Annotated in this window: 44 protein-coding genes and 1 pseudogene (1 of these 45 running past the window's edge); 14 read left to right on the top strand and 31 right to left on the bottom strand. The window is 71.3% G+C overall.

Annotation, left to right across the window (positions count from 1 at the left end):
- Positions 1–388, bottom strand: the 5' portion of a protein-coding gene (gene rimP / locus AOQ53_RS20050) for a ribosome maturation factor RimP (RefSeq protein ID WP_059419192.1). 113 nt of this gene lie to the left of the window's left edge; only the first 388 of its 501 coding nucleotides appear in the window; the start codon lies at positions 386–388; the stop codon falls past the left edge of the window.
- Between the two features lie 372 nt (positions 389–760).
- Here rimP and AOQ53_RS20045 point away from each other — a divergent pair, with 372 nt between their 5' ends.
- From AOQ53_RS20045 to AOQ53_RS20035, 3 genes are read left to right on the top strand one after another with little or no spacing between them, the layout of a single operon-like run.
- Positions 761–1294, top strand: coding sequence for a hypothetical protein (locus tag AOQ53_RS20045; RefSeq protein WP_059419190.1), 534 nt, complete (start codon positions 761–763; stop codon positions 1292–1294).
- On the top strand, positions 1291–1755 hold the full coding sequence (locus AOQ53_RS20040) for a ferritin-like domain-containing protein (protein WP_059419188.1): 465 nt from the start codon (positions 1291–1293) through the stop codon (positions 1753–1755). Before AOQ53_RS20045 ends, AOQ53_RS20040 begins: the two co-directional genes overlap by 4 nt.
- A gap of 48 nt (positions 1756–1803) precedes the next feature.
- Positions 1804–2742, top strand: coding sequence for an aminoglycoside phosphotransferase family protein (locus tag AOQ53_RS20035; RefSeq protein WP_059419186.1), 939 nt, complete (start codon positions 1804–1806; stop codon positions 2740–2742).
- Positions 2743–2781: 39 nt separating this feature from the next.
- Here the strand turns inward: AOQ53_RS20035 and AOQ53_RS20030 are convergent, their stop codons facing one another.
- The 4 genes from AOQ53_RS20030 to AOQ53_RS46380 all read right to left on the bottom strand — a co-directional run bounded on the left by AOQ53_RS20030 (position 2782) and on the right by AOQ53_RS46380 (position 8180).
- A complete protein-coding gene (locus AOQ53_RS20030; RefSeq protein WP_059419183.1) occupies positions 2782–4482 on the bottom strand; it encodes a proline--tRNA ligase in 1701 nt (566 codons plus the stop codon).
- Positions 4483–4589: 107 nt separating this feature from the next.
- Positions 4590–5120, bottom strand: coding sequence for a GNAT family N-acetyltransferase (locus AOQ53_RS20025; protein ID WP_059419182.1), 531 nt, complete (start codon positions 5118–5120; stop codon positions 4590–4592).
- 30 nt (positions 5121–5150) lie between these two features.
- Complete coding sequence (locus AOQ53_RS20020; protein ID WP_059419180.1) at positions 5151–5999, bottom strand: GNAT family N-acetyltransferase; 849 nt, start codon at positions 5997–5999, stop codon at positions 5151–5153.
- Between the two features lie 147 nt (positions 6000–6146).
- Positions 6147–8180 carry a tail fiber domain-containing protein gene (locus AOQ53_RS46380; RefSeq protein ID WP_059419179.1) on the bottom strand — a complete coding sequence of 678 codons (2034 nt, stop codon included), beginning with the start codon at positions 8178–8180 and terminating at the stop codon, positions 6147–6149.
- A gap of 187 nt (positions 8181–8367) precedes the next feature.
- Between AOQ53_RS46380 and AOQ53_RS20010 the strand changes: the two genes are divergently transcribed.
- On the top strand, positions 8368–8610 hold the full coding sequence (locus AOQ53_RS20010; RefSeq protein WP_059419177.1) for a hypothetical protein: 243 nt from the start codon (positions 8368–8370) through the stop codon (positions 8608–8610).
- A gap of 91 nt (positions 8611–8701) precedes the next feature.
- Here AOQ53_RS20010 and ispG read toward each other — a convergent pair whose 3' ends face one another.
- From ispG to AOQ53_RS19990, 4 genes are all read right to left on the bottom strand, one after another.
- Complete coding sequence (gene ispG / locus AOQ53_RS20005) at positions 8702–9859, bottom strand: flavodoxin-dependent (E)-4-hydroxy-3-methylbut-2-enyl-diphosphate synthase (protein ID WP_059419174.1); 1158 nt, start codon at positions 9857–9859, stop codon at positions 8702–8704.
- A 167-nt stretch (positions 9860–10026) separates the two neighbouring features.
- Positions 10027–11319: a M50 family metallopeptidase gene (locus AOQ53_RS20000; protein WP_099054641.1), complete on the bottom strand. Its 1293-nt coding sequence runs from the start codon at positions 11317–11319 to the stop codon at positions 10027–10029.
- 8 nt (positions 11320–11327) lie between these two features.
- Positions 11328–12584: a 1-deoxy-D-xylulose-5-phosphate reductoisomerase gene (dxr, locus tag AOQ53_RS19995; protein WP_059419171.1), complete on the bottom strand. Its 1257-nt coding sequence runs from the start codon at positions 12582–12584 to the stop codon at positions 11328–11330.
- Positions 12585–12679: 95 nt separating this feature from the next.
- Complete coding sequence (locus AOQ53_RS19990) at positions 12680–14656, bottom strand: acyl-CoA dehydrogenase family protein (RefSeq protein ID WP_059419169.1); 1977 nt, start codon at positions 14654–14656, stop codon at positions 12680–12682.
- A gap of 334 nt (positions 14657–14990) precedes the next feature.
- Between AOQ53_RS19990 and AOQ53_RS19985 the strand changes: the two genes are divergently transcribed.
- From AOQ53_RS19985 to AOQ53_RS19975, 3 genes are all read left to right on the top strand, one after another.
- Entirely contained in the window at positions 14991–16004 is a 1014-nt protein-coding gene (locus AOQ53_RS19985) for a LacI family DNA-binding transcriptional regulator (protein ID WP_059419167.1), read from the top strand.
- Between the two features lie 117 nt (positions 16005–16121).
- The gene (locus AOQ53_RS19980) at positions 16122–18164 is read left to right on the top strand and encodes a glycoside hydrolase family 31 protein (protein WP_059419166.1); all 2043 of its coding nucleotides are present in this window, start codon (positions 16122–16124) and stop codon (positions 18162–18164) included.
- A gap of 108 nt (positions 18165–18272) precedes the next feature.
- Positions 18273–19460, top strand: a complete 1188-nt coding sequence (locus AOQ53_RS19975) for a sulfotransferase family protein (RefSeq protein ID WP_059419163.1) — start codon at positions 18273–18275, stop codon at positions 19458–19460.
- Positions 19461–19492: 32 nt separating this feature from the next.
- On the opposite strand, the gene AOQ53_RS19970 is transcribed toward AOQ53_RS19975, so the two are convergent.
- The 7 genes from AOQ53_RS19970 to AOQ53_RS19940 all read right to left on the bottom strand — a co-directional run bounded on the left by AOQ53_RS19970 (position 19493) and on the right by AOQ53_RS19940 (position 30461).
- Positions 19493–20206, bottom strand: coding sequence for a glycoside hydrolase family 12 protein (locus AOQ53_RS19970; protein WP_059419162.1), 714 nt, complete (start codon positions 20204–20206; stop codon positions 19493–19495).
- A 34-nt stretch (positions 20207–20240) separates the two neighbouring features.
- The gene (locus tag AOQ53_RS19965) at positions 20241–22430 is read right to left on the bottom strand and encodes a glycosyl hydrolase family 95 catalytic domain-containing protein (RefSeq protein WP_059419160.1); all 2190 of its coding nucleotides are present in this window, start codon (positions 22428–22430) and stop codon (positions 20241–20243) included.
- Positions 22427–24406 carry a beta-galactosidase gene (locus AOQ53_RS19960; RefSeq protein ID WP_059419159.1) on the bottom strand — a complete coding sequence of 660 codons (1980 nt, stop codon included), beginning with the start codon at positions 24404–24406 and terminating at the stop codon, positions 22427–22429. Before AOQ53_RS19960 ends, AOQ53_RS19965 begins: the two co-directional genes overlap by 4 nt.
- Positions 24406–26616, bottom strand: coding sequence for a WD40/YVTN/BNR-like repeat-containing protein (locus AOQ53_RS19955; RefSeq protein WP_059419157.1), 2211 nt, complete (start codon positions 26614–26616; stop codon positions 24406–24408). Before AOQ53_RS19955 ends, AOQ53_RS19960 begins: the two co-directional genes overlap by 1 nt.
- 159 nt (positions 26617–26775) lie before the next feature.
- Positions 26776–27711, bottom strand: a complete 936-nt coding sequence (locus tag AOQ53_RS19950) for a carbohydrate ABC transporter permease (RefSeq protein ID WP_059419155.1) — start codon at positions 27709–27711, stop codon at positions 26776–26778.
- Complete coding sequence (locus AOQ53_RS19945; protein WP_059419153.1) at positions 27708–28742, bottom strand: ABC transporter permease; 1035 nt, start codon at positions 28740–28742, stop codon at positions 27708–27710. Before AOQ53_RS19945 ends, AOQ53_RS19950 begins: the two co-directional genes overlap by 4 nt.
- 27 nt (positions 28743–28769) lie before the next feature.
- A complete protein-coding gene (locus AOQ53_RS19940; protein ID WP_059419151.1) occupies positions 28770–30461 on the bottom strand; it encodes an extracellular solute-binding protein in 1692 nt (563 codons plus the stop codon).
- A gap of 371 nt (positions 30462–30832) precedes the next feature.
- Between AOQ53_RS19940 and AOQ53_RS19935 the strand changes: the two genes are divergently transcribed.
- A complete protein-coding gene (locus tag AOQ53_RS19935; RefSeq protein ID WP_059419149.1) occupies positions 30833–33670 on the top strand; it encodes a glycoside hydrolase family 3 C-terminal domain-containing protein in 2838 nt (945 codons plus the stop codon).
- Between the two features lie 98 nt (positions 33671–33768).
- Here the strand turns inward: AOQ53_RS19935 and AOQ53_RS19930 are convergent, their stop codons facing one another.
- From AOQ53_RS19930 to AOQ53_RS19920, 3 genes are all read right to left on the bottom strand, one after another.
- Positions 33769–35214: an aldehyde dehydrogenase family protein gene (locus AOQ53_RS19930; protein ID WP_059419148.1), complete on the bottom strand. Its 1446-nt coding sequence runs from the start codon at positions 35212–35214 to the stop codon at positions 33769–33771.
- Positions 35215–35346: 132 nt separating this feature from the next.
- Positions 35347–37020, bottom strand: a complete 1674-nt coding sequence (locus AOQ53_RS19925; protein WP_059419146.1) for a PucR family transcriptional regulator — start codon at positions 37018–37020, stop codon at positions 35347–35349.
- A 125-nt stretch (positions 37021–37145) separates the two neighbouring features.
- The gene (locus AOQ53_RS19920) at positions 37146–39338 is read right to left on the bottom strand and encodes a hypothetical protein (RefSeq protein ID WP_059419145.1); all 2193 of its coding nucleotides are present in this window, start codon (positions 39336–39338) and stop codon (positions 37146–37148) included.
- Between the two features lie 251 nt (positions 39339–39589).
- On the opposite strand from AOQ53_RS19920, the gene gabT reads away from it, so the two are divergent.
- A complete protein-coding gene (gene gabT, locus AOQ53_RS19915) occupies positions 39590–40924 on the top strand; it encodes a 4-aminobutyrate--2-oxoglutarate transaminase (protein WP_059419144.1) in 1335 nt (444 codons plus the stop codon).
- Between the two features lie 410 nt (positions 40925–41334).
- Here gabT and AOQ53_RS19910 read toward each other — a convergent pair whose 3' ends face one another.
- Positions 41335–42228 (bottom strand): NAD(P)-dependent oxidoreductase, encoded by an 894-nt coding sequence (locus AOQ53_RS19910; protein WP_059419142.1) that lies wholly within the window; start codon positions 42226–42228, stop codon positions 41335–41337.
- Between the two features lie 112 nt (positions 42229–42340).
- On the opposite strand from AOQ53_RS19910, the gene AOQ53_RS19905 reads away from it, so the two are divergent.
- Positions 42341–42670 carry a winged helix-turn-helix transcriptional regulator gene (locus AOQ53_RS19905; protein WP_059419140.1) on the top strand — a complete coding sequence of 110 codons (330 nt, stop codon included), beginning with the start codon at positions 42341–42343 and terminating at the stop codon, positions 42668–42670.
- Positions 42671–42677: 7 nt separating this feature from the next.
- Here AOQ53_RS19905 and AOQ53_RS19900 read toward each other — a convergent pair whose 3' ends face one another.
- Positions 42678–44501 carry an acyltransferase gene (locus AOQ53_RS19900; protein ID WP_174523318.1) on the bottom strand — a complete coding sequence of 608 codons (1824 nt, stop codon included), beginning with the start codon at positions 44499–44501 and terminating at the stop codon, positions 42678–42680.
- Between AOQ53_RS19900 and AOQ53_RS19895 the strand changes: the two genes are divergently transcribed.
- On the top strand, positions 44500–45165 hold the full coding sequence (locus AOQ53_RS19895; protein WP_059419136.1) for a phosphatase PAP2 family protein: 666 nt from the start codon (positions 44500–44502) through the stop codon (positions 45163–45165). The genes AOQ53_RS19900 and AOQ53_RS19895 overlap by 2 nt on opposite strands.
- A gap of 3 nt (positions 45166–45168) precedes the next feature.
- On the opposite strand, the gene AOQ53_RS19890 is transcribed toward AOQ53_RS19895, so the two are convergent.
- The 7 genes from AOQ53_RS19890 to AOQ53_RS19860 form a co-directional block, all read right to left on the bottom strand.
- Entirely contained in the window at positions 45169–45624 is a 456-nt protein-coding gene (locus tag AOQ53_RS19890; protein WP_059419134.1) for a bifunctional DNA primase/polymerase, read from the bottom strand.
- Between the two features lie 142 nt (positions 45625–45766).
- Positions 45767–47185, bottom strand: coding sequence for an NAD(P)/FAD-dependent oxidoreductase (locus AOQ53_RS19885; RefSeq protein WP_059419133.1), 1419 nt, complete (start codon positions 47183–47185; stop codon positions 45767–45769).
- Positions 47186–47203: 18 nt separating this feature from the next.
- A complete protein-coding gene (locus AOQ53_RS19880) occupies positions 47204–48004 on the bottom strand; it encodes an ABC transporter permease (RefSeq protein WP_059419131.1) in 801 nt (266 codons plus the stop codon).
- Positions 48005–48934, bottom strand: a complete 930-nt coding sequence (locus tag AOQ53_RS19875) for an ABC transporter permease (protein WP_059419130.1) — start codon at positions 48932–48934, stop codon at positions 48005–48007.
- Entirely contained in the window at positions 48934–50079 is a 1146-nt protein-coding gene (locus AOQ53_RS19870; RefSeq protein ID WP_059419129.1) for an ABC transporter ATP-binding protein, read from the bottom strand. Before AOQ53_RS19870 ends, AOQ53_RS19875 begins: the two co-directional genes overlap by 1 nt.
- A gap of 6 nt (positions 50080–50085) precedes the next feature.
- On the bottom strand, positions 50086–51333 hold the full coding sequence (locus AOQ53_RS19865) for a polyamine ABC transporter substrate-binding protein (RefSeq protein WP_059419128.1): 1248 nt from the start codon (positions 51331–51333) through the stop codon (positions 50086–50088).
- Positions 51334–51389: 56 nt separating this feature from the next.
- Positions 51390–52925 carry a gamma-aminobutyraldehyde dehydrogenase gene (locus AOQ53_RS19860; RefSeq protein WP_059419125.1) on the bottom strand — a complete coding sequence of 512 codons (1536 nt, stop codon included), beginning with the start codon at positions 52923–52925 and terminating at the stop codon, positions 51390–51392.
- Between the two features lie 200 nt (positions 52926–53125).
- Here AOQ53_RS19860 and AOQ53_RS19855 point away from each other — a divergent pair, with 200 nt between their 5' ends.
- On the top strand, positions 53126–53695 hold the full coding sequence (locus tag AOQ53_RS19855) for an NADAR family protein (RefSeq protein ID WP_059419123.1): 570 nt from the start codon (positions 53126–53128) through the stop codon (positions 53693–53695).
- A gap of 56 nt (positions 53696–53751) precedes the next feature.
- Here the strand turns inward: AOQ53_RS19855 and AOQ53_RS19850 are convergent, their stop codons facing one another.
- Positions 53752–54216, bottom strand: coding sequence for a DUF4190 domain-containing protein (locus tag AOQ53_RS19850; protein ID WP_059419121.1), 465 nt, complete (start codon positions 54214–54216; stop codon positions 53752–53754).
- A gap of 68 nt (positions 54217–54284) precedes the next feature.
- Positions 54285–54923: a DUF4190 domain-containing protein gene (locus AOQ53_RS19845; protein ID WP_059419119.1), complete on the bottom strand. Its 639-nt coding sequence runs from the start codon at positions 54921–54923 to the stop codon at positions 54285–54287.
- Positions 54924–55211: 288 nt separating this feature from the next.
- Here AOQ53_RS19845 and AOQ53_RS19840 point away from each other — a divergent pair, with 288 nt between their 5' ends.
- Together AOQ53_RS19840 and AOQ53_RS19835 are read left to right on the top strand one after the other, a co-directional pair.
- Entirely contained in the window at positions 55212–56330 is a 1119-nt protein-coding gene (locus AOQ53_RS19840; protein ID WP_099054640.1) for an adenosine deaminase, read from the top strand.
- A complete protein-coding gene (locus AOQ53_RS19835; protein WP_059419116.1) occupies positions 56327–57073 on the top strand; it encodes a glycerophosphodiester phosphodiesterase in 747 nt (248 codons plus the stop codon). The genes AOQ53_RS19840 and AOQ53_RS19835 overlap by 4 nt, the downstream gene beginning before the upstream one ends.
- Here AOQ53_RS19835 and AOQ53_RS19830 read toward each other — a convergent pair.
- Positions 57018–57671 (bottom strand): annotated as a pseudogene (locus AOQ53_RS19830) (sigma-70 family RNA polymerase sigma factor); the annotation flags it as partial. The gene AOQ53_RS19835 and the pseudogene AOQ53_RS19830 sit on opposite strands and share 56 nt — an antisense overlap.

The raw sequence follows: 57671 nt of genomic DNA, 5'->3' as shown, positions 1-57671 counted from the left end.
CGGGCACCTCGGTGTCGACGCCCTCGTCGTCGACCTTCAGAATCCTGGCGACCAGCTCGCCGCCCTCGGCCAGCTGGAACTTCGCCAGCCGGTCCGTGGCGCGGACGTAGTGCCGGTGTTCCGTGAGGAGGCGCTCCGCGCCCGGGGTGCCGACCTCGAGGGTGTACTCCCCCTCGCCCATCGCGTCCGTCTCGTCGAGCTTCGCCGAGAGCGCGCGGCTCACATCGGCGATCTGGTCCAGGTCCGCGCCCGTGTCCGAGTCGACGACGACGCGCAGCACACGCTTGCGGCCGACGGAGTCCACTTCGATCTCTTCGAGATCCAGGCCCTGGGATGTGACGAGCGGTTCCAGCAGTTCTCGCAGCCTCTCGCTCTGGGTGGTGCTCATCCGGGTGACTCCTCGGCCGCGTGTGCTGTTGTGGGATGGGTCGCGTGTCTGATCAAAGGGTATCCGGTCGCGGGGTGTGTTGCCGTCCACCCGGTGACGAGCGGTGCCGCTGAGTGGTCCCGGGCGGGGGCCCGGGTACCGTGATCACGGGCGTTCAGCCCTAGGGCCCTTCTGATGGATCTCCGCAGGAGAAGGAGCGGCGTTCGGTGCGTGCGATCGGCGTGCGGTGCGCAGGGTCATGTGGCGGAGCCACCTGGCCATGCGCGCCGTGCGGCGAGCGGGCGTGCCGGGCGTCGCGACGCTGCGGAGATCCAACAGCAGGACTCTTAGAGTCGCTTCCTTCTCGTACGAGCCCCCTCGAGGACGTCTGACGTGCCGTTCCCCTCATCGCCGCGCGCCCGCTCGGGGCCGCGCAGAAGGACTCTGCTCGCCGTCGGTCCGGCGGCCCTCGCCCCGGCCGGCTGCACCGCCGGAGGTGACGGCCGGGGCGACCCGGAGGACGGCCCGTCGGCGGCCGACCGCCGGGCACGCGTGCGTGCGGCGCGGGACAGCGAGGGGCTGGTGGAGCGGTACGACGCCGTGATCGCCGCCCACCCGGGGCTCGCGGAGCGACTGCGGCCGCTGCGGGCGGAGGCCGTACGGCACGCGCAGGCCTTCGGAGGGGCCACGGGCCGGAAGGCGTCCCCCTCCCCCTCCTCTTCTTCCTCTTCCGCCTCCCCCTCGGCCGCCGCCGTGCCGGGCGGTGACAAGGACGCACTGGCCTCGCTCGCCACCGCGGAGCGGGAACTCGCCGACCGGCGGGCCAAGGCGCTGCTCGACATGTCGGGCGAGCTGGCGCGGCTGCTGGCCTCGGTGGCGGCGGCCGGGGCGGCGCACGTGTATCTGCTGACGGAGGGTGGCGCGTGAGCGAGGCGAAGGACCGGGAGCTGCGGGCCCTCCAGGCGGCGCTGGCGGCCGAGCACGCGGCGGTGTACGGGTACGGCGTCGTCGGCGGGCGGATCGGCGAGGGGCAGCGCGCCGAGGCACGGACGGCGTACGACGCACACCGGGCACGTCGGGACGCGCTGGTGCGCGAGGTGAAGGACCTGGGGGGCAGGCCCGTGGCGGCGGCCGCCGGGTACGCCCTGCCGTTCCCGGTGCCGGACGCGGCGGCGGCCGTGCGACTCGCCGCCGAGCTGGAGGACCGGGTGGCCGGGGTGTACTCGGACCTGGTGCGCGCGGCGGGCGGCGGGCGGCGGGCCCTGGCCGCCGAGGCGCTGCGGGAGGCGGCGGTGCGGGCGGTGCGCTGGCGCGGCGAGAGCGTAGCCTTCCCTGGGCTCGCCGAGCGGGCCGGCACGGCCCCGCCCTTGGCGGCGCCGACTGCGTGACCCGCGCAGGGCACGCACCGCGGACAGCACGAAGGGAACGACTCTCGCATGGTTTTCGAACCGCCGAAGCGTCTGGTCAGGGCGCTCGGTGAGACGGCACCGGACGGTGACGACTGGCTGGAGAAGCTGCCCGAGGCGGCGCAGCAGGCCGTCGCGCTACGCGAGTTGACCGTGGAGCGGGTGCAGGTGCCCGGTGGGCGCAGCAGCCTGGTCGTGCTGGTGCGGACGGCCGACGGAACACCCGCCGTGCTGAAGCTGGCGCCGGGCCGGGCACGCCCGGAGGCGGAGCGGGCCGCGCTCGCGCACTGGGGCGGACGGGGGGCCGTACAACTGCTCGAACCTCCCCCAAGCTCTCGGCTTCGCTCGAGCAGGGAGGTACCCCCGTCCTCCGAGGGCGTGCTGCTGCTGGAGCGGCTGCATCCGGACGTGTCGGTGCGGTCGCTGCCGGAGGCGAAGGCGCTGCTGGAGGCGGCGGGGACACTGCGGCGGCTGTGGGTGGAGCCGCCTGCCGACTTCCCCTTCGAGACCGTGGCCGAGCGGACCGGACGGCAGGCCGAGGCGATGCGGGCCCGGGCGCAGGCCGACCCCGAGGTGGCCCAGTTGGTCCGCCTGGCGCTCGCGGCACGCGAGGAGTTGCTGGCCGCGCCGCCCGAACACCGGCTTCTGCACGGCACGTTCCGGCAGAGCAAAGTGCTCTCCGGGGAGCGGATGCCGTGGCTGGCCGTGGGCCCCGACCCGGTGGTCGGCGAGTGCGCGTTCGATCTGGCCCGGCTGGTCCGCGACCGGGTGGAGGACCTGATCGCACAGCCGTCCGGTGCGGCGACGACCCGTCGGCGGGTCAAGCGGCTCGCGGAGTCGCTCGATGTGGACCAGGAGCGGTTGCGGGGATGGACGTTGTTCCGGGCCGTGGAGTCGGGGGTGCGGGCCCGTCGGATCGGCCGGCCGCGGGATGCCGAGTTGTTGCTGGAGTTCGCGGACTGGCTGTGAGCGCTCCGGAGGGCCGGAGCGCTCACAGAACACGGGAACTCAGGCCGTGAGCCGGGCGACGGCCTCCTCGACCGTCAGCTCCTCGCGCTCGCCGGTGCGGCGGTCCTTCAGCTCCACCACGCCGTCTGCCGCGCGCCGCCCGGCCACCAGGATCTGCGGTACGCCGATCAGCTCGGAGTCGGTGAACTTGACGCCCGGGGAGACGCCGGGGCGGTCGTCGACCAGGACGCGGACACCGGCGGCGGCCAGCTTCCCGGAGATGTCGAGGGCCAGTTCGGTCTGGAGGGCCTTGCCGGCGGCGACCACGTGGACGTCGGCCGGGGCGACCTCCTTGGGCCAGCACAGGCCCTTGTCGTCCGCGGTCTGCTCGGCGAGGGCGGCGACCGCGCGGGAGACGCCGACGCCGTAGGAGCCCATGGTGACGCGGACGGGCTTGCCGTTCTGGCCGAGGACGTCGAGCTTGAGGGCGTCGGTGTACTTGCGGCCCAACTGGAAGATGTGGCCGATCTCGATGGCCCGGTCGAGGACGAGGCCCGTGCCGCACTTCGGGCAGGGGTCGCCCTCCTGCACGACCACGACGTCGACGTAGGCGCCGACCTCGAAGTCGCGGCCCGCGACGACGTTCTTGGTGTGCGTACCGGCCTTGTTGGCGCCGGTGATCCAGGACGTGCCGGGGGCCACGCGCGGGTCGGCGATGTACGTGACCTTGTCCAGGCCCTGCGGTCCGACGTAGCCGCGGACCAGGTCGGGACGGGCCGCGAAGTCGGCCTCGGTGACCAGCTCGACGACGGCCGGGGCGAAGTGCGCCTCGACCTTGTCCAGGTCGACCTCGCGGTCGCCGGGGACACCGACGGCGACGATCTCGCCGTCGACCTTGACGAGGAGGTTCTTCAGCGTGGCCGAGGCCGGGACGCCGAGGGAGGCGGCGAGGGTCTCGATGGTCGGGGTGTCGGGGGTCGGGATGTCCTCGGCGGCCGGGACGTCCGTGGCGTCGACGGACTTCAGCTCGTACGTGACCGCCTCGGTGTTGGCGGCGAAGTCGCAGTTCGGGCAGTCGGCGAAGGTGTCCTCGCCGGCCTCGGCCGGGGCGAGGAACTCCTCGGACTTGGAGCCGCCCATCGCGCCGGCGGTGGCGGCGCAGATGCGGTAGTCGAGGCCGAGGCGCGCGAAGATCTTCTGGTAGGCCTGGCGGTGCAGGGCGTAGGACCGGGCGAGGCCCTCGTCCTCGGTGTCGAAGGAGTAGGAGTCCTTCATCAGGAACTCGCGGCCGCGCAGGATGCCCGCGCGGGGCCGGGCCTCGTCACGGTACTTGTGCTGGATCTGGTAGAGGATCACCGGCAGGTCCTTGTAGGAGGACGCCTGGTCCTTCACCAGCAGGGTGAAGATCTCCTCGTGGGTGGGGCCGAGGAGGTAGTCGCCGCCCTTGCGGTCCTGGAGGCGGAAGAGCTCCTGGCCGTACTCGTCCCAGCGGCCGGTCGCCTCGTACGGCTCACGCGGCAGCAGGGCGGGGAGCAGCACCTCCTGGGCGCCGATGGCGTCCATCTCCTCGCGCACGATGCGCTCCACGTTGGCCAGGACGCGCTTGCCGAGCGGCAGCCAGCTCCAGATTCCGGCGGCGGTGCGGCGCACGTACCCGGCGCGGACGAGGAGCTTGTGGCTGAGGACCTCGGCGTCCGCCGGGTCGTCGCGCAACGTCTTCGCCATCAACTGGGACATGCGCTGGACCGGTACGTTCGCCATGGCTTCTCTGCTCCTGCTGACGGGGGTCCCCCCGCTCGAGCGAAGCCGAGAGTGGGGGAGGGTGATGGCAGGAGGTTATCCGGGGGGTGCCGGGCGGTGGAAATCGGTCAGCGGCGCAGGAGCGGAAGCGGAGCTCCCATCACCGCGTACGGCTTCGGGGCGCTCGGGAAGAGGACCTGGCGGGCCAGGTCCCGGTAGCCGAGCGAGCGGTAGAGCGCGCGGGCCGGGCTCTCGGTGTCGATCGCGGAGAGGATCGAGCGGGGTTCGGCGGCGCCGTCGGTGATCGTGGTGATCAGGGAGCGTCCGATGCCGCGGTTCTGGTAGGCGGGGTGGACATGCAGTTCGGTGATCACGAAGGCGTCGTCGAGCCAGTGGTCGTGGTGGTTCGCCCTGAGGTACGGCTCCACGACCGTGGACCACCAGTGGGTGCGGTCGTTGGGCATGCCGTAGACGAAGCCGACGAGGTCGCCGCCTGCTGTCGCGCCGAGGGCCCTGGCGCCCGGGTAGGTCATGTGGCGCAGGACGATCTGGTGGCGGACTGCGACCTCGTCGGGGGCGAGGCCGAAGGCTACGGCTTGGACTGCCAGGGCCTCGTCGACGTGAGCGGAGAGGTCGAGGGGGCCGATCACCAGGTCCATGGCGGGGAGCCTACAGGGGGGTTCCCGTTGTCAGAACAGCACGCTCATGAAGGCGCCGACCTCTTGGAAGCCCACCCTTCGGTACGTCCTGCGGGCTGCCGTGTTGAAGTCGTTCACGTAGAGGCTGGCGACCGGGGCGATGTCGGCCAGGGCGTAGCGCAGGACCGCTGCCATGCCGGGGGCCGCCAAGCCGGTCCCCCGGTATTCGGGGGCCACCCACACGCCCTGGATCTGGCAGGCACGGTCGGTCGCGGCGCCGATCTCGGCCTTGAAGACGACCTTGCCGTCCGCGTCGAAGCGGGCGAAGGCGCGCCCGGAGCCGACGAGTTCGGCGACGCGGGCCTGGTAGAGCAGGCCGCCGTCGCCGGCCAGCGGGGAGACGCCGACCTCCTCGGTGAACATCGCCACACATGCCGGCATGAGCTTCTCCATCTCGTCCTTGCGGACGCGACGGACGTAGGGGTCCGGGGGTATGCCGTCCGGAAGGCGGTCGGTGACCATGAGCGGCTGGTGGCGGCGGACGTCCCGGGCCGGGCCCCACTGGGGTTCCAGCAGCCGCCACAGGTCGGCGGTGGAACCGGCGGGGCCGACGATGGAGGAGCAGCGGCGGCCGGCCCGGCGGGCGCGGTCGGCGAAGGCGCGGATGGCGCGCGGGGTGGCGCAGATCGGGACGAGGTTGGCGCCCGCGTAGCACAGGGACGTCAGCATGCCGTCCTCGTACCAGCCCCACATCTCCCCGCCGAGCCGCCACGGGTCGAGGCCGGCGATCTGCACGCGGGACGTCACGAAGGCGTTCGCGACGGGCTCGCGGTCGAGTATGGCGAGCGCGGCGTCCAGGTCGCTCGGTTCGAGGACCCGGGAGGTCGTCTGCGTCAACACGGGCGGGGCCTCACACACTCGGGTCTGCTGGTCTCCGCACTGTACCCGGCGGAGCTGGGGAGTGCCGCCCGCGTGCGGTGCTCTGCCCGGTGGGACGCGCGCGGGCCTACTGGTGTCATCGGTCGTCGAGCCGCCTGCTGAGCCGGCTCACCTCCTCCTGGAGACCGCGCACCATCGGTACAGGGCCTGCACGGCGACGACGGAGACTCCGTTGGCGTCGATGGGATGGATGGTCCGGTCGTCGGCTCCCAGCCCCAGGGCGGCGTACCAGTCCTGTGCCATGGGGCCGAGGTGCCGTACGCCCTCCTCGCCCCGGTAGCTCCATGTGCTGACCGGCAGCGCGGCCACGGCACGCAGCACCGCGTACCCGTCCGTCGTGGGGCGGTTGCCGGTGGCCTCGATGCCGGCGTCCGTGTCGGGCGGCCACATGACGGGGTCGATGTCGCACTTGAGGGCCCGGTCGCTTCCGGCGCCGCCTGCCTCGCCGTACGTGCCGTACGCGCTCTGGGAATGGAACCACTGCATCCGCCCGTGCCCGGTATCCGGTCCCGGACCCTCTTCCCGGTCGATCCCCTGCAGGAGTTCCCTGCCCAGGACGGTTTCGGGGTGCTCGTCTCCCAGCACTCTGCGGAGCGACTCGACGACCCGCGCGCACAGCGGCCGGGCCGCGACGGTCCCCTCGATCTCGAGGGTGGCGATGGCCAGGTTCATCCGGACGCGGAGTGTCTCGGGGTGGTCCTCGCCCAGTGCGTGACCGGATTCCCGGGCGAGATCGCGGAACAGGCCGAGGACCGGAAGAGGCCCGTCGATCGTGGCCCGGACCGCCGCATAGTTCGACCACGCCTGCACGGTGTGGGGATGCCCGTGGCCGAGGTGCTGCTCACGGCGCGACGCCACGCCCCGGAGGTCGTCGATCGCCGCGACCGGGTCGGCGTCCAGCCGGCACAGCGCCTCGACTTCGGCGGCCTCGGTGCTGAGGGAGTGGTCCGGGCCCAGCAGTGCCTCGCAACGCTTCCGCACCGCCGTGGCCATGGACAGGGCGTCCTCGGCCGAGCCGCAGCGCTGAGCCCAGTAGGCCAGCGAGATACGGATGCGCAGGCTGGTGAGGTGGCCGGGGCCCACAGCGGCGTCCGCCTGGTCGGCCAGCCGGGCCAGCAGAGTGCATGCCGCCTCGTGGTGACCCGCGCGTGCGGCAGCCCAGGCATGGGAGTGGCGCGCGGCCAGTACGGCCGGATCGCCGGGCCCGAACGCGGCGATCATCTCCGGCAACAGCTGGTCGAGTTCGATGTGCGCGTGGATCCAGTTGCCCGACCGGCCGCCCGTGCGGGCCATCCCCCAGCGGGCGAGCAGCCACAGGGTCCGGTCCCGGTCGGGGAGCGCCGCTTCGCTGTGGACGGTCTGGGCGTAGAGCCGGTTGGCCTCGTGCCAGCGGCCCATGTGTCCGAGCCAGAGCGCCTTCCGCAGGGCGGCGAGCCGGGTCAGGATGTGCTCTGCCCCCAGGTGCTGCAGGCAGTCGGCGTGCAGTTCGGTCGTCAGTTGCAGGGCGCTGCGGACCTCGTGGGTGTGGCCGGTCCAGAACGCGAGTGCGTGCCGGGCGGCCAGGGTCTTGGGGCTCGTCTCACCGAACTCCGCTTCGGCACCGGCGACGAGCCTCGACGCGGCGTCCCGTGCCAGTTCCGGTTCGCAGGCGGCGCTGAGCCTGGCGACGGCCTGCGCCAGCGCGTCGAGCCGCTCCTGCCCCGCCGGCCAGGCCACGAACTCCTGTGCCGAGGAGCAGGCCAGTACGGCGCCGGCGGCGCCGTCCCAGCCGCCGATCCAGGTGTCGGCCGACAGGCGCGGGGTGAACTCGCTGTCCTGCCGGGTGCCGGGGGTTCCCTGGCGGTCCCGGAGGTTCTGCCAGGACTCCTCCCAGCGGGCGTAGTCGATGTCCAGGGCGTGGCCCTTGTCCGCGGCGAGGGAGTCGATGCAGCGCAGCAGCGCCTCGACGGACTGCCAGGCGCCGTTGCCGACGCCTGCCTCACGGTCTCTCAGGTAGCCGTAGAGGGTCTCGCGCCCGATGGTGAAGGACGGGCCGCGTGCGTCCGGAGCCGGCCTGGTGGCCTTGACCACCTGTGCGACGGTGACGTCGCCCTCTCGCATGAGCCGGGCGAGTTCCGCCCGGAACTGCCGCCATGTTTCCACGGTGCCCTTTCGACCAAGCCCGCCCGGGACAGTTGTCCATGATGTCCGGGACGCTCCGGGGTCGTCCAGCGGATTCGACCAGTCCGGCATCCGTTTTCCCGGACGTCCGGGATTTCCCCGCGCGGGGCGTTCGCGGGGTGCACTCGTCTCAGGTGCCCGGTGCTGCCGGGCGGTTCTGGGAGGTGCCGTGCTTCACTTCGTCGTCGGTCTGCTCGACGGTTCGCCGGTCGTCGCCGTGCTGGCCCTTACCGTGCTCACGGGACCGGTGCTGCTCCGGCAGGTTCTGCTGTTCCTCGGGTTCCGGTGGGCGCTGCGGGGCGCACGGCACGACGCGTCGCGTGTGTCACTGTTCACCACGTACTCAGCTGCGCTGACGGCCCGGCGTGTGCGCAAGGGCCGACGGGGTGGCCCGGGGGCACGGTCGCGGTGACCCGGGAGGGCGCGGCGGCGGGAACCGGCACGCCCTCACACCGACGGCCGGGAGGCGTGCGGCCCTCCCGGCCGGATCGGTCGCCAGGCGGTCAGCCCGCTACCGCCACCGACGGCTCGCCGGAGGTGACGCCGTCCTTCTCCATCTGCTCGGCGAGCTTCATCGCCTCTTCGATCAGCGTCTCCACGATCTTGGACTCGGGGACGGTCTTGATGACCTCGCCCTTGACGAAGATCTGGCCCTTGCCGTTGCCGGAGGCGACGCCGAGGTCGGCTTCGCGGGCCTCGCCGGGGCCGTTGACGACGCAGCCCATGACGGCGACGCGGAGGGGGACCTCCATGCCGGTGAGGCCGGCCGTGACCTCTTCGGCCAGCTTGTAGACGTCGACCTGGGCGCGGCCGCAGGACGGGCAGGAGACGATCTCAAGGCCGCGCTCCTTGAGGTTCAGGGACTCCAGGATCTGGATGCCGACCTTCACTTCCTCGGCGGGGGGCGCGCTCAGCGAGACGCGGATGGTGTCGCCGATGCCCTGGCTGAGCAGCGCGCCGAAGGCGACCGCCGACTTGATCGTGCCCTGGAAGGCGGGGCCGGCCTCCGTGACGCCGAGGTGCAGCGGGTAGTCGCACTGCTCGGCAAGCTGCTTGTAGGCCTCGATCATGATGACCGGGTCGTTGTGCTTGACGGAGATCTTGATGTCCCGGAAGTCGTGCTCCTCGAAGAGGGACGCCTCCCACAGGGCGGACTCGACCAGGGCCTCGGGGGTCGCCTTGCCGTACTTCTGGAGGAGGCGCCTGTCGAGGGAGCCCGCGTTGACGCCGATGCGGATCGGGGTGCCGTGGTCCCGGGCCGCCTTGGCGATCTCCTTGACCTTGTCGTCGAACTGCTTGATGTTGCCGGGGTTGACGCGGACCGCCGCGCAGCCCGCCTCGATCGCGGCGAAGACGTACTTCGGCTGGAAGTGGATGTCGGCGATGACCGGGATCTGCGACTTGCGGGCGATGGTGGCGAGGGCGTCGGCGTCGTCCTGGGTCGGGCAGGCGACACGGACGATCTGGCAGCCGGAGGCGGTGAGTTCGGCGATCTGCTGGAGGGTCGCGCCGATGTCCGACGTACGCGTCGTCGTCATCGACTGGACCGAGACAGGGGCGTCTCCGCCGACGGCCACGGATCCGACCTGGATCTGGCGGCTCTTCCGGCGCTCGGCGAGCTTGGTCGGAACGGACGGCATGCCGAGAGAAATCGCAGTCATCTGCTGTGCAACCCCAAGTCGTGGATCAAGGTCCGGTCCCGTGAGCAGCGGGCTCCGAGCTTCGAGATTACGGCACATGCCTTGGCGCGGGCACATCCCACCCGCGTTGCCACCCGGTGGGAGGCGGCCCGGCACAAAGCATGCCGAGCCGCCACGACGCCGTATGACTAGGAGATTCTCACCGGGTTAACCACATCCGCGATCAGGACCAGGATCGTGAAGCAGATGAAGATCCCGGCGACCACGTAGGCGACGGGCATGAGCTTCGCCACGTCGAAGGGGCCCGGGTCGGGCCGGCGCAGGAGCTTGGCCGTGTTGCGGCGCAGCGACTCCCACAGGGCGCCCGCGATGTGGCCGCCGTCGAGCGGCAGCAGCGGGAGCATGTTGAACAGGAACAGGGAGAGGTTGAAGCCGGCGACCAGCATGAGGGCCATGGCCAGCTGCTGGGTGGGCGGGATGTCCAGGGTGAAGATCTCGCCGCCGACGCGGGCCGCGCCGACCACGCCCATCGGGGAGTCGGCCTCGCGCGGGGCGCCGTCGAAGGCCGCGTTCCACAGGGCCGGGATCTTGCTGGGAAGGGCGGCGAGGGAGTCGACGGCCTCGCCGATCCGGTCGCCCATCCAGGTCACGGACTCGCCGAAGTCCTGTTTGACCACGCCGGTGGCGGCGCTGAAGCCGAGGAATCCGGCCTGGACGTACTGGCCCTCGACGATCTGTCCGCCGGAGTCCTTCTTGGCGACCTGGTTGGTGGCGATCTTCGCGTGCAGGGTGACGTCCTGGCCCTTGCGGTCGACGACGATCGGCACCTCCTTGCCGGGGTTGGCGCGGATCAGGTCGGACAGCTTGTTCCAGTCGTCGGTCGGCACTCCGTTGAAGGAGACGATCTTGTCGCCCGCCTTGAGACCCGCGGCGGCGGCCGGGGCGGCCGGGTCGCCCTTCTCGCACTTGTCGCGGTTCTCGCTCTGCGCGATGACGCACTGGGAGACGGAGCTGACCGTGGTGGTCTGCTGGGTGATGCCGAAGCCCATGAGGACCGTGAGGAACAGCGCCACGGCCAGGACCAGGTTCATGAAGGGGCCCGCGAACATCACGATCACGCGCTTCCAGGGCGCGCGCGTGTAGAACATGCGGTTCTCGTCGCCCGGCCTGAGCTCCTCGTACGCGGCCGAGCGGGCGTCCTCGATCATGCCGCGCCACGGGGAGGTGGAGCGGACCTCCAGCCGGCCGTCGGGGCCGGGCGGGAACATGCCGATCATGCGGATGTAGCCGCCGAACGGGATGGCCTTGAGCCCGTACTCGGTCTCACCCTTCTTCCGCGACCAGATCGTCGGGCCGAAACCGACCATGTACTGCGGCACGCGGATGCCGAACAGCTTGGCGGTGGACAGGTGCCCCAGCTCGTGCCACGCGATCGAGAACAGCAGGCCGACCACGAAGAGGCCTATGCCGAGGATGAACATCAGGGTCGTCATGCACGGGCCTCCGCCGTCTGTGCCGCCAGTTCCCGGGCCCGGGTCCGCGCCCAGGTCTCCGCTTCGAGGACGTCCGACACGGTGAGTGAGGTTCCCGTACGCGGGGTGCCGTGCTCCTCGACGACCCTGGTGACGGTCTCCATGATCCCGTTGAAGGGCAGTGCGCCCTGCCGGAACGCCTCCACGCACTCCTCGTTGGCCGCATTGAACACCGCCGGGGCGGTGCCCGCGAGCTCGCCGACGTGCCGGGCGAGGTTCACCGAGGGGAACGCCTCGTTGTCGAGCGGGAAGAACTCCCAGGTCGAGGCCTTGCTCCAGTCGAAGGTGGGCGCGGCGTCGGGGACCCGCTCGGGCCAGCCGATGCCGATGGCGATGGGCCCGCGCATGTCGGGCGGGGTCGCCTGGGCCAGTGTCGATCCATCCGTGAACTCAACCATCGAGTGGACATACGACTGGGGATGCACGACCACCTCAATGCGGTCGAAGGGAATGTCGTAGAGGAGGTGCGCCTCGATGACCTCCAGGCCCTTGTTGACGAGGGTCGCGGAGTTGATCGTGATGACCGGGCCCATGGCCCAGGTGGGGTGCGCGAGGGCGTCCTCGACGGTGACGTGGGCCAGCTCCGCCTTCGTACGGCCGCGGAAGGGACCGCCGGAGGCGGTGACGACCAGCTTGCGGACGTCGGCGCGGGTGCCGGCGGCCAGGGCCTGGAAGAGGGCGGCGTGCTCGGAGTCGACCGGGATGATCTGCCCGGGCTTGGCGAGGGCCTTCACCAGCGGGCCGCCCACGATGAGCGACTCCTTGTTGGCGAGCGCGAGCGTGCGTCCCGCCTCCAGGGCGGCCAGGGTCGGGGCGAGGCCGATGGAGCCGGTGATGCCGTTCAGGACGGTGTGGCAGTCGGACGCCGCCAGCTGCGTGGCCGCGTCCGGGCCGGCGAGGATCTCGGGGAGCGGCTCGCCCGTGCCGTACTGCGCGGTGAGCGCCTCGCGCAGGGCCGGTACGACGTCCTCGCGGGCGACCGCGACCGTACGCGCCCGCAGCCGGTACGCCTGCTCGGCGAGGAGGGCGACCCGGCCGCCGTTGGCGGACAGGCCGGTGACCCGGAACCGGCCGGGGTTGCGCAGCACGAGGTCGATGGCCTGCGTGCCGATGGACCCGGTGGAGCCGAGGATCACCACGTCCTTCGGGCCGTCACCCGCCACCGGGTCGTAGACGAGGTGCGGGTCGGCGAGGGGGGCTGGACTGTCGCTCATTGCTCCATTGTTGCCGTAAGCATCGTGTGTGAGGACAGCGCATCCCCCTCGTAGGGGCGCGCGCCGCACCGGCTCGCGCCCCCACGGAGGCCGGTTTACCGGATCGGCCGGTGCACGTTCTCCTTCCGGGACGGTCCCGGTGCCGCGTCCGCGATCCACGGTCCCTCGCCCGACGGGTCGACGATGCCGCGCTCCAGCCACTCGTACGTGCCCGACAGGACGCCCTTGACGACCTTGCGGTCGAGGTCGTCGGTGTTGGTCCACAGGCGGTTGAAGAGCTCCTCGATCCGGATCCGGGACTGACGGCAGAAGACGTCGGCGAGCTGGTAGGCCTCGCGGCCGTGGTCGCCCTGGCCGCGCAGCATTTCGGCGCGGACGCAGGCCGCGCTCATGGCGAACAGCTCGGCGCCGATGTCCACGATCCGGCCGAGGAAGCCCTGCTTGGACTCCATCCGGCCCTGCCAGCGGGACATGGCGTAGAAGGTGGAGCGGGCGAGCTTGCGGGCGGTGCGCTCGACGTAGCGCAGGTGCCCGGAGAGGTCCACTTCGCGCTTGAACTCGCCGTAGGAGGTGGGGACCTGGCCCGGGCCCGCGACCAGCTTCGGGAGCCACTTGGCGTAGAAGACGCCCGCGTTCGCACCCGCCTTCGCCTTGTCGCCGAGGGACTTCCCGGGGTCGATGAGGTCGCCGGCGACCGAGAGGTGGGCGTCGACGGCCTCGCGGGCGATGAGGAGGTGCATGATCTCCGTCGAGCCCTCGAAGATGCGGTTGATGCGCAGGTCGCGCAGCACCTGCTCGGCGGGGACGCCGCGCTCGCCGCGGGCCCGCAGGGACTCGGCCGTCTCGAAGCCGCGGCCGCCGCGGATCTGGACGAGTTCGTCGGCCATCAGCCAGGCCATCTCGGAGGCGTACAGCTTGGCGAGGGCGCCTTCGATGCGGATGTCGTTGCGGTCCTCGTCGGCCATCTGCGAGGCCAGGTCCGTCACGGCCTCCAGGGCGAAGGTGGTGGCCGCGATGAAGGAGATCTTGGAGCCGACCGCCTCGTGGTGCGCGATGGGCTTGCCCCACTGCTCGCGGGCCGCCGACCACTCCCGGGCGATCTTCAGGCACCACTTGCCGGCCGCCACGCAGGAGGCGGGCAGGGAGAGCCGTCCGGTGTTGAGCGTGGTCAGGGCGATCTTCAGGCCCTGGCCCTCCTCGCCGACGCGGTTGGCGGCGGGGACGCGGACCTGGTGGAAGCGGGTGACGCCGTTCTCGATGCCGCGCAGGCCCATGAAGGCGTTGCGGTTCTCGACGGTGACGCCGGGCGAGTTGGTCTCCACGACGAAGGCCGTGATGCCGCCCTTGTGGCCCTCGCTCTTCGGGACCCGGGCCATGACGACCAGCAGGTCGGCGACGACGCCGTTGGTGGTCCACAGCTTCACGCCGTCGAGGACATAGTCTCCCCCACTCTCGGCTTCGCTCGAGCGGGAGGTGCCCCCATCGTCGGGCACGGCGGTGGTGGCGAGGCGGGCCGGGTCGGAGCCGACGTCGGGCTCGGTGAGCAGGAAGGCGCTGATGTCCGTGCGCGCACAGCGCGGCAGGAAGCGCTCCTTCTGTTCCTGCGTGCCGAACAGTTTCAGCGGCTGCGGCACGCCGATCGACTGGTGCGCGGAGAGCAGCACGCCGATCGCGGGGCTGGCGGAGCCGGCCAGGGAGAGCGCCTTGTTGTAGTACACCTGCGTCAGGCCCAGCCCGCCGTACTTGGTGTCGATCTTCATGCCGAAGGCGCCGAGCTCCTTCAGCCCGTCGATCACCTCGTCGGGGATCCGGGCCTCGCGCTCGATGAGGGCCGCGTCGACCTTCGTCTCGACGAAGTCGCGGAGCTTGGCGAGGAACTCCTCGCCGCGCTGGGCCGCCTCGTCGGCCGGGAGGGGGTGGGGGTGGATGAGGTCGAGCCGGAAGCGGCCGAGGAACAGCTCCTTGGCGAAGCTGGGCTTGCGCCAGTGCTGCTCCCGGGCGGCCTCCGCCACCTCTCGGGCCTCCCGCTCGGTGACGGCGGGACGGGAAGAGGGGGTGGTGGAAGCGGACATGAGGGCCACCTCGCCGCATATAGGGATGTTGAGGACCGTACGCTACCGATCAGTGCTACTGGATCGTTGGTACCCGAAACCGGACGCTCCCACCAGTCCTCGCGCGTCCGTTCAGCCGAAGGGGGCGGAGCGCTCCCGGACTTGTCGGGCGCCTGACGACGGTGTTGCATCGGGGTGCCGGCCAGGAGTCCGGGATCCCTCTGAGAATTAGGTATCGAAGCGCTTCGACAACCTATGGACACGTACTCCCGCTGGAGCTACTGTCGAACCACCCTCACCCACTCATATCAGCAACGCGCATCGTCGAAGCGCTTCACAAAGCTTGGAGAGCTGGATGGTCACCCTCGCCGAGGTCGCCCAGCACGCCGGAGTCTCGGCGAGCACGGTGAGCTATGTCCTCAGCGGCAAGCGGTCCATCTCCGCGAACACCCGGCAGCGGGTCGAGCGGAGCATCCGCGAGCTCGGGTACCACCCGAACGCCGGGGCCCGCGCCCTGGCCAGCAGCAGGTCGAACATCATCGCGCTGATGGTCCCGCTGCGCACGGACATGTACGTGCCCGTGATGATGGAGATCGCCATCGCGGTGGCGACCGCCGCGCGGACGCACGGGTACGACGTGCTGCTGCTCACCGGTGAGGAGGGCCCGGACGCGGTGCGCCGCGTCGCCGGGAGCGGGCTCGCCGACGGGATGATCCTGATGGACGTCGAACTCGACGACGAGCGGCTGCCCTTGCTGCGTGCGACGGACCAGCCGTCCGTGCTGATCGGGCTGCCCGCCGACACCACCGGGCTGACCTGCGTCGATCTGGACTTCCGGGCGACGGGCGCGCTGTGCGTGGAGCACCTGGCGAAGCAGGGGCACCAGGACATCGCTGTCATCGGCGAGGCCCCGGCCGTCTACGAGCGGCACACCGGCTTCGCCGAGCGCACGCTGGACGGGCTGCGGTCCCGTTCCCGGGAACTGGGCGTGCGGCTGCTGCACCGGCCGTGCGACGGCGGGTACGACGCGATGGCCGTGACGCTCGCCCGGATCCTCGACGAACGCCCGGGGACCACGGGGATCATCGTGCAGAACGAGTCGGCGGTCGAGCCGCTGCTCGCGCTGCTGCGGCAGCAGGGCCGGGCCGTGCCGGAGGACGTGTCGGTGGTCGCCATCTGCCCCGACCAGGTCGCCACGCAGGCCTCGGTGCGGCTCACGTCGGTCGCCATCCCCGCGCAGGAGATGGGCCGGCACGCCGTGGAACACCTGGTCGCCAAGTTCGAGGGGCGCGGCAGCGACGAGGTCGTGCTGATCGCTCCCGAGCTGACGGTCCGGGGCAGCACGGGGCCGGCGCCCACCCGGCCGTAGGCACACCGCTTCTCCCGCTCACCGACCACCGCCCTCCTCCCAGGGCACCCCCATGTCCGCACACCTCTGTCTGAACACCTCTGTCTGCACTCCCCCAGGAGCACAGGAGCCCGCCACGTGAATCAGCCTGCTGAAACCCAGCCCCAGGTGAGTCTGGCGCAGTCCTCCCCCACCGTCGGCACGTTCCGCGAGCGGGACGGCGCGCTGGAGTGGAGCGGCCGTCAGGAGACCGTACGGATCGAGCCGTGGGGTCCGGACGCGGTCCGGGTGCGGGCCCGGCTCGGCGGCCCCGTGCTCGAAGGGCTCCCGGGCGCGCTCCTCGACGAGGCCCCCGCGACACCGTCCACGGTGAAGATCGAGGACGGGCGCGGGCAGCTGACCGTCGGCGCGCTCACCGTGGAGGTGAACGCCGAGGGCCTGGTCCGCTTCCTGCGGACGGAGGACTCCGCCGAGCTGCTCGCCGAGGACCGCGCCCACTTCTGGTGGCCCGGCTCCCGCCTCTACACGGCCGTCGGCAACGGCCACCACCGCCTGGAGCAGCGCTTCGCCGCGTACGACGACGAGAAGCTGTACGGCCTCGGCCAGCACCAGCACGGGCGCCTCGACCAGAAGGGCCTGGTCCTCGACCTGGTCCAGCGCAACGCCGAGGTCGGCATCCCGGTGCTGACCTCCAGCCGCGGCTACACCCTGCTGTGGAACAACCCGGCGATCGGCCGCGTGGAGCTGGCGCACAACGGCACCCGGTGGGTCGCCGACTCGGCGCGGCAGATCGACTACTGGATCACGGCGGGCGACCCGGCCGCCGCCCAGCGCCGCTACAGCGCGGTGACCGGCCGGACGCCGATGCTGCCTCAGTGGGCGGCGGGCTTCTGGCAGTGCAAGCTGCGCTACCGCACCCAGGACGAACTCATGGCGGTGGCACGGGAGTACAAGCGCCGGGGCCTGCCGATCTCCGCGATCGTGTGCGACTTCTTCCACTGGACGCACCTCGGCGAGTGGAAGTTCGACCCGAAGGAGTGGCCGGACCCGGCGGCGATGGTGCGCGAGCTGGAGGAGCTCGGCATCAAGCTGGTGGTGAGCGTCTGGCCGTCGGTGTCGCCGCTGAGCGAGAACCACCCGGTCATGGAGCAGCGCGGCTACTTCATCGGCACCCAGTACGGACCGATGGCACACGCCGACTGGCCCGACAAGGAGGTCGCCTCCACGGTCCAGGTGGCCTTCTACGACGCCACCAACCCGGACGCACGGGAGTTCGTGTGGTCGAAGGTGAAGGAGAACTACCTCGACCCGTACGGCATCACGGCGTTCTGGCTGGACGCCTGCGAGCCGGAGCTGAAGCCGGGCTTCCCGGAGAACCTGCGCTACTGGACGGGCCCGGGCCTGGAGGTCGGCAACATCTACCCGGCCGAGAACGCCCGTACCTTCTACGAGGGCCTCGTCGCCACCGGCGAGGAGGAGGTCGTCACCCTCAACCGCTCGGCCTGGGCGGGCAGTCAGCGCTACGGCGCCGCCCTGTGGTCCGGTGACATCGGCACCGACTTCCCGACCCTGCGCCGCCAGATCGCGGCCGGCCTGAACACGGCCCTGTCGGGCATCCCGTGGTGGAACACCGACATCGGCGGCTTCCACGGCGGCGACCCGGACGACCCGGCGTACCGGGAGGTGATGGTCCGCTGGTTCCAGTTCGGCGCGCTGTCCCCGCTGATGCGCCTGCACGGCTTCCGCGACCCGGGCATGCCGCTGGGCCCGGAGATGACCGGCGGCCCGAACGAGGTGTGGTCGTACGGCGAGGAGGCCTTGGCCGTCCTGGAGAAGTACCTGCGGCTGCGTGAGCGGCTGAAGCCGTACGTCCTGCGTGTCATGCGGGAGGCCCACGAGGACGGCCTGCCGGTGATGCGGCCGCTGTTCCTGGAGTTCCCGGACGACCAGGCCACCTGGTCGGTCGACGACTCCTACCTCTTCGGCCCGCACCTGCTGGTCGCCCCGGTGCTGACGGCCGGTGCCACCGCCCGTACGGCATATCTCCCGGCGGGGGCCACATGGACGGACGCGTGGACGGGTGAGACGTACGAGGGCGGCCGGTCCGTGACGGTCGACGCCCCGCTGGACCGCATCCCGCTGTTTCTGCGGGACGGGGCGCGGCTGCCCGTAGCGGAGTAGCCGTGTCGGAGGGGTGGCCGGATCGATGGAGGTCTTCCGGCCACCCCTTTCACCTGTTCGGCCAACTTCCGTCCACCACAGGCGTGTTCGAGAGGATAGGTTTTCTGCGTGTCCACGTCTCCGCTCGCCCTCACGCTGGCGAATCTGTTGCTGCGGCCGGGCTTCGGCTCCCGTCGTGACCCCGACCGGATCTTCGACCGCATCGTGGTGGAGGCCGGTGAGGCGCCGGGAGACCGGGAGTTCGTCGACGGATTCCGGTCGCTGCTGCGGTGGTGGGCGAAGGCCGATCGGCTGACCCCGGTCGGCTGGCAGTCGGCGCAGGTCCACGTGCGCCGGCATCTCAGCAACCGGGCCCGCGTCCGGCGGCTGATCGCCGAGCATCCGGAGATCGAGCGGGAGCCGATCGAGAAGCCGGTGTTCGTCGTGGGGCTGCCGCGCACCGCCACCACGGTCACGCACTCCGTGCTGTCGATCTCGGACGAGCACAGGTGTCCCCTGCTGTGGGAACTGCTCGGGCCGGACCTGGAGTTGCCGCCCCGGCAGCGGCGCAAGGCGATCACGGCCGGGCGCCGGCTGGTGCAGGGCACGGACCTCTTCGCGCCGCGCTTCCGCGACATCCACGCGATGGCCGCCGAGGGCCCCGAGGAGTGCACGTTCGCGCTCCCGCACGCCCTGATGCCGCTCTGCCAGGCCCGTATCCCCGAGTACCTGGCCTGGCACTGCGAGCGGGACTTCGTCGCCGACTACCGGTACCTCAAGCAGGTCTACCAGGTGCTCCAGTACGGCCGTCCGCGGCGACGCTGGATGCTGAAGTCCCCCATGCACCTGGAGAACCTGGACGCGCTGCGCACGGTCTTCCCCGACGCCACGATCGTGTGGTGCCACCGCGACCCGGCCACCGTCGTGGCGTCCTTCTGCTCCCTGATCGAGCACGGCATGGCCGTCAGCGCCCGCCCGCTCGATCTCGCCGGCATCGGCGCCACCTGGCTCGGCCTGCTGAGCCGTGCCATGACGCGCGGCCTCGCGGCCCGTGCCGCCATCCCGGCGGAGCAGCTGGTGGACGCGCCGTACTCCTGGCTCGGGTCCGACCCCGCGACCGGCGCTCCGAAGCTCTACGCGGCCGTCGGCGCCCCCTGGACCGAGGCCGACGCGGCCCGTCTCCCCGCGGCCGTCGCCCGCCCCCAGGGCACCCGCAAGCACACCTACGACCTGTCCCGCTACGGCCTGACCCGCGCCGAGGTCGAGTCGGCCTTCGCGGACTACAACGAGCTGCGGGCCGAGGTCGACCGCGCCTGAACGGCACGGCCGGCCCCGGCCCCGGGGAGGCGTCAGCTGCTGCTGACGGTCAGGTTGTTCGTGGTGAAGTTGAGTCCGCCGGACGACGAGGTGACCTCGTAGCCGAATTGGACGTCACCGATGGTCTCGTTGCCCATCCAGCGCTTGGTGTCCTTGATCCACTTCAGGATCGGCAGGATGTTGACGGTGCCGGAGTTGGAGTCGGACGTCCGCAGGAACGAGAAGACCTCGTTGCTGCCGTTGCTGCCCTTGTAGACGTTCCAGGTGTGGCCGCCGAGGCTGACGGAGCCCTGGGAGGTGCCGATCGGGCCGACCGCTCCGTTGTAGTTCACCCAGAGCATGATCTCGTAGTCGTAATCCGTGTCCCAGACGTCGTACGACGAGTTGTACGCGCCGGACGACGGGACGGAGACGTTGTAGCTGCTGGAGAGGGAGCGCAGCGAGTCGATCGACTTGTTGATCACCTTCTTGGAGTTCGGGTACGACTTGATGCCACCGGTGTTGGGGTGGTTGGCCCAGACACCCCAGTTGGTGCCGGAGTTCGCCCAGATGCACTGGCTGCCGGCGCCGGAGCCCCAGATGTTGTTGTAGAGCGTGTAGCCGTTCAGGCTCGTGTTGCCCCACTGGGCGCAGGAGTTCCAGACGGCGGCGGAGGCGGGGGCGGAGGCGAGCCCTATGGTGGCGCCGAGTGCCAGGGCGGGGGCGAGCAGGGCCTTGGTGACCCTGCTCAAGGTGCGTGATGCCATGGTGTCCCTTCCATGGGTGGGGGGATGGGGGGAACTACCACGTCCTCAGGGTGAGGACGTGGTCTTCTCCGGCGACCAGGTGGAGGGATTCCGTGCCGGAGGAAGTCCGCAGTTCGACGCGGTGGGTGCGGCCCGGCCTGATGACGGCGGTGGCGCCGTCCGGAGACCAGGTGAGGTCGATCTCGGCCCCGAACCGGGTGCGCACACCGCGCAGCGCGCCGCTGGGGTATGCCGTCGGCAGCGCGGGCAGCAGGACCAGCCGGTGGGGGGTCGACTGCACGAGCATCTCGATCAGCACGGCGGGCAGGGTGTGCGCGGCGTCGGCGTTGTAGACGTCCCGCTTCGGGTAGTGGGCGCTCATCAGGGACGCGTGGAAGAAGTCGCCGTCCAGGACCTGGCCGAGGGCGTGGGCGACGCGGTCGCCGTCCCTGAGCCGGGCCGCGATGAGCGCGTGGTGCAGGTGGCCGTGCGCGGAGTCGTTCTCGGCGCCCCGCAGTTCGAGGGCGCGGTGGGCGGCGGCCGCGAGGTCGGGGGTGTCGTAGGGGGTGATCTCGTCGAGGGGCCAGACGCCGTAGAGGTGACTGAGGTGGCGGTGGTCGTAGGAGTCCTCAAGGCCCGGCCAGGCCCATTCCGCCAGGGCTCCGTCGTCGTTGATCCGGTGCGGTGGGAGCCGGTCGGCCAGGGCCTGCCAGCGGTCGGCGTCGGGGCCCGGGTGGTAGGCGGCGGCCGTGCTCAGGGCGTGGCGGGCCGCGGAGAGGTCCATGGCCGCGTTGAGGGTGCCCCAGCTCGCGTTGGCGGGCCGGTTCTCGGGCGAGTAGGAGGGGACGACGACGAGGTGGCCGTTCTCGTCCGTGCGGGTGAGGAAGTCCTCGTAGAACCGGGCGACTTCGGCGAGCGCGGCGGCGGTGCGCGGGTCACGGGTGCCGTGGGTCTCGTCGTGGTCGACGAGCGGTTTGAGCAGCCAGTCGGCGCCGGCGGTCCACAGGTGCAGCGGGTACTCGCGGCTGAAGTGGTACGAGTGGCCGGACTCGCCGTCGGTGTGGCCGGGTGCGACGGCGCCCCGGGTGCCGAAGACGGCGCGGGCGTTGTCGCGCCAGTCGGGCAGCTGGCGGCGGATCAGGTTCGCGTGGGCCTCGGTGACCTCGGGGAGGGCGGCGGCAGCGGCCGAGGCGGTCTGGAGGTTGAGGTTGGCGTCGTTGGTGAACGCACCCGACCAGGCCGTGTTCCAGTCGCCGGTCCACAGTCCGGTCAGGCGGGGCGGGAAGAGGCCGCTCGCGGACAGCAGGTGGTAGCGGCCGGCCGCGAACAGGCGCTCCAGCAGGGCGGCGCTGCGGGGCCGCTTCAGCAACTCGGAGCCCGGCAGCGCCCGTTCGGCGGGGTCGGCGGCCAGGTCGAGGGTGACGCGCTCGTAGGCGGTGCGGTGCAGGGCGGCATGGCGGTCGAGGAGCTCGTCGTACTCGGTGAGCAGGTCGCGCAGGGCACGGCCCTCCTCGACCACGTCCAGTTCGCCGGTGTGCCGGTGCACCCGGGTGAGGAGGAGCACGGAGCGGGCTCCCTCGACGTGCGCGCCGGGGGGCGTGAGGGTCGTGGTGCCGCCCGTGACGGCGAGCAGGGTGACGCCGGTGCAGGCCAGGTCGCTGCCCGGGTAGCGGGCGCGCAGGCTCAGCAGCGCGCCCTCGGGGGTGAGGACGGCTCCGTGGCCGACGCCCAGTCCGGCGGGGGCGCCGGGCAGCCGGTGGTCCAGGTCGACGTCGAGGGTGAGGCCGGGCCCGGTGACCTGCTGGACGATCACGTCGTCGGCGCGGGAGACGAACAGGCGGCTGGTCCAGCCGGTGCAGGCCGCCCGCACGACACCGGTGGTGAAGTCGACGTCGCGCCGGTAGCCGGGGCAGTCGCCCGGCGGCCGGCGCAGCCGGATCTGGAAGGCGGGGTGGAAGGGCTGCACCCACTGGAGCGGCCGTCCGTCCGTGAAGCTCTCGGCCGCGGTCGTGTCGCCCGCCAGGAGGCGGTCCTGGAGGGCGGGGAGGTCTGCGGCGAGCTGCGGCGGCCGGGGGTCCCTGCCGCCCGGCCGTACCAGGGTGTGGTGGGTGACGACGACCCGCTCGTCGTTCGGGTCGCCGAACACGAGGGCGCCGTGGTGGCCGTTGCCGCTCAGGAAGCCGTCCTCCCAGCGCGCTGCCGGGTGGGGCTCCCACGTTCCGTGGACGGGTGCGGAGTCGGTCATGGCCGCAGCACCGCCGCCCCGTAGCGGCCGAGGGTGACCCGGTCGGTGACGGCCGTCCCCGTGAGCAGGTCGTGGTGGGTGCCGGGCACCTCGACGGTCACCGGCTCGCGGCCGTGGTTGAGCACGAACAGCACCTCGCCCCGGAGCACGGCCTCGACCTGCTCGGGGAGACCGTCGAGCACCGGCCGGACGCCCGCGTCGCCGGCGATCCGGGCCAGCAGCTCGCGCAGGGCCTCGGGCTCCGGGAGCGTGGAGAGGTACCAGGCCCGGCCCTTGCGCAGGACGGCGGGCATGCCGTCCAGTTCGCCGCCCTTGTAGCAGGTCGTGTCGTCGGGGTCGGCGGGCTCGATCTCCTCGGACCACAGCGTGCCCCGGAATCCCTCGCACGCGACGGTCTCCCCCGGATCCAGCGGCCACCACTCGTGCAGCGTGCGGATGCCGAACAGCTCCCGCAGCCGGGCGTCCATACCGCCGGGGCGCACCCGGTCGTCCTCGTCGGCGACGCCGGTCAGGAAGCCGCAGACGAGGGTGCCGCCGCCGCGGGCGTAGGCGAGGAGGTTGTCGATCGCCGCGTCGGTGAGCGCGTACAGCTGGGGCACGACGACCACCGAGTACGGCGTCAGGTCGTGCTCGGGGTGGGCGAAGTCGGTGGTGAGGTGCGCCTGCCAGAGGGCCCGGTGCCAGGCGCGCAGGACGTCCGGGTAGTCCACCTGGCTGGACGGCCGGCCGTCCTGGGCGCCGGCCCACCAGGCGTTCCAGTCGTGCAGGACCGCGACGTTCGCGGTGATGTGCCGGCCGGCCACCTGGGGGGCGATCCTCGCCAGGTCCGCGCCGAGCTGCTTGACCTCCCGGTACGTACGGCCCTCCTCCCCCGCGTGGCTGACCATGCCGGAGTGGAACTTCTCCGCGCCCTGCCGGGACTGCCGCCACTGGAAGTAGCAGACGGCGTCGGCGCCCCGGGCCACGGCCTGGAGGGACCACAGCCGGTTGAGGCCGCGCGGCTTGGGGTGGTTCACACCCCGCCAGTTGACCGGCCCGGCCGCCTGCTCCATGAGCACCCAGGGCCCGCGCGCCTGGGAACGGGTCATGTCCTGCACGAGCGCGCCGTTCTGGGCGCCGAGCGGGTCACGCGGGTCCGGGTAGAGGTCGACGGAGACGACGTCCTCCTCCCCGGCCCAGCGCCACGCGTCCTGCCCGAACCACAGCGGCATGAAGTTGCTGGTGACCGGGATGTGCGGGGTGTGACGCCGGACGATGTCCCGCTCGGCGGTGTAACACTCCAGGAGCATGTCGGAGGTGAAGCGCCTGAAGTCCAGGACCTGGGTGGGGTTGCGCATGTAGTGGGGCAGGCGGGGCGGCAGGATGCCGTCCCAGCAGTCGTAGCCCTGGCTCCAGAAGGCGGTGCCCCAGGCCTCGTTGAGGGCGTCGAGGGTGCCGTACTTCTCGCGCAGCCAGCGGCGGAAGGCGGCCGCGGCCTCGTCGCCGTGGTCGAAGGTGCAGTACTCGTTGTTGATGTGCCACATCGTCAGGGCCGGGTGGCCGCCGTAGCGGGCGGCCAGGTCCTCGGTGATGGCGGCGGCGTAGCGCCGGTAGGCGGCGCTGGAGTGCGAGAAGTGCTGGCGGCCGCCCCACCACTCGGTGCGGCCGTCCTCGGTGACGGGCAGGGTGTCGGGGTGCAGCCGGCCCATCCAGGGCGGGGGCGAGGAGGTGGGCGTGGCGAGGACGACACCGATGCCGTTCTCGTGCATCAGGTCCATCAGCGTGTCCAGCCAGCCGAACTCCCGGGCGCCGGGCTCGGGTTCGAGCTTCGACCAGGAGAACACGCCGAGGGTGACGGAGTTGACGCCGGCGTCCTTCATCAACCGGAGGTCCTCGTGCCAGGTCTCCTCGGGCCACTGCTCCGGGTTGTAGTCGCCGCCGAAGAGGAGACGGCCCCGGGTGGCATCACTCAGGCCGGGCCCTTTTCGCTCCTGCATCAGACGGGCTCCCCGTACTGCACGCCGCGTCCGTTGGTGGCGATGTAGACCCGGCCGTAGACGCGGGGGTCGCCGGTGATGGCGGCACCGATCCAGCCCCACTGGTGCTGGTCGTCGTTGATCCGCGTCCAGGTCTTCGCCTCGTCGTCGGAGCGGTAGACGGCGGTGATGGTCTCGGTGGAGCCGACCATGTAGACCGCCGGGTAGGAGGCGCCCTCGGCGGCCTTGCCGAAGCCGAGCGTGTACGAGGCCCAGCAGCTGCCGACCTTGGTGAAGGTCGCGCCGCCGTCGGTGGAGCGGTACAGCCCGTTCCACTTCAGGCTGAGCCACAGGTCGCCGGAGCGGCCAGGGGCCGCGACGAGCCGGAACTCGGTGTCGCCCGAGTTCAGGCCGGTGGCCCGGGCGGTGAAGGTCAGGCCGCCGTCGGTGCTGGCGTGGAGTGTGCCGGTGGCGGTGTCGAAGGCGTAGAAGCGCTTCGGATCGACCGGGTCCGCGACCGGGGCGGCGCCCTTCGGGTAGGAGGTGACCTCGGTCCAGGTGGCGCCGTTGTCCGCCGAGCGGTGGGCCGGGTACGTGGTGCCGTCCCAGTGCGCGAAGGACCACAGCAGCACGCTGCCGTCGGCGTTGGTGGCGATCGGCCCCGGCGCGTCCTTGGCGATGGCGGGCTGTGCCTTGAAGGGCGCCCAGGTCTTGCCGCCGTCGTTCGACCAGGCGCCGTTGCCGTTGTCGCCCCAGCCGGCCCGCACGACGTACGAGGGCTTGGCCGCGGCCAGCGCGAGTCCGGTCGTCGTACCGAACACCGGGTTCGACGCCATGCCGCGCGAGGGGGACGCCGTGAGCCGCTCGTGGTACATCACGCCGACGTCGCCGGAGCCGCTGATCAGATGCGCCTCGCCGGTCGGAGGGGAGACCAGCTGGCGTATGGACGCCTCCTCCAGGCCGCGGATCTGCGGAGCCCAGTGCTTGAGGTCGCGGGTGCCGTAAAGGGTGGCGCCGGTGCCGTAGACGATGTGCTCGGAGTCGAACGGGTCGAGGCCCACGGCCTGGATCCACCAGCCGAACTTGGGCTTGTCGGCGCCGAAGGTGAGGAAGGGCGTCTCGGAGACGTCGAGGACGGCCGTGTCCTTCAGGGACGTCCAGGTGCGGCCGCCGTTGGTGGTCCGGTACAGGGTGTCGACCAGCGACCAGCGGTTGTTGGTGGAGACGACGACCGTGCCGGGGCGACGGGCGTCGACGGCGACACCGCCGTAGCCGAAGGAGTCGGTCCCGCCGTCGCTCGTCGCCCCGCCGGGCTTCACAGGCGTGACCTCGGTCCACTTCCCGGTGGTCGTACGCAGCTTGTGCACGCTGCCGTCGGACTGGCCGTTCGGGCCCGGGGCGTTGGCGTACGTCACGTACAGCTCGCAGGTGTGCCGGTCGTACGCGGCCCGGACCGGGACCTTGGCGGCGGCGCCCTTGGGCTGCCCGGGGACGGCCTTCCAGGTGGTGCCGTCGGCGGTTCGGTAGAGGTTCGCCAAGGTGCCGTCGGAGTCGCCCCAGCCGGCGTAGACGCTGCGGCCCGCGGCGACGAGGAGCGTGATGCCCTGTCCGGTGGCGCTCGGGGCGGCCGGGAAACTCACGGCCTTCCAGCTGGCGCCCCGGTCGGTCGACTTGAGCAGCCCGTCGTGCCTGGTGCCGAGCCACAGCGTGTCGCTGTCCCGCGGGTCGACGAGCAGCCGCTCCCCGCATCCCCGCCCGTCCTCGTTGGCCCCGAGCTTCACGGTGAGGTCGGTGCGCTTCCAGGTCGCGCCGCGGTCCTCGGACCGCAGCACGGCCCCGTTGCCGGCCCAGGACTGCGCGTACGTGCCGAGGGAGAGGTACAGCCGGTTCGGATGGGCCGGGTCGACGGCCATGGCCTCGACGCCGAGCAGGTTCCAGTCGTCCCAGCCGAGGTGGTCGGTCAGCGGGATCCACCGGTCGGTCCGGTCGTCCCAGCGGTAGGCGCCGCCGATGTCGGTGCGGGCGTAGGCGAGACCGCGGACGGAGGGGTGGAAGAGGACGCCGGTGACGAATCCGGTGCCGCCCTGGACGGCGTTGCGCCAGCGGTAGGCGCCGCCTGCGGCGGGGACGGCGGCCTGGGCACGCCCCTGGAGGACCGGAAGGGTGGCGACCGCAGCGGCGGCAGCGGTTCCGGCGAGCACTGCGCGTCTGCTGAGGTGGAACGTGCTCATGACATACCTCGGTTCTTGCGGACGGGGAGTTGGGGGCTGTCTTGGGGGTGCGGGGCCCTGCTTGACATGCGGCTCCGCCGCGTGGGCGCGAACCACCACAACGCAGCCGCGGACAAGGAACGGCCGAAAGCCCTACGGCGAGAACTCGCACAAGGGGCATCACCCCTTGACGGCCCCCGTGAGCATGCCCTTCTTGAAGTGCTTCTGGATGAAGGGCGACAGGACGGCGACCGGCAGGAGGGCCATCACCATGACGGCCATCTGCACGGCCAGGCCCGACAGCTGCCCGGTCTTGATGGCCTGGCCCAACCCCACCGGTGCTTCCTGCTTCTGCACCAGCTGGATCATGACGTTCTGCAACGGCATCATGTCCTGGTCGTTCAGGTACAGGGAGGCGTTGAACCAGGCGCTCCAGTACCCGACGGCGTAGAACAGCGTGATAACGGCGAGCACCGCCCGCGACAACGGCATGACGATCTGCCGCAGGATCCGGAAGTCCCCGGCCCCGTCGATCCGCGCACTGTCGATGAGCTCTTGCGAGATCCCCATGAAGAAGCCGCGCAGCACGAGGATGTTGAAGACGCTGAGGGCACTCGGCAGGATCAGCGCCAGATAGCTGTCGGTCAGGCCGAGGGACTGCACCAGAAGGTAGGTCGGGATGAGACCGGCGCTGAAGAACATGGTCGCCAGCAGCATCATCAGGATCCAGCGGTGGCCGAGGGAGCCGCTGCGGGACAGGCCGTAGGCACACAGGACGGACACCGTCATCGAGAACAGCGTGCCGACCAGGGTGACGAGGACGCTGATGATCGCCGCGCGGGTGACCTGGCCTCCGCTGAGCAGTTCCTGGTAGGCGACGAAGGTGATGTCCTTGGGCACCATCACCAGGCCGCCGGCCTCGTCGATGGTCTTGCGTGAGGACAGGCTGGTGACGACCACGATCCACAGCGGGAAGAGAATCGCCAGGCAGGCCAGCGACAGGGCGAGACCCTTGCCGGCGAGACCGGCCCTGGAGGGCTCCTCCTCCCAGGCCGCCCGGGGCGGCGCCTCCCACCAGCCAGGTTCCTTCACCGGCTTGTCGATGACGGCGCTCACTTCTTGTACACCCCCTGCTCGCCCATAAGATGGGCCACCTTGTTCGCGGCGAGGACCAAGCCGATGCTGATCACGCCCTTGATGAGTCCGGCGGCGGCCGCGTAGCCGAAGTCCTGGTTGCGCACGCCGTTCCACCACACGAAGGTGTCGAGGACCTCGGCCGCGCCCGGTCCGACGGCGTCGCGTTGCAACAGGATCTGCTCGAAACCGACGGTGAGGGCGTCGCCGACCCGCAGGACCAGCAGCAAGGCGATCACCGGGCGCAGCGCGGGCAGCGTGACATGCCACATGCGGCGCCAGCGGCCGGCGCCGTCCATCGCGGCGGCCTCGTACAGGTCCGGGCTGACCGAGGCCAGCGCGGCGAGGAAGACGATGATCCCCCACCCGGCGTCCTTCCACACGCTCTGCGCGGTGATCAGGAGGGGGAAGGTGTTCGGGTCGGTCATGATGTTGATGCCGTTGTAATCGTGCTGCCGCAGCAGTTGGGAGAGGATGCCCGCGCCGCCGAAGATCTGCTGGAAGACGGCGATGACCAGCACCCAGGAGAAGAAGTGCGGCAGGTAGAGAACGGCCTGTGCCACCGCCCGCACCCGGGGCCTGACCACGCTGTTGATGAGCAGCGCGAGCAGGATCGGGATGGGGAAGAACAGCATGAGCTGGAGGGAGAACAGCACCAGCGTGTTCTGGAGGGCGTTCCAGAACGCCGAGTCCTCGAAGATCCGCTGGAAGTTCTCCATGCCCACGAAGGGGCTGTTCAGCATGGAGACGATGCCGTTGTCGCTGATGTAGGGGTCGTAGTCCTGGAAGGCGACGACGTTGCCGAGGATCGGCAGGTAGTTGAAGACCAGGACCAGCACGACGGCCGGCAGGGTCATCAGGAGCAGGACGCGGTCGCGTCTGAACCTGAGCCGCAGGCTCAGTTTCCCCGAGGGTCGCTTCTCCGGTGAACCGGTGGCGCCGCCGGGCGCCACCGGGGTCTTCTCCGTCATGTCGGCCTCGGCCCTGCTCCGAGGCACCGTGCTGTGGGACACGGCCGTTCTCCTTGCCTCAGAGCCTGGTCAGCTCGCCGCCGAGCCGTTCTCGTCGAGGATCTTCTTGTACCAGTCGCGCAGCTTGTCGCCGCCCTTGCTCTTCCAGTCGGAGACGGCCTGCTGCATGTCGCTGATCTTCTTGCGGCCGCGGGTGATGTCGTCCTCGAGCTGCTCGAAGTCGTTGCCGAGGTTGGTGTAGCGGCCAGGCTCGGTGATCTGCATGCCCCAGAAGGAGGACTTCTTGGTGAAGGCGCCCATCCGCTGCTGCCACTCGACCTGACCCTTGGCGACGTCCGGGAAGTCGGGGTGGGCGAGAGTCGCCGCAGGGCTCGCGACCATCACGTAGGCGTTCATCACCTCGTTGTTGCCCTTGTCGGTCTTGACCGGGACGCCGTCCTTGACGGAGTAGTGGGTGCCCTCGACGCCGTAGTTGGTCATCATGTACTCCTTGGTGCCGTACGGCGCGGCGGTGACGTTGGCGACGGCCAGCACGTCACGGATGACCGACTCGGAGGCCTTCTTGTTGATGAAGGCGAAGATGCCGGCCGGCTGTTCGGCCCAGAGGTCTGGGTTGCCGCCGTCGTGGCCCCAGATGTCCATGCCCCAGATCTTGAACTCCGGGTTCTGGGAGGCCTGTTCGCCGGTGCGGCTCCACCACTGGGTGATGTTGTTGGGGTAGATCAGGAACTCGCCGGCGGCGAACTTGGGGCCGGGGTCGGGGGCGTTCTTGCCCAACTCGGAGTCGGGGTGCACGACTCCGGCGGCGAAGAGCTTGCGGGCCCACTCCAGGGCCTCGAGGTACTCCTCGGTCTCGATGCGGCAGATCAGCTTGCCGTCGACGAGGTTCCACCACAGCGGCTTCTCGCTGCCCGAGAGCACCCCGAAGTTCTGGAAGGCGGTCCACTTCATGTCGAGGCAGGCCCACCGCTTGGCCTTGGCGTTGGTGATCTCCTTGGCCAGCGCCATGAACTCGTCCGCCGACCGGGGGATCTCGTATCCCTCCTTGTCGAAGACGTCCTTGCGGTACAGCGGCACGATGCCGGTGACGTACGGGGCGGGCTGTGGCAGGCCGCGCAGTTTCCCGCCGAAGAGGGAACGCTGCCAGGCGTCCGTAGGGATCGCGGCGAGGTTCGGGTACTCCTTGACCGCGTCCCCGGACAGGTACGGGCCGAGGTCGGCGAACTTGTTGATGATGGCGCTCGGGATCTTGCCGTTCATGTTCCAGCCGGGGACGACCACCACATCCGGGATGTCGCTGGAGGCGAGGACGGCGCCGAGCTTCTGGTCGTAGGTGTTGCCGTCCTGGTTCTGCCAGACGACGTCGACGCCTATCAGGTCGTTCATCGCCCTGTAGTAGGCGTTGTTCTGCTTCGGCGGCGAGCCCCAGAACGGCGACATGATGGTGACCTTGCCGCCCTTGCCGAGCTTCTTCGTGACCGAGGTCTTCAAAGTGGCCAGGTCGAGCTTGCTGGTGAAACCGATCGCCGAGCCGTTCTTGGCCGGGATGTCCGGCTTCACCACGTTGCTGGCCACGAAGGCCGGCAGGATCTTCTTGGCGTCCTTGCCCGACGTGGTCCCGTCCCGCGACCCGCTGTCCGACCCGCCACACGCGGCAAGCAGCGGCATCCCGCCCGCCACCGCTGCGGTGGCGACCGCCGTGGAGGCGAGGAAACTTCTCCGGCTCGGTCCGGAGGGAGCGGAGGCGGCGTTCGGCGTCATTGCGTCAACCCTTCATGGCGCACCAGGACACCCGGCGGTGGGCCGTCGGCTGCGGTGTCTCGAGTGGAACTGGCTGAGCCGAAGCGATACTCCGACGCGTGACGAGGAGTGCGCACCACCGGGTGGCGGACTTCACAGTCGAAGCGCTTCGATGTTGCTGCGAGGTTAAGTGAACACCCAGGGGTGCACAAGGGGCGATTCCAAGATTCCTCCGGGGTGTGCACAAGCGTGATGTGACGCATGTGCCGCATGGAACTCCACGGAAAGGCCGGAGTTGTTGCGCCGGGGTGTCTTGACACCCACCCCCACGTCGAATGAGCATCGAAGCGCTTCGAAAGGGCCCTGCCGCTCCATCCCAGAGGGAAACCCACGTGACCGCACACACGCCGCCCAGTCCGCCGTTCCGCGATCCGCGCCTGCCGTTCGCGAAGCGGATCGACGACCTCCTGTCGCGGCTCACGCCGGCGGAGAAGATCGCCTTCCTGCACCAGTTCGCGCCCGCCGTCGAACGGCTCGGCGTCGCCGCCTTCCGCACCGGCCAGGAGGCCCTGCACGGCGTGGCGTGGATGGGCCCCGCGACGGTGTTCCCGCAGGCGGTCGGCCTCGGCGCGACGTGGAACCCGGAGCTGGTGCGGCGCGTCGGCGACGCGGTGTCCAAGGAGATCCGCGCGATGCGCGCCAAGGACGACCGGGTCGGCCTCAACGTCTGGGCGCCGACGGTCAACCTGCTGCGCCACCCCCTGTGGGGGCGCAACGAGGAGGGCTACTCGGAGGACCCGAAGCTCACCTCGGCGATCGCCACGGCCTACACGCACGGCCTGCGCGGCGACCACCCGACCTACTGGCGCACCGCTCCCGTGCTGAAGCACTGGCTCGCCCACAACAACGAGACGGACCGGTCCACGACGTCGAGCTCGGTGCGCCCGCGCGTGCTGCACGAGTACGACCTGAGGGCCTTTCGGGAGACCGTCGAGGCGGGTGCGGTGGCCGGGGTGATGCCGGCGTACAACCTGGTCAACGGCCGCCCCAACCACGTCTCCCCCTACCTGGGCGAGCACTTGCGCGCCTGGACCGAGGAGGACCTGCTGGTCTGCTCGGACGCGGGCGCGCCGAGCAACCTGGTCGACTCCGAGCACTACTTCGACACCCACGAGGAGGCCACCGCGGCCTCCCTCGTGGCGGGCGTCGACAGCTTCACGGACCACGGCACGGACTCCTCGCAGATGACCGGGCGTCTGCGCGGCGCCCTGGAGCGCGGGCTGCTGACCGAGGCCGACGTCGACACGGCCGTCCGCCGCCAGCTCTCGGTCCGCTTCCGGCTGGGTGAGTTCGACCCGGAGTACGACCCGCACGACGCCACCAGCGAGTTCGACACCCCGGCGCACCGCGCCCTCGCACAGGAGGCCGCCGAGCAGGCCGTCGTGCTGCTCAAGAACGACGGCATGCTGCCGCTCGCCCCGGACACCCGGGTCGCGGTGGTCGGGCTGCTCGCCGACGAGTGCAAGCTCGACTGGTACAGCGGCACGCTCATCCACCGCTCGACGCCGCTGGAGGGCCTGTACGAGCGGTTCGGCGCGGAGCGGGTGGAGTTCGCGGAGGGTGTGGACCGGGTCCGGCTGAAGACCTCCGCGGGCGCCTTCCTGCACGTACCGGTGGTCGAGGACGCCGCCGACGAGGTGCGCGGCGCCGAGGGCGCGCTCGACCCGGCGTTGCTCGCGGGCCGCACCGACCTGCCCGCGCTCACCACCGATGCGACCGGCACCGAGCTGGCGCTGGTCGACTGGGGCGAGGGCGTGCTGACCCTGCGCGCGCCCGACGGCCGCTACCTCTCGGTCGCCGACGACGGCCGCGTCCGCGCCTCCGCCGACCAGCCGGGCGGCTGGATCGTCCAGGAGACGTTCCGTCTGGAACCGCACGAGAACGGGCACCTCCTGAAGCACCTGGGAACGGGTCGCCACGTGTGTGTCTCCGCCGACGGCGTGAAGGTTGCCGACGAAGATCCGGAGGTCTTCGAGCTGGTCGTCGCCGAGCGCGGCGAGGAGGCGGTGGCGCGTGCCGCCGCGCAGGCCGACGTGGTCGTGGTGGTGGCGGGCAACGACCCGCACATCAACGGCCGGGAGACCGAGGACCGTACGACCCTGCGGCTGCCCGCGCACCAGGAACGGCTGCTGCGGGCCGCCCGCGCGGCGAACCCGGCGACCGTGCTGGCGCTGGTCTCCGCCTACCCGTACGCGGTCGACCCGGCGGACCTCCCGGCCGTGCTGTGGACCGCGCACGGCGGCCAGGCGGCGGGCACCGCCCTGGCCCGCGTGCTGGCCGGTGACGTCTCCCCCGCCGGCCGTCTCCCGCAGACCTGGTACGCCGACGACGCCGACCTGCCCGGCCTCCTCGACTACGACGTGATCGGGAGCCGTCAGACGTACCTGTACTTCGAGGGCACGCCCCTGTTCCCCTTCGGGCACGGTCTGTCGTACACGTCGTTCGCGTACGACGGCCTGACGGCCCGGGTGGAGGACGGGTCGGTGCACGTCTCCTTCACGGTCACCAACACCGGTGACGTCACCGCCGACGAGGTCGCCCAGCTCTACACCCGGGCCGTCGACCCGTCCGTCCCGCGTCCGCGCCGCGAGTTGCTGGACCACCGCCGGGTGACCCTCGCCCCGGGGGCGGCAACGGAGCTGAGCTTCCAGGTGCCGCTGTCCGCCTTCGGGTTCTGGGACGTGGCCCAGGACCGGTGGCGTCTGGAGACGGGCGCCTACGAGCTGCTGGCCGGGGCCTCCAGCGAGGCCGTCCGGCTGCGTACGGCCGTCACGCTCGACGGCGAGCCCGCCCTGCCGCGCGCGGTCGTCGCGGGCGGTCTGGCCGCGGCCGGCTTCGACGAGCAGAACGGCATCGAGATCGTCGACCGTACGAAGGTGTCGGGCGACGCGGTGACGCCGGCGGACGGGGCGACGGGCGAACTGGTCTACCGGCGCTGCGACTTCGGGCGCGGTATCGCCGAGGTATCGGTGGAGGTGGCCGGTGAGGGCACGGTCGAGCTGTCTCTCGACGGCGGCCCGGCGCTCGCGGTGCTGTCGACCGCCACGCCCACATCAGGCCCGTACGACTACGTCTCGCTCGGCGCGTCCGTCGCCGCCGCGGGCGTGCACGACGTGCACCTGAGACTGCGCGGCCCGCTGCGGCTCGCGCACGTCGGCTTCTCCGGTTGAGGGTCCGGAGCAGGCCGGCGTAAAAGAAGGGGCCCGGCACCGGAAGGCATCGGTGCCGGGCCTCTTCGCCCAGTCTATATGAAAATGGTTCCCATGAGCTAGAGGTCGATGCCGGTGAGCACCATCACGCGCTCGTACGTGTAGTCCTCCATCGCGAACCGCACGCCCTCCCGGCCCACGCCGGACTGCTTGACGCCGCCGTACGGCATCTGGTCGGCGCGGTAGGACGGGACGTCGCCGACGACGACACCGCCGACCTCCAGGGCGCGGTGGGCCCGGAAGGCGGTCTGAAGGTCGTGGGTGAAGACTCCCGCCTGGAGGCCGTACTTGGAGTCGTTGACGGCGGCGAAGGCCTCGGCCTCGCCGTTCACCTTCTGCACGGTGAGGACCGGTCCGAAGACCTCCTCGCAGGAGAGGGTGACGTCTGCCGGTACGTCGGCCAGCACGGTCGGCGCGTACGAGGCGCCGTCGCGCTTGCCGCCGGTGAGCAGCGCGGCACCGGCGTCGACCGCCTCCTGGACCCACGTCTCGACGCGCTTGGCGGCGTCTTCGCTGACCAGCGGCCCGACGTCGGTCGCGTCGTCGCCCGGGTCGCCGGTGACCTGGGCCTCGACGGCGGCGACGATGCGCGGCAGCAGCCGGTCGTACACGGAGGCGTCCGCGATGACCCGCTGGACGGAGATGCAGGACTGGCCGCCCTGGTAGTTGGAGAAGGTGGCGATGCGGTTCGCCGCCCGGTCCAGGTCATCGTCGCTCGCCCAGTCGGCGAGGACGACGGCCGCGCCGTTGCCGCCCAGCTCCAGGGTGCAGTGCTTGCGCGGCACCGAGTCCATGATCGCGTAGCCGACCTTCTCGGAGCCGGTGAAGGAGATCACGGGCAGGCGCTCGTCCTGCACCAGGGCGGGCATCTTGTCGTTGGCGACGGGCAGGATGCTCCAGGAGCCCGCGGGCAGCTCGGTCTCGGCCAGCAGCTCGCCGATGACCAGGCCGGACAGCGGGGTCGCCGGGGCCGGCTTGAGGATGATCGGGGCGCCGGCGGCGATGGCCGGGGCGACCTTGTGGGCGCAGAGGTTGAGCGGGAAGTTGAAGGGCGCGATGCCGAGTACGACACCCTTCGGGAAGCGTCGGGTGAGGGCGAGCCGGCCCTGGCCGCCGAGGTCGGTGTCGAGCCGCTGGGCCTCGCCGCCGTTGAACCGCCGGGCCTCCTCGGCCGCGAAGCGGAAGACGGACACGGCCCGGCCGACCTCGCCGCGCGCCCACTTGAGCGGCTTGCCGTTCTCGGCGGAGATCAGCTGCGCGATCTCCTCGGTGCGCTCGGTGAGGCGCTTGCTGACGTGGTCGAGGGCGGCGGCGCGGACGTGGGCCGGGGTGGCGGCGAACTCGTCCCGCACGGCGTACGCGGCGGCCACGGCCTCCTCGACCTGCGCGTCCGTGGGCACGCTCACCTTGCCGACGAGCCGCCCGTCCCACGGGGAGGTGACGTCGAAGGTGTCCTCGCCGGTGGCCTCACGGCCGGCGAGCCAGAAGGCGTGGGTGGAAGTCATAGGTGTTCCGGCCCTTCGGCGTTGGGGGTGGTCCTGCACTGCGGGTCCCACCGTAGGGGCGGGGTGGCCGAAGGTCGTTTGTCCGGGGCGTAGCAGTGGCGGGCGGGGACACTACGGTTTGGCACACGGGCTCTAGTCGGTGGAAGTCGCCTTCAGGGCGAGCCAGAGCTCCATCCGTGCGTCGGCGTCGTCCAGGGAGCGGCCGAGGATCTCCTCGACGCGCCGCATGCGGTAGCGCAGGGTGTGGCGGTGGACGCCGAGGTCGGCCGCCGCCGCGTCCCACTGGCCGTGCCGGGACAGCCAGGCGCGCAGGGAGGCGACGAGGTCGCCGCGGCCCGTGGCGTCGTGCTCGTACAGCGGCCGCAACATCCCGTCGGCGAAGGCCCGTACCGCGTCGTCCGCCAGCAGCGGCAGCACGGATCCGGCCGCCATCTGCTCGTGCTCCACGAGGACGCGCCCGCGCCGCCGCGCCACCGACAGCGCCTGCTCGGCCTGCTTGTACGCGGCGGACGCGGCGATGGGCCCGGCCGGCGCCGACAGGCCCACGACCAGCTCGTCCTCCTCGCCGCCCGGCACCTTCTCGCGCACACCTGCCCGGGCCGACTCCAGGGCGGCCGCGTACTCCCCGCAGGCCGCCGCGGCGGCACCGCCGTCCGCGGCCAGCACCACCAGCCGCTCCCCCTCCGGCACGACGAGGACGGCCTCGCCGGCCCGGGCCGCGGCGGACTCCATGACGTCGGCGAGCGCCGCGAGGGGGTCGCCGCCCGTGTCGGCCGCGGCGAGCGCGGCAGCGGAGGGCCGCTCGACGGCCGGGGCCTCCGCCCGGGCCTCGGCACGGGCCAGCGCGGCCGAGGCCGACACCGGCACCCGCTCCGCGACCAGCATCCGGAACGGCGCGTCCAGCAACCCGCCGTACAGGTCCCCGGCGACCGCGCGCGCGTGGTCCGGCTCCCCGGCCAGCAGCATGCGCAGCACCGCCGCGCCGATCCGCTGCTCGGCGGCCTGGAGGGACCGGGAGCGTTCCGTGGTCAGGGTCAGCAGGGCGATGGCCGAGTGGAGGGCGTAGCGCTCGGCGGTGCCGAGGGCGGCGGCGGTGCCCACGGCGAGGGCCGCGCGGGGGCGCCGGCCGGTGCCGATGGTGTGCAGTTCGACCCGGTCCTCGTGCTCCGGTCCGCCGACCACGGACGAGGCGGGCGCGGGCCGTTCCCGCAGCCGCTGCACGTCGCCGGTGAGCCGCGCGGCCCGCCGCCCGGCCCACTCGGGTGCCGTGGCGACGACGGCGCCCGAGGCGTCGTACAGCGCGGCCCATCCGTCGACCTGCGAGGCCAGCGCGGCCAGCAGCCCCTCGGGCCCGCCCGTCTGGGCCTGCCTGGTCAGCTCGCGCTGAGCGGCGAACCCGGCCGTGACGGAGCGGTACTGGTCGGCGGCGATCGCGGCGGACACGGCCTTGCTGATGGCGAGGAACGGCGTGCGGCGCGGCACTTCCAGCAGCGGCAGGCCCTCCTCCTCGGCCGCGTCGACGAGCGCCTTGGGGATCTCCTCGTAGTTGACGCCGACGGCGAAGCCGAGCCCGACCACCCCGGCCCCGGCCAGCCGCCGTACGTAGCGGCGCATGGCCTCCGGGTCCTCGGCGTCCAGTTTGAGCGCGGTGATCAGCAGCAGTTCCCCGCCCTCCATGTAGGGCACGGGATCGGCGAGCTCGCTGACGTGCGCCCAGCGGACCGGCACGTCGAGGCGGTCTCCGCCCGCCCGCACAGTGAGTTTCAGCGCGGAGTGGTGGACGAGCGAGGCGAGCGTCGGGGGCATGAGGCCTTCAGGTCTGCGTCAGGACGTGTGTGATCTCTGTGAGCTTTTGGCCGCCACGTATGAACGACCTGTGACGATTCTGCCTCACCGTACGATCCCCGCGTACCGGCACCGGCCGGAAGACGTCAGCCCCGAAGATCCACCAGCAGCGGTGGCGCGTGCTCGCCCTTGACGTCGGTCAGCGACAGCACCGCGTGCCCGGCCGGCACCCCGTGCGCCAGCTCGGAGGCGGACCAGCGCTCCCGCTCGACCTGCCGCACGGTCACCGCCCGCGCGGTCGGGGCCTGGCCGGTGATCACCCGGCGCAGCATGTGCACGGCCTTGCCCGCGGGCGTCTCCGCGATGATCTGCCGGTCGGTGACGTCCCGGGCCTCGGTCCACTCCTTGCCCCAGACCTCGGCGAAGTCCTGCCCGTCCCACGGGGTGAGCCCCGACAGGGCCATCCGGCAGCCGGTGGCCCCGAGCAGGGGTCCGCGCAGGGGCCGGGGCACGTCGTCCAGCGTCCGCAGGGTCAGCACGACCCCGGCGTTGCCGGACCGCAGCCGCTGGATGCCGCGCACGGCCTCGGGCGTCACCACCCCGGTCGCGTCGTCGAGCACCAGACAGGCGAACAGCGACCGGTCCTCCCGTACGGCGACACTCGCCGTGAACTGCGCGAGCACCAGCCGCGCCAGCATCCGGGAGGCGTCGGCGTGCCCGCGCTCGGGCAGGTCGATACGCACCCGCACGGGGTGGTCGAGGGCCTTGAGGGTGAAGGGCCGGGTGCTCCCGGAGGTGTCGAAGAAGGCGGCGAAGGCGGGCCGGTCGAGCAGCGCGACCCGATCCGCGAGCACCCCGCCGACATCACCCGGCTGTCCCATCTGCCGCTGCCGCGCGTCCAGTTCCCGCAGCAGCGACTCCTGCCCGGCGTCCTGAAGCCCCTGCCGCAGTGCGGCCAGCGGTCCCGGCGCCCCGTCCAGCAACTGCCGCAGCTCCGGTACGGAGGGAAAACGCCCGTGCACGGCCCGGAACGGCCCGAGCAACTGGGCGAGCACGGTCGTGGAACGCCGGCTGTCACTGCCCGGGTGCGGATCGGCGAGATCCCCCACCAGCGCCTCGGCGAGCACGGCCGCGGCCTCGTCCGGGTCGCCGGTCCCCCCGTACAGATCCAGGTCGTACTCGGACTCCTGGTTCCCGATCCGCACGACGACGTCATACGCATCGGCCGGCCCGAGCCCGGCCCCCGCCGCCCCGACCACCACCACGGCGGCCCGCCCGGCGAGAGCGTGCAGACACAGCGACTCGGCGAGTGGCCGCACGACGGCCCCGGTCTTTCCGGATCCGGCGGGTCCGACGGCCACGAGCGAGGTGCCGAGCAGATCGGGCCCGAGGCCCAGGCCCGCCCCACGGTAGGTGTACGGGTTTCGGGAGTCCTCCACGGTGGTCCCCAGCCGTACCTGGCCGGTCATCAGGTCGTGCCGGGCCAGCCGCGCCGGCAGGTCGCGCTCCCCGGAGGGGTGGAGGCAGGCGGCGGCACCGTCCCGCAGGACGGTGGAGCTGAAGGTGGCGAGGCTGTGCCGTCCGGTGCGCACGCCCTGCCAGGCACGGAGGATCCGGGCATGGTCGACGTCCCCCATGAGCCCGGAGCGGGCCTCGGCGGCGAGCCGCTCGGCGGCGTCGACGGCTCCGGCGGCGCGGAGCTCGTTCCACTGGGCCGGATCGTCCTGGGCGGCCGGCTGTGCTTCCTGGGCCTCAGGCCGGCGGAAGCGCGGGGCGACGAAGCGGCGCCACACCTCGCCCCAGCGGCCGAGCCGGCTCACCCCGACCATGATCGCCAGGGCGACGAGCAGCTCGTACCCCCGGTACACGATGAACGTGCCGGTCTCGCCGATGCCGCTGTCGGCGCCGCGCCAGGCGTCGGGAACGATCAGGTCGAACGGCACCCACCACCAGTTGCCGAGGTAGCCGTTCTGGAGCAGCGACCAGATCAGCCATCCCACCAGGAAGGCGATCAGCGCCCCGCTCAGCAGCTGCCGGGTGGGGATCTCCTCGGGCTGCTCCGCCGGCCGCGGCCGGTGCCCGAACCGCCACACGCCGGGCGGCGCCTCGGGCCGGGGCGTGCGCAGCCAGGTCAGGAAGGAGGACCCGTCCGGCATCGGGGGCACCCCGGGCGCCCGGGCCGGCCGGGGCGGCACAGCGGATACGCCCGGCGGGCCATGGCCGTTCGGCGGCGCGCTGTGGCCGTTCGGCGGCACCGTGGGCACCTCCGGCGGCCCCGCCGGACGCGGCACCGGGTTCGCATGCGTACCCCGCGCCTCCTGCGTCCCGTCGCTGTCCATCGCCCTTGCCCCCTGACCAGCTGCTGCGTCGACCGTCCGCGAGCCAATCTAACGCCCTCCCCTGGGGAGTTCACCGCTTACACGGCCGGGGCGGGGGCACCAGCCCACGAGGCCGCCATGTCCACCCCGGACAAGCCGTCCCTTCGACAACGCCCACATGGAGCATGCCCACCCCCCTCCCCCGGCCCTAGCCTGCGAGAAAAGAAGCGAAGTGTCCGTCCCCCCCGTCCGCACCACCCCAGGAGCCCCGCATGACCGCACTTCCGCAGGAGCGCCGCGTCGTCACCGCCATTCCCGGACCGAAGTCGCAGGAGCTGCAGGCCCGCCGTACCGCCGCGGTCGCGCAGGGTGTGGGGTCCGTGCTGCCCGTGTTCACGGCGCGGGCCGGTGGCGGGATCATCGAGGACGTCGACGGCAACCGGCTCATCGACTTCGGGTCGGGCATCGCCGTGACCTCAGTCGGTGCCTCCGCCGAGGCCGTCGTACGCCGGGCGTCCGCGCAGCTCGCCGACTTCACCCACACCTGTTTCATGGTCACGCCGTACGAGGGGTACGTCGAGGTCGCCGAGGCGCTCGCCGAGCTGACCCCGGGTGACCACGCCAAGAAGAGCGCGCTGTTCAACTCCGGCGCCGAGGCCGTCGAGAACGCCGTGAAGATCGCGCGGTCGTACACGAAGCGGCAGGCCGTCGTGGTGTTCGACCACGGCTACCACGGACGGACCAACCTGACCATGGCGCTGACGTCCAAGAACATGCCGTACAAGCACGGCTTCGGGCCGTTCGCGCCCGAGGTGTACCGCGTGCCCGTGGCGTACGGCTACCGCTGGCCGACCGGTCCCGAGAACGCCGGTCCCGAGGCCGCCGCGCAGGCCATCGACCAGATCAGCAAGCAGGTCGGCGCGGAGAACGTCGCCGCGGTCATCATCGAGCCGGTGCTCGGCGAGGGCGGTTTCATCGAGCCGGCCAAGGGCTTCCTGCCGGCGATCCGCAAGTTCGCCTCCGACCACGGCATCGTCTTCGTCGCCGACGAGATCCAGTCCGGCTTCTGCCGTACGGGCCAGTGGTTCGCGTGTGAGGACGAGGGCGTCGTCCCGGATCTGATCACCACCGCCAAGGGCATCGCCGGCGGTCTGCCGCTCGCCGCCGTGACCGGGCGCGCCGAGATCATGGACGCCGCGCACGCCGGCGGTCTGGGCGGCACCTACGGCGGCAACCCGGTCGCCTGCGCGGGCGCCCTGGGCGCGATCGAGACCATGAAGGAGCTCGACCTCAACGCCAGGGCGAAGAACATCGAGGCCGTGATGAAGGCGCGCCTGTCCGCCATGCAGGACAAGTTCGACGTCATCGGCGACGTCCGTGGCCGTGGCGCGATGATCGCCATCGAGCTGGTCAAGGACCGTACGACGAAGGAGCCGAACCCCGAGGCGACCGCCGCGCTCGCCAAGGCCTGCCACGCCGAGGGCCTGCTGGTCCTGACCTGTGGCACCTACGGCAACGTCCTCCGCTTCCTGCCCCCGCTGGTGATCGGCGAGGACCTGCTGAACGAGGGCCTCGACATCATCGAGCAGGCCTTCGCACGTATCTGACGTCGGCTTCGCCTCTGCCCAGGCGCCGGATCGCGCGCATCTGAGCCGGCATCGGGGCAGGTGAGCCGCTCCGGTTCCGCTACCGGGGCGGCGAGCGGCAGAGCGTGTGAAGAAGGTGTGCGAGGTGGATGACAGCGGGCCCTGCGGCCTGTCCTGCGCCCAGCCCCTGCCGTAGGTTCTACCCGGATGAGAGATACACCCCGCCCACAGGGGACTGTGGGTGACATCAGGCCGGGGCCTCCCCAGCTTCGACCTGGTCGTGCCCTCGCGCACACAACCGGAGCCTGAGGTTCTGGATCTCCTCACCGATCGGACAGTCGCCCGCCCCAAACCCCCCGGGGCGCGCGACGTTCCGGTCCGGACGGCCGCCCCGGAACCACCCCCCCCTGTTCCGGGGCGGCCGACCTCCTCTACGCCCCGCTGTGCGGCGACTTCCTGAGCACTTCGGTCAGCGCCGAGACGCTGTGCTCACCGTGGCCCGCCTCAGCCGCCCGGCGCACCAGATCGTGCAGGGGAGCCAGCCAGGCGGTGTCGACGTTCGTCTCCTCGGCCAGGTCGTCGTCATGGACCGCGCCCGCGAGGAAGAGGTTCACCGAACTGGCGGCATCGCTGTAGTCACCGCTGTCGATCTCCGCGGCGTAGACCGGCAGCAGCGCTTTGATCATGTCCAGCCACTTGCCGGCGAACCGCACCATCGAGTCCACCCGCAGTCCGCGCGCCTGGACGGCGGCGGCACCCTGGAAGAAGCCGACGAGCGCGGGCAGCAGCATCGCGCCCACCGCCATCTCGTACAGCGCGGCGAGATCGGGTTCCTCCCCGAGATGGACGGTGTCGCCGCCCAGGACTCTCAGGGTTGTCTCGTGTTCGTCGAAGACGGCCTTGTCGCCGCTGTAGTAGATCAGGGTGTCCGGCGCTCCCACCGCCGCCGGTACGTTCTTGACCGCCCCGGTGAGCAGGCGGGCGCCGTGCGCGGCGGCCCAGGCGGCCGTCTCGCGGGCGCCGGCCGGGGAGCCGCTGCTCAGCGTGACGAGGGTTCGTCCCCGTAAGGCACTCGCGGCGGGCTCCAGCGCCGCGCGGGTGTCCTCGAAGGTGGTCAGGCACGTGACGACCAGCCCACTCGCCGTGACCGCGTCCGCGATGGACGCGGCGTGCATCGCCCCCTGGTCCACCAACGGCCCGGCCCGGCCCGGGGTGCGGTTCCAGACGGTCGTCGCGTGCCCCGCAGCCACGAACGCCTCGGCCAGCGCCCGGCCCATCGAGCCCAGTCCGATGACGGTGACCGATGTGCGGTTGTCCCCAGCCATGTTTTCTCTCCCTTGTTCTCCGTACGGGAATCCATGCTGGGTGATCGCGTACATTCCCTCAAGTACCTACATTTTCCTCGGGTACTGACATTCTTGTTCGTGGGAGGGCCGAATGACGAAACGCACCTACACGTGTGGGCTGGACGCCGCCATCGCCGTCATGGGCGGAAAGTGGAAGGGCCTGATTCTGTTCTCGCTCGGTGAAGGGCCGTTACGGTTCGGGGAGTTGAGGCGGGCCGTGGACGGCATCAGCGAAAGGATGCTGATCCTTCAACTCCGGGAGATGGAGCACAGCGGTCTCGTACACCGCGAAGTGCATCATCAGGTGCCGCCGAAGGTGGAGTACTCGCTGACCGATTTCGGCCATTCCCTCAACGCGGCGATGGCGCCCCTCGGTGAATGGGGCGAGGAAAACCTGGAGCGGATCGAAGCCATTCCGTGAGCGGGAATCATGCCGTTCCTTCGGCGGGCAGGGCCGGTTCCGGGCGGTGTATTCCTCGCGGGCGGTATCCCAGGACGTCCGCGAGGCCGACGAGATCCGCGAGCAGCCAGACGATGGCGAGCCACATCTCCGTGCCCTGGAGGCCTGGTTCACGGCCAGGGCCGGTGCCGTCGGGTCTGGGGCCGAAGGGGAAGCCCCGGCCCGGGTGCCAGCGGCGCAGGGCGGCGGTGAGCTGGTTCGCCGCCCAGGAGCGGGCCTCCTCGGCGCGGTGGCTGGTCTGCCGGGCGCAGAGCCACAAGGGGTGGATCACATCCAGGACGTTGCAGGCGTTCTCCCGGCCGGGCGCGAAGTGGCGGGGGTCGCGCGCGTGGTCGAGGACGGTGTCGATCACGCGCTCCGCGTACGGTACGGGCAGGCCGAACTGGGCGAAGGAGCCGCGGGTGAGCCGGTAGTAGCCGTTGACCATCTGGAGGCGCCCGGACTCGGGGGTGGGCGAGCCCCACATCCCCGTCCACGGGTCGGCGTGGGTGTGCAGCCAGCCGAACAGCGCCTCCAGTGCCCCGGGGGCGGCCGCTTCCGTACCGAGGCGCAGGTTCCAGTGCGCGGCGGTGGCCCAGGAGTCGACCCACGACCCGGCGTGCCAGGCACGATCGCGCCAGGGCAGCTCGGCCAGGTGCCGGACCAGTCGGTCCGCCGTGGTGGTGCGCACCGTGTGGACCGGGTGGGCGAAGGAACTGCCGAGCAGGTCCAGCGCGTAGCCCACGCACAGCACGTGATAGGCCGAGGCCCCGTCCTCCGGCAGCCCGGCCGGGCCGGGGACCGGCGGTGCCGCGCCGTACTCGGGGACCAGTCCCGTGACGGGGTCCTGGAGGGCGCGCAGCCGTGCCGCGTGCTCGGCGGCGGGCAGGTGGGGCGGCGCCTTTCCGAGCAGCAGATCGGCGATCTCGACGGCGTCGCAGTGCGCCCGCACGGTCGGCTCGGCACCGGGCCGGTCGACGTACCGGCCGGTGCCGGGCTGCCGGCAGCGGTCGAGCAGGTCGGCGGCCTGGGTGCGGGCGGCGGTGGCGAACGCGGACAGTTCACCGACGAGCGCCGACCCCTCCTGCGCGGGGTGCGGTGCCTCACTGCCCGATGCCGCACCGCCCGGCGCCACACCGCCCGACGCCTCTGCGCGTTGTGCCGCCCCGCGCGCCTCCCTGCGGTCGCGTATCCGTCGGGCCGGGTTGCCCGCCGCCACCGTCCACGCGGGCAGGTCCTTCGTGACGACCGCGCCGGCGCCGATGACGCAGTGGTCGCTGATGGTGACGCCGTCCACGACGACCACGTGGGAGCCGATCCAGACGTCGTCGCCGATCGTGATGCCGCGGCTGGTGACGGGCTGCTGATGGACCGGCAGGTCGGGCGAGGTCCCGTGGTTGAAGGCGAGCAGCGAGCTGTGGGCGCCGATGCGCACCCCGTCCCCCAGAGTGACGGTGCCGCGGACCACGGTGAAGGGGTTGATCGTGCAGTCGGCGCCGGTGCGTACGTCACCGGTGACGTAGGCGTGGGCCGCGATGTAGGAGCGGTCGCCCAGGTGCAGGACGTCCGGGTACACCGCGGCCGTCTCCGCGACGAAGCAGTTCTCACCGAGCCGTACCGACCCCGCTCCCTCGAGCAGCCGCTTGCGCCGCTGCTCCTGTGCCGCCCGCCGCCGCTCCGATGCCTGCTCCGCGTAGAGCCACGGACAGTGGTCGAAGAGGCCGTCGTCGTTCTCCGGCTGGTTCACGTGATCCTCCACTGGGTCGCGCGGGCGGACAGGGGATATCTGTGCCCGTGCCAAGCTGGGGCCCATGCCGATCTCCGGGAACCAGGATCTCAACGAGCCCACCACCGCACGGCACCCGCGCTTCCCGGCCCTCCTGCTCGGCCTCCCGGCGCTCCTCTTCGCCCTGATCACCTGGCAGGTCGTCGCCGACGGCCCGCTCGTCCGCCTCGACGAGCGCGTCAGCCGCGGCCTCGTCCACCCGGACGGTCTCTCCGAGTTCCTCTCCGACCTCGGCAACGTCCAGGTCGCGGTCCCGGTCCTCGCCGTCGCACTCGGATACGTCGCGCTACGGACCCGCCGCACGGACCGCTGGTGGCTGCCCGTCACCGCCGCGGCCTTCCTCATGGCCCTGGTCCCGGCACTGATCATCCCGCTCAAGGAACTCACGGACCGCCCGGGCACCCCGGCCGTCCCGCCCGGCACCGGCTACTACCCCTCGGGCCACACCGCCACGGCCGCCATCGCCTACGGCTGCGCGACCCTGCTCACGCTCCCCCGGCTCGGCACGTTCCTCGCCCGCCGCGCCCTGGTCACCGCCTGCCTCGTCCTCGTACTCGGCGCGAGCTACGGCCTGGTCCGCCGCGGCTACCACTGGCCACTGGACGTGGTGGCCAGCTGGTGTCTGTGCGCGGTGCTGCTGTCGTCGCTGTGGCTGTTCCTCGGGCGTGCGACGCCGCCCGGACAGCGGTAGGGCCTAACCATCGTCCTCCGTGGCCAGCCCCGCCGCCGCCTCGTGCATCGCCAGTTCCAGCAGGGGCGGGTCCGTCAGGGTCCCCGAGCCGTCCGGGGGGACCAGCCAGCGGACTCCGCCGGGTGAGGAACGGCCCGGATACGGCACGACGATCCAGGTGCCGGCGCCCGCCGTGCGGATGCCTGTGCCGAGCCAGCGGGCCGCGGTGCCCGGCGGCACGAAGAACCCGATGCGCGCGTCGCCGAAGTCGACGAGGACGGGGCCCGGCTGGTCGAGCACGCGGCTGAGCACGTCGAGCGTGGCGTAGCCGAGTTCACCGGGCAGGATGAGCACGTCCCACGCGCTGCCGGCCGGCAGCAGCGTGACCCCGAGCGGGTTGCGCTCCCACTCCCAGCGGCAGGCCTCGGGATCGGGTGCGATGGATGAGAGCCACTCGACCGCCGTCTTCGCACCGGTCATCAGGAAGACCTCCGTCTCACTCGTGAATCTCGCGAACGCGCAGGGCGTCCCGAGGGCGTCACGAGGGAGAGGGAGGTCCCCTTGTGGTCATTACGCGGGTTTGGGCCCCTCGCTGGAGTGAACCGTCTCACATCCCGCCGGTTCAGCTGTCGAAGCCCAGTCCCAGCCGGTCCATGGTGCGCAGCCACAGGTTGCGGCGCCCGCCCTGGGCGTCCGCTCGGGCCAGGGACCACTTGGTGAGGGCGATTCCCGTCCAGGCGAAGGGTTCCGGCGGGAAGGGCAGGGGCTTCTTGCGGACCATGTGCAGTTCCGTGCGTTCCGTGCGCTCGCCGGACAGCAGGTCCAGCATCACCTCGGCGCCGAAGCGCGTCGCGCCGACACCCAGGCCCGTGTAACCCGCCGTGTAGGCGACCTTCTGCTGATGGGCGGTGCCGAAGAACGCCGAGAAGCGGGAGCAGGTGTCGATCGCGCCGCCCCAGGCGTGGCTGAAGCGGACGCCCTCCAGTTGCGGGAAGCAGGCGAAGAAGTGCCCGGCGAGCTTGGCGTAGGTCTCCGGGCGGTCGTCGTACTCGGCGCGGACGCGGCCGCCATAGGGGTAGATCGCGTCGTAGCCGCCCCAGAGGATCCGGTTGTCGGCCGACAGGCGGAAGTAGTGGAACTGGTTGGCGCTGTCCCCGAGGCCCTGGCGGTTCTTCCAGCCGATCGACGCGAGTTGCCCGGGGGTGAGCGGCTCGGTCATCAGGGCGTAGTCGTAGACCGGGACGGTGTACGAACGGACGCGTCTGACCAGGTTCGGGAAGACGTTGGTGCCGAGGGCGACCTGGCGGGCGCGGACCCGGCCGTAGGGGGTGCGTGCGGCCATGCCGGCGCCGTACGGCTTCAGCGTCAGCGCGGGGGTGTGCTCGTAGACGCGGACTCCCAGCTTCACGCACGCCCGCTTCAGGCCCCAGGCCAGCTTCGCCGGGTGCAGCATCGCCACGCCCCTGCGGTCCCACAGGCCCGCCTGGAAGGTGGGTGAGTTCACCTGTTCCCGGACCGCCTCGGCGTCCAGGTACTCGACGTCCTCGGCGAGGCCCCGGCGGGACATCTCCTCGTGCCAGGCGCGCAGTTCCGCCGCCTGGTACGGCTCGGTGGCGACGTCGATCTCGCCGGTGCGTTCGAAGTCGCAGTCGATGGAGTGCCGGGCGACCGCCGCCTCGATCGCGTCGAGGTTGCGGGCGCCCAGCTCCTGGAGCTTGTGGATCTCGTCGGGCCAGCGGGCGAGGCCGTTGGGCAGGCCGTGGGTGAGGGAGGCGGCGCAGAATCCGCCGTTGCGGCCCGAGGCGGCCCAGCCCACCTCGCGGCCCTCCACCAGCACCACGTCCCGCTGCGGGGACCGTTCCTTGGCGATCAGCGCCGTCCACAGTCCGCTGTAGCCGCCGCCCACGACCAGCAGGTCGCAGGTCTCGGAGGTGGTGAGGGCGGGTTCGGGGCGGGGCCTGCCGGGGTCGTCCAGCCAGTACGGGACCGGCTGGGCGTCGGAAAGCGAACGGGTCCACTGATTCATGGCGCTCGGGGCCATGATTTCAACTCCCTACGGTTATGCCTTTTGTCTGTTGCGGCGATTACCCACGGCCATGGAAGCCAGGACGAACAGTACGGCGACGACGAACATGGCCGTGCCGATGACATTGATTTGAACGGGCGTTCCGCGCTGTGCCGAGCCCCAGACGAACATGGGGAAGGTGACGGTCGAGCCGGCGTTGAAATTGGTGATGATGAAATCGTCGAAGGAGAGGGCGAAGGCGAGCATGGCCCCCGCCGCGATTCCCGGCGCCGCGATCGGCAGGGTGACCCGGACGAAGGTCTGGAACGGGCCCGCGTACAGGTCCCGCGCCGCCTCCTCCAGTTTGGAGTCCATCGACATCACGCGCGCCTTGACGGCCGTGACCACGAAACTCAGGCAGAACATGATGTGCGCGATGAGGATCGTCCAGAATCCCAGCTGGGCGCCCATGTTGAGGAACAGGGTGAGCAGCGAGGCGGCCATGACGACCTCGGGCATCGCCATCGGCAGGAAGATCAGCGAGTTCACGGCGCCGCGTGCGCGGAAGCGGTAGCGGACCAGCGCGAAGGCGATCAGCGTGCCGAGGAGCGTGGCGCCGAGGGTCGCCCAGAACGCGATCTGGAGGCTGACCGACAGCGAGCCGCACAGGTCGGAGACGCCGCACGGGTCCTTCCAGGCGTCCAGGGAGAACTGCTGCCATTCGTAGTTGAAGCGCCCCTTCGGTTTGTTGAAGGAGAACACCGTGACGATGACGTTCGGCAGCAGGAGATAGGTGAGCGTCAGCAGTCCCGCGATGACGACGAGATTTCTTTTCAGCCAGTTGACGAAGGGCATTTAGACCAGATCCTCCGTCCCAGACCTGCGGATGTAGAGGGTGACCATGAGAAGAATGGCCGCCATGAGGATGAAGGAGAGCGCCGCGGCGGTCGGATAGTCGAGCACTCTCAGGAACTGCGTCTGGATGACGTTTCCGACCATGCGGGTGTCCGTGGAGCCGAGCAGGTCGGCGTTGACGTAGTCGCCGGTGGCCGGGATGAAGGTCAGCAGCGTGCCGGAGACGACACCCGGCATCGACAGCGGGAAGGTCACCTTGCGGAAGGTCGTCCAGGGGCGGGCGTACAGATCACCGGCGGCCTCGTGAAGCCGGCCGTCGATGCGCTCCAGAGAGGTGTAGAGCGGAAGGATCATGAACGGCAGGAAGTTGTACGTCAGTCCGCAGACCACCGCGAGCGGTGTGGCGAGGACCCGGTCGCCGGCGGTCCAGCCGAGCCAGCTGGTGACGTCCAGGACGTGCAGCGTGTCGAGCGCGCCGACGAGCGGGCCGCCGTCCGCGAGGATCGTCTTCCAGGCCAGGGTGCGGATCAGGAAGCTGGTGAAGAAGGGCGCGATCACCAGGATCATGATCAGATTCCGCCAGCGGCCCGCGCGGAAGGCGATCAGGTACGCGAGCGGGTAGCCGAGCAGGAGGCACAGGATCGTCGCGGTGCCCGCGTACAGCACGGACCGGACGAACTGCGGCCAGTACGCGGACAGCGCGTCCCAGTACGTGGCGAAGTGCCAGGTGACCTTGTAGCCCTCCTCCAGGGAGCCCGTCTGCACGGACGTGGAGGCCTGGTAGATCATCGGCAGCGCGAAGAAGACCAGCAGCCAGAGGATGCCGGGGAGCAGCAGCCAGTACGGGGTCCAGCGGCCCCTGCGCTTCGGGGGTTCGGGCTCGGGCGCTCGTGGTGCGAGCGGCGGTGGCGCCTCGGTGAGTGTCGACATCAGGCCGCCTCTTCCACTCCGGCGTCCGCGTCCTGGTCCGCGTCCAGGCCGAAGGTGTGGGCCGGGTTCCAGTGCAGGACGACCTCGGCGCCGGGCACGAGCCGCGGGTCGCGGTCGATGTTCTGGGCGTAGACCTCGAAGTCGGAGCAGACCGGGCTGTCGACGACGTACTGCGTCGAGACGCCGATGAAGCTGGAGTCGGCTATCCGGCCGGTGATGCGGTTGCGGCCGTCGGGTATCTCGCCGGCGTCGTCCGCGTGGGTGAGGGAGATCTTCTCCGGGCGGACGCCGACCAGCACCTTGCCGCCGGCCGTCGTGGGCGCGCCGCACCGGGCCTCGGGCAGGACGAGCTTGCCGCCGCCCGCCTTCAGCACGATCTCCTCGCCGCTCTTGGAGTCGACCTCGGCCTCGATGAAGTTGGAGGTGCCGAGGAAGTTGGCGACGAAGGTGGTGCGCGGGTTCTCGTAGAGGTCGGCCGGTGAGCCGAGCTGTTCCACGCGGCCCGCGTTCATCACGGCGACCGTGTCGGCCATGGTCATGGCCTCCTCCTGGTCGTGCGTGACGTGGATGAAGGTGATGCCGACCTCGGTCTGGATGCGCTTGAGCTCCAGCTGCATCTGGCGGCGCAGCTTCAGGTCGAGGGCGCCGAGCGGCTCGTCGAGGAGGAGCACCTTGGGGTGGTTGATCAGCGCGCGGGCCACGGCGACGCGCTGCTGCTGGCCGCCGGAGAGCTGGTGCGGCTTCTTGCGGGCCTGCTCACCGAGCTGGACCAGGTCGAGCATCTCCTCGACCTGCTTCCTCACCGACCTGATGCCGCGCCGGCGCAGGCCGAAGGCGACGTTCTCGAAGATGTCGAGGTGCGGGAAGAGGGCGTAGGACTGGAAGACCGTGTTCACGGGCCGCTTGTACGGCGGGAGCGCGGTCACGTCCTGGCCGCCCAGCGAGACGGTGCCTGCGGAAGGTTCCTCCAGGCCGGCGATCATGCGCAGGGTGGTGGTCTTGCCGCAGCCGGAGGCGCCGAGCAGGGCGAAGAAGGAGCCCTGCGGCACGGTCAGGTCGAGCGGGTGGACGGCGGTGAAGGCGCCGTAGGTCTTGGCTATGCCCGTCAGGCGGACGTCGCCGGTGGGGTCTGTCTTGTTCGTCATCCTGGGTCACGCCCCCGTCAGCTTCGCGAACTTCTCTTCGAACTCGGTCTCTTCCTTCGAGCTCAGCGAGCGGAAGGCGTGCGACTTGGCGGCCATGGCCTTGTCGGGGATGATCAGCGGGTTGTTCGCCGCGTCCTCGTCGATCTTCGCCAGCTCGGCCTTCACACCGTCGACCGGGCACACGTAGTTGATGTACGCGGCGAGTTCGGCGGCCGGCTTCGGCTCGTAGTAGAAGTCGATGAGCCGCTCGGCGTTCGTCTTGTGCCGGGCCTTGTTGGGGATCAGCAGGTTGTCGGTCGACGTCATGTATCCGCTGTCCGGGATGAGGAAGTCGATGTCCGGGCTGTCCGCCTTGAGCTGGACGACGTCACCGGCCCAGGCGACGCAGGCCGCGAAGTCGCCGCTGGTCAGGTCGGAGGTGTAGTCGTTGCCGGTGAAGCGGCGGATCTGGCCCTTGTCGACGGCCTTCTGGAGGCGGGCGATGGCCGCGTCGTAGTCGTCGGCGGTGAAATCCGCCGGGTCCTTGCCCATGTCGAGCAGCGTCATCCCGACGCTGTCGCGCATCTCCGACAGGAAGCCGACCCGCCCCTTGAGCTTGGGGTTGTCGAGCAGGTCGGATATCGACTTCACCTCGACGCCGTCGAGGGCCTTCCTGTTGTACGCGATGACGGTCGAGATGCCCTGCCAGACGTACGAGTAGGCGCGGCCCGGGTCCCAGTCGGGGCTGCGGAACTGGGCCGACAGGTTGGCGTAGGCGTGCGGCAGGTTGGCCGGGTCGAGCTTCTGCACCCAGCCGAGGCGGATGAGGCGGCCGGCCAGCCAGTCGGTGAGGACGATGATGTCGCGGCCGGTGTCCTGGCCCGCGGCGAGCTGCGGCTTGATCTTGCCGAAGAACTCGTTGTTGTCGTTGATGTCCTCGGTGTACTTGACCTTGATGCCCGTGCGTTTCGTGAACTGCTCCAGCGTCCGGTGGTGCTTGCCGCTGTCGTCGACGTCCATGTACTCGGTCCAGTTGGAGAAGTTCACCGTCTTCTCCTTGGCCGAGTGATCCTCTGCGGAGACACCGCCCTGCGACTTGCCCGCCGCCGGGATGCCGCAGGCGCTCAGCGTCCCGAGTCCGCCGGCCGCGAGCGCCCCGCCCGCGGAGGCGCGCAGCAGCGACCGCCGGGTGAGGGCGGCCCTGCCGTTCCTGAAACTGCGCCGCATGGCGGCCACTTGGGCCGGGGACAGGCGGTCGGGCTCGTACTGCTCCATGCGCGTGGTGCCCTTTCGGAGGGTGGACGGCCGTTGGTCAGGCGGCCTGCATACGACTATCGGTCCCCGAAGACGGTGCGGTGCCAGTCCTTCGCGGCCACCGCGGTGTTGTCGAACATGACGTGCTTGATCTGGGTGTACTCCTCGAACGAGTACGCGGACATGTCCTTGCCGTAGCCGGAGGACTTGTAGCCGCCGTGCGGCATCTCGCTGATGATCGGGATGTGGTCGTTGACCCACACGCACCCGGCCTTGATCTCGCGCGTGGCCCGGTTCGCCCGGTACACGTCCCGGCTCCACGCGGAGGCGGCGAGCCCGTACGGGGTGTCGTTGGCGAGCGCGATGCCCTCGTCGTCGGTGTCGAAGGGCAGCACGACCAGGACCGGTCCGAAGATCTCGGACTGGACGACCTCGCTGTCCTGGGCGGCGTCGGCGATGAGGGTGGGCCGGTAGTAGGCGCCCTCGGCGAGCTCCCCCTCGGGTGCCTCGCCGCCGGTGACCACGCGCGCGTAGGCACGCGCCCGGTCGACGAAACCGGCGACCCGGTCCCGCTGCGCGTGCGAGATCAGCGGTCCGAGGTCGGTTCCGGCGGCGAACGGATCACCGAGCCGGACGGTCTCCATGAGCGTCGCCGTCCGTTCCACGAAGGCGTCGTACAGCGGCCGCTGCACGTACGCGCGCGTGGCGGCCGTGCAGTCCTGCCCGGTGTTGATGAGGGCGCCGGCGACCGCGCCATGGGCGGCGGCCTCCAGGTCGGCGTCGTCGAAGACCACGAAGGGCGCCTTGCCGCCGAGCTCCAGGTGGAGGCGCTTTACGGTGGCGGTGGCGATCTCCGCGACGCGCTTGCCGACGGCGGTGGAGCCGGTGAACGAGGTCATGGCCACGTCGGGGTGGCCGACGAGGTGCTCACCTGCCTCCCTGCCGGTGCCGGTCACGATGTTGATCACACCGTCCGGAATCCCGGCGTCCGTGGCTGCCTGGGCGAAGAGCAGCGAGGTCAGCGGGGTGAGCTCGGCGGGCTTCAGGACGATGGTGTTGCCCGCCGCGATCGCCGGCAGGACCTTCCAGGCGGCCATCTGGAGGGGGTAGTTCCAGGGCGCGATGGAACCGACGACACCGATGGGCTCGCGCCGGATGTACGACGTGTGGTCCCCGGAGTACTCACCGGCGGACTGGCCCTGGAGAAGCCGTGCGGCACCGGCGAAGAAGGCGGTGTTGTCGATCGTCCCCGGGACGTCGAACTCGCGGCTCAGCTTCAGCGGCTTGCCGCACTGGAGCGACTCGGCGCGGGCGAAGTCCTCGGCGCGGGCGGCCAGGACCGCGGCGAACCGGTGCAGGGCGTCGGAACGCTCGCCGGGTGTGGCTCCCGCCCAGCCCGGGAAGGCCTCGCGGGCGGCTGCGACGGCCCGGTCGACGTCGGCCGTGCCCGCCAGTTCGTAGCGGAGCACCTCCTCGCCCGACGCCGGGTCGACGACCGCGTGGGTGCGGCCGGAGGTGCCCCTGGTGAGGCGGCCGGCGATGTACTGCGCGCCCTCCGCGAAGCGCTCCTCGGCCGGGAATCGGTCCGGGGTGGCGTTGCCCGGGTTGTGCATGTCGCTCTCCTCCGTGTCCCCGTGGTGGGACCGGCGTGGCTCAGGCTCGATTTGAATGCCGATCCTGACAGAGGGATGTCACTCCAACAAGGGATTCCGTTGTTGATTTTTGGTTACGCGACGGAATCTGTCGACCAGGTGTCGAGTCCGCCAGGAAAAGGCAGGACGCCGTGTCAGCGGTGCGTGCCAGACTCGCGTGCATGGAGGAGACCACGGGGGCGGTCGGCTCCCGGACCGCCCTGATCAGGGCGGTCCGCGCCGGCGCGAGGATCAGGTATCTGCACTTCTGGGGGCACCGGCCGCGGCCCGACGGCCGCATCGGGGCGAGCTGTCTGAGCCAGTGGTGGCCGGCGCCGTTCACGGTGGACGGCGTGGAGTACGCGACGGCCGAGCACTGGATGATGGCGGGCAAGGCACGGCTCTTCGAGGACGCGGCGGCGGAGCGTGCCGTGCTCGCCGCCGGGCATCCCGCCGAGGCGAAGAAGGCCGGGCGGCTGGTGCGCGGCTTCGACGAGGCGATATGGCAGCGGGAGCGGTTCCGGATCGTCGTGGAGGGCAGCGTCCACAAGTTCGGGACGCAGCCCGGGCTGCGGGAGTTCCTGCTGAACACCGGCGACCGGGTGCTGGTCGAGGCGAGTCCCGTGGACCGGGTGTGGGGCATCGGGCTGGCCGCGGACGACGAGGCGGCGATGGATCCGGAGCGGTGGCGGGGGCCGAACCTGCTGGGCTTCGCGCTGATGGAGGCGCGGGAGCGGCTGCGCGGGGCATGACGGGGGCATGAGTGAGGGGCCGGCCCAAGGGACCGGCCCCCCGTGCAGCAGCAGCTTCAGGCAGCCGCGCCGAGCCCGCCCATGATGCTGGCGAAGAGCAGGAAACCCAGCAGCGGCAGGATCACGGTGGCGATGATGCCGCAGACCAGTCCGGCGGTCGCCGCGCCCTTGTTGGTGGCCTCACCCCGGGTCGCCTTGCCCCGCCCGATGGCGCCGAAGATGATCGCCAGGATGCCCAGGATCACGCCGAAGAACCACAGCAGGAAGGTCACGCTGCACACCACGCCGATGATGCCCAGCACCAGCCCCGTGGTTCCCATGCCGTTGCTCGGCTGCGCGGGCATCGCGTAGCCGGGCGCCTGGGGGTAGCCCGCGGGCGGCGCGGCCGGGTAGCCGGGGCTGCCCTGGGGGTAGCCGTAGCCGGGGCCGCCCTGCTGCGGATAGCCGTAGCCGGGGGCCGGCTGCTGCGGGGGCTGGGACGGCGGACCGAACCCACCGGGCGTGGGATTGGTGTTGGACATGACGATCTCCCCTCCGTTGTCAGACCAGGGAATCGTAGTGGCCAAGTCCGCCGCGCAGTACGGCTGTTTCACTGGTGGGACGGGGCGGTGGCGGCCGGGGCGCGCGCGCCGTAGTACGGGTCGTCGTACGGCTCGTCGCTGTTGATCGCGGCCGTGATGCCGACGGCTATCAGGACGATCACCGCGATGCCGAGGATGATCCCGATGATGCCCATGATCAGGCCCGCCTGGGCCTGACCGTGGTTGGTGGCCACTCCGGCCTCGGCGCGCTTGCGGCCCTTGATGCCGAAGACGACGGCGAGGATGCCGGTGACCAGGGAGACCACGCCGTACAGACAGAAGAGCGTGCAGGAGATGATGCCCAGCACCATCGCGGCGACGCCCATGCCGTTCTGGGGGGCCATGGGCATGCCGGGCCAGCCGTAGCCCGCCTGGGGGTAGCCGGGGTAGCCGTAGCCACCGGTTGCTGCCGGGCCGGTGGGGGCGGCGGGCGGGGGCGGGACAGCGCCGGTGCCCGAGGTGTCGAACTGCGGCGTGCCGGTCGGCGGGATGAAACCCGCGCTCGGCATCGAGGTGACCGTGGCCTGGTCGTGCACGGAGGGCGGCCCTGCGGTGGGGGGCTGGTCCTTGTCGAGTGACGGCCGGTTCTCCGGGGGCGCCCACGGGTCGTGGCCGCCGCCTCCGCCGGGCTGCGTCGGGTCCGTCATGGTGCATCCCCCCTGGGTCGATCGTGCCGCCATGCTACGGGGCCGTTCGGTGCGTGCCACAGTGCGGGTGCCTGGTTCGGTGCGTGGTTCGGTGCGTGCCACAGTGCGGGTGCGTGGTTCGGTGCGTGCCACAGTGCGGGTGCGTGGTTCGGTGCGTGCCCACAGTGCGGGTGCGTGGAGGTTGCTCGCGCCCACGCGGCGAAGCCGCACACATCGATACAGCCCCGCGCCCGCGAAAAGGGGCGCTCCCCCCACGGCCTACGATGAATCCGAGTCATCGATCAGCCGATCACCCGCGCCCCGCCCGCCACGCGCCGGCAGGGGCGCCGTTCCGGGGAGGAACCCTTGACCGAGCATCTCGTCGACCCCCGCGCGCCACGCGATCTGAAGGCCTTCGTCGCCGGACTGCCCAAGGCCGAACTGCACGTGCACCACGTCGGCTCCGCCTCCCCCCGGATCGTGTCCGAGCTGGCCGCCCGCCACCCCGACTCGAAGGTCCCGGCCGATCCCGCTGCCTTGGTTGACTACTTCTCCTTCACCGACTTCGCCCACTTCATCGAGGTGTACCTGTCGGTCGTCGACCTGATCCGCACCCCGGAGGACGTCCGGCTGCTGACCTACGAGGTGGCCCGTGACCTGGCCCGGCAGCAGGTGCGGTACGCCGAGCTGACCATCACCCCGTTCTCCTCCACCCGCCGCGGCATCGACGAACGCGCCTTCATGGACGCGATCGAGGACGCCCGCAAGGCCGCCGAGGCCGATTTCGGGACCGTGCTGCGCTGGTGCTTCGACATCCCCGGCGAGGCGGGGCTCGAAGCCGCCGAGGAGACGACCCGGCTCGCCACCGACGACCGGCTGCGCCCGGAGGGCCTGGTCTCCTTCGGTCTTGGCGGGCCCGAGGTCGGCGTGCCGCGTCCGCAGTTCAAGCCGTACTTCGACCGGGCGATCGCGGCCGGGCTGCACTCCGTACCGCACGCCGGCGAGACCACCGGCCCTCAGACGGTGTGGGACGCCCTCACGCATCTGCGAGCCGAGCGCATCGGCCACGGCACCAGCTCCGCGCAGGACCCGAAGCTCCTCGCGCACCTCGCCGAGCACCGGATCCCGCTGGAGGTGTGCCCGACCTCCAACATCGCCACGCGCGCGGTCCGCACCCTCGACGAGCACCCGATCAAGGAGTTCGCCGAGGCCGGGGTCGTCGTCACGATCAACTCCGACGACCCGCCGATGTTCGGCACCGACCTCGACAACGAGTACGCGGTCGCCGCCCGGCTGCTCGACCTCGACGAGCAGGGACTGGCCGAGCTGGCGAAGAACGCCGTCGAGGCGTCCTTCCTGGACGCCACGGGCAAGGCCCGGATCAACGAGGAGATCGACACGTACACCGCGGGGTGGCTCGACCGGTGACGCCCTCACCCGAGCGCCCCCGGCGGCTCGTGACCGCCGTGGCCCACCGGGGCGACCCGTACCGCCACCGCGAGAACACGGTCGCCTCACTGCGTTCCGCGCTCGACCGGGGCGCGGACGCGGTGGAGATCGACGTACGGCTGACCCGGGACGGCGTGCCGGTGCTGCTGCACGACGACACGCTGAAGCGGCTCTGGGAGCACGAGCGGCCGGTGCTCGCGCTGTCCTGGGAGGAGGTGCGCGGGCTCACCGGCGGCGGGGTTCCGGCCCTGACGGAGGCGCTGGCCGCGACCGACGGCCACCGGGTGATGATCGACCTGCCCGGCTCGCCCGACGTGCGGGCGGTGCGGCGGGTGATGGACGCCGTACGGGAGGTGGGGGCGGCGGACCGCGTCTACTACTGCGCGGGCGCCGACGCCATGCTCGCCGTGCGCGCGGCGGACCCGGCCGCGGAGATCGCCCTCACCTGGACGACGCTGGCCCCGCCCCGGTCCGTCCTGCTGGAGGCGGTCCGCCCGCGCTGGCTCAACTACCGTTTCCCGCTGGTGGACCGCGCCCTCGCCGACCGCGTCCACCGCGACGGCTACCTGCTGTCCGTCTGGACCCCCGACACGCGCCGCTCGATGCGGCGGCTGCTGGACGCGGGGGTGGACTCGATCACGACCAACCGCATCGACGTGCTGTGCGCTACACGCGCGAGCGCTGCGGCACCGTCGCCGGATCGGCCGGCGTCGAGCGCGTGACGTACTGCGGCACCGGCGCGCTGTCCGTGCCGGTGTCGCGTACGAGGCCGTAGCGGATGGCGCCCTGAGCGGGGCCCTCGTTGACGTCCTTGTCCACGGCCTGCCAGCTCGACGGGAAGACGGCGATGCCGTAGTCGCAGCCGCGTTCGTTCTGGGTGAGGGTGACGGTGCCGTCGACGTAGAAGTACTCGTTCTGCCACATCTGCTGGGTGCCGGGCGGCAGCACCGCGTATCCGATGTCGGGGCCGCCCATGCCGGTGACGTAGCCGTTCGGGGCGCCGGGCAGCGGGTCGTCCATGCGGCGCGAGCCGCCGGAGGCCACGTGGAACAGCTTGCCCTTCAGGCCGGTCCAGGACGGCATGACCACGCCGCCGGGCCGGGCGTGCGGCGAGATCTGCCAGCGGACCAGGACATAGCCCTGACCGCTCAGCGTCACGCTGTCGCCACGGTGTTGCATCACGGCCCTCGGGCCGCCGGTGCTGGTGATGCCGGACTCGGGGCGTCGGGGCAGGGCGGCGGGCCGGGCGTCCGGGTCGGGGGCGCGGTCGACGGCGTCGACGACCGTGCCGTACAGGGCGGCCTTCTTCGTCGCCGACGG

Origin of the sequence: Streptomyces azureus (assembly GCF_001270025.1) — a bacterium.
Classification (GTDB): Bacteria; Actinomycetota; Actinomycetes; order Streptomycetales; family Streptomycetaceae; genus Streptomyces; species Streptomyces azureus.
The sequence above is the reverse complement of the archived record's forward strand: the minus strand, read 5'-3'. Positions and strand labels throughout refer to the sequence as shown.

Excerpts from the sequence above, each read along its gene's own strand:
- AOQ53_RS20035 (WP_059419186.1), top strand. The coding sequence starts at position 1,804 with ATGGTTTTCGAACCGCCGAAGCGTCTGGTCAGGGCGCTCGGTGAGACG.
- AOQ53_RS20030 (WP_059419183.1), bottom strand. The coding sequence starts at position 4,482 with ATGGCGAACGTACCGGTCCAGCGCATGTCCCAGTTGATGGCGAAGACG.
- AOQ53_RS20025 (WP_059419182.1), bottom strand. The coding sequence starts at position 5,120 with ATGGACCTGGTGATCGGCCCCCTCGACCTCTCCGCTCACGTCGACGAG.
- ispG (WP_059419174.1), bottom strand. The coding sequence starts at position 9,859 with ATGACTGCGATTTCTCTCGGCATGCCGTCCGTTCCGACCAAGCTCGCC.
- AOQ53_RS20000 (WP_099054641.1), bottom strand. The coding sequence starts at position 11,319 with ATGTTCATCCTCGGCATAGGCCTCTTCGTGGTCGGCCTGCTGTTCTCG.
- dxr (WP_059419171.1), bottom strand. The coding sequence starts at position 12,584 with ATGAGCGACAGTCCAGCCCCCCTCGCCGACCCGCACCTCGTCTACGAC.
- AOQ53_RS19990 (WP_059419169.1), bottom strand. The coding sequence starts at position 14,656 with ATGTCCGCTTCCACCACCCCCTCTTCCCGTCCCGCCGTCACCGAGCGG.
- AOQ53_RS19985 (WP_059419167.1), top strand. The coding sequence starts at position 14,991 with ATGGTCACCCTCGCCGAGGTCGCCCAGCACGCCGGAGTCTCGGCGAGC.
- AOQ53_RS19970 (WP_059419162.1), bottom strand. The coding sequence starts at position 20,206 with ATGGCATCACGCACCTTGAGCAGGGTCACCAAGGCCCTGCTCGCCCCC.
- AOQ53_RS19965 (WP_059419160.1), bottom strand. The coding sequence starts at position 22,430 with ATGACCGACTCCGCACCCGTCCACGGAACGTGGGAGCCCCACCCGGCA.
- AOQ53_RS19960 (WP_059419159.1), bottom strand. The coding sequence starts at position 24,406 with ATGCAGGAGCGAAAAGGGCCCGGCCTGAGTGATGCCACCCGGGGCCGT.
- AOQ53_RS19955 (WP_059419157.1), bottom strand. The coding sequence starts at position 26,616 with ATGAGCACGTTCCACCTCAGCAGACGCGCAGTGCTCGCCGGAACCGCT.
- AOQ53_RS19940 (WP_059419151.1), bottom strand. The coding sequence starts at position 30,461 with ATGACGCCGAACGCCGCCTCCGCTCCCTCCGGACCGAGCCGGAGAAGT.
- AOQ53_RS19930 (WP_059419148.1), bottom strand. The coding sequence starts at position 35,214 with ATGACTTCCACCCACGCCTTCTGGCTCGCCGGCCGTGAGGCCACCGGC.
- AOQ53_RS19925 (WP_059419146.1), bottom strand. The coding sequence starts at position 37,020 with ATGCCCCCGACGCTCGCCTCGCTCGTCCACCACTCCGCGCTGAAACTC.
- AOQ53_RS19920 (WP_059419145.1), bottom strand. The coding sequence starts at position 39,338 with ATGGACAGCGACGGGACGCAGGAGGCGCGGGGTACGCATGCGAACCCG.
- gabT (WP_059419144.1), top strand. The coding sequence starts at position 39,590 with ATGACCGCACTTCCGCAGGAGCGCCGCGTCGTCACCGCCATTCCCGGA.
- AOQ53_RS19910 (WP_059419142.1), bottom strand. The coding sequence starts at position 42,228 with ATGGCTGGGGACAACCGCACATCGGTCACCGTCATCGGACTGGGCTCG.
- AOQ53_RS19905 (WP_059419140.1), top strand. The coding sequence starts at position 42,341 with ATGACGAAACGCACCTACACGTGTGGGCTGGACGCCGCCATCGCCGTC.
- AOQ53_RS19895 (WP_059419136.1), top strand. The coding sequence starts at position 44,500 with ATGCCGATCTCCGGGAACCAGGATCTCAACGAGCCCACCACCGCACGG.
- AOQ53_RS19900 (WP_174523318.1), bottom strand. The coding sequence starts at position 44,501 with ATGGGCCCCAGCTTGGCACGGGCACAGATATCCCCTGTCCGCCCGCGC.
- AOQ53_RS19890 (WP_059419134.1), bottom strand. The coding sequence starts at position 45,624 with ATGACCGGTGCGAAGACGGCGGTCGAGTGGCTCTCATCCATCGCACCC.
- AOQ53_RS19885 (WP_059419133.1), bottom strand. The coding sequence starts at position 47,185 with ATGGCCCCGAGCGCCATGAATCAGTGGACCCGTTCGCTTTCCGACGCC.
- AOQ53_RS19880 (WP_059419131.1), bottom strand. The coding sequence starts at position 48,004 with ATGCCCTTCGTCAACTGGCTGAAAAGAAATCTCGTCGTCATCGCGGGA.
- AOQ53_RS19875 (WP_059419130.1), bottom strand. The coding sequence starts at position 48,934 with ATGTCGACACTCACCGAGGCGCCACCGCCGCTCGCACCACGAGCGCCC.
- AOQ53_RS19870 (WP_059419129.1), bottom strand. The coding sequence starts at position 50,079 with ATGACGAACAAGACAGACCCCACCGGCGACGTCCGCCTGACGGGCATA.
- AOQ53_RS19865 (WP_059419128.1), bottom strand. The coding sequence starts at position 51,333 with ATGGAGCAGTACGAGCCCGACCGCCTGTCCCCGGCCCAAGTGGCCGCC.
- AOQ53_RS19860 (WP_059419125.1), bottom strand. The coding sequence starts at position 52,925 with ATGCACAACCCGGGCAACGCCACCCCGGACCGATTCCCGGCCGAGGAG.
- AOQ53_RS19855 (WP_059419123.1), top strand. The coding sequence starts at position 53,126 with ATGGAGGAGACCACGGGGGCGGTCGGCTCCCGGACCGCCCTGATCAGG.
- AOQ53_RS19850 (WP_059419121.1), bottom strand. The coding sequence starts at position 54,216 with ATGTCCAACACCAATCCCACGCCCGGTGGGTTCGGTCCGCCGTCCCAG.
- AOQ53_RS19845 (WP_059419119.1), bottom strand. The coding sequence starts at position 54,923 with ATGACGGACCCGACGCAGCCCGGCGGAGGCGGCGGCCACGACCCGTGG.